Annotated in this window: 49 protein-coding genes (2 of these 49 cut by a window edge); 31 read left to right on the top strand and 18 right to left on the bottom strand. The window is 39.6% G+C overall.

Going from position 1 to position 57671, the window contains the following annotated elements; all coding sequences use genetic code 11:
- The 4 genes from ABXZ32_RS06750 to ABXZ32_RS06735 all read left to right on the top strand — a co-directional run.
- Positions 1–182, top strand: the 3' portion of a protein-coding gene (locus ABXZ32_RS06750; RefSeq protein WP_354617909.1) for a translation initiation factor. It extends 151 nt beyond the left edge of the window; only the last 182 of its 333 coding nucleotides appear in the window; its start codon lies beyond the left edge, outside the window; the stop codon is at positions 180–182.
- 89 nt (positions 183–271) lie between these two features.
- The gene (locus ABXZ32_RS06745) at positions 272–1204 is read left to right on the top strand and encodes a DUF1835 domain-containing protein (protein ID WP_354617908.1); all 933 of its coding nucleotides are present in this window, start codon (positions 272–274) and stop codon (positions 1202–1204) included.
- A gap of 1 nt (position 1205) precedes the next feature.
- On the top strand, positions 1206–2075 hold the full coding sequence (locus ABXZ32_RS06740; RefSeq protein ID WP_354617907.1) for a nucleoside phosphorylase: 870 nt from the start codon (positions 1206–1208) through the stop codon (positions 2073–2075).
- Positions 2076–2921, top strand: coding sequence for a substrate-binding domain-containing protein (locus ABXZ32_RS06735; protein WP_354617906.1), 846 nt, complete (start codon positions 2076–2078; stop codon positions 2919–2921). It abuts the gene before it with no gap.
- A gap of 25 nt (positions 2922–2946) precedes the next feature.
- Here the strand turns inward: ABXZ32_RS06735 and ABXZ32_RS06730 are convergent, their stop codons facing one another.
- Positions 2947–3384 (bottom strand): response regulator, encoded by a 438-nt coding sequence (locus ABXZ32_RS06730; protein ID WP_354617905.1) that lies wholly within the window; start codon positions 3382–3384, stop codon positions 2947–2949.
- A gap of 78 nt (positions 3385–3462) precedes the next feature.
- A complete protein-coding gene (locus tag ABXZ32_RS06725) occupies positions 3463–4128 on the bottom strand; it encodes a uracil-DNA glycosylase (RefSeq protein WP_354617904.1) in 666 nt (221 codons plus the stop codon).
- Positions 4129–4177: 49 nt separating this feature from the next.
- Here ABXZ32_RS06725 and ABXZ32_RS06720 point away from each other — a divergent pair, with 49 nt between their 5' ends.
- The 3 genes from ABXZ32_RS06720 to ABXZ32_RS06710 all read left to right on the top strand — a co-directional run bounded on the left by ABXZ32_RS06720 (position 4178) and on the right by ABXZ32_RS06710 (position 8902).
- A complete protein-coding gene (locus ABXZ32_RS06720; RefSeq protein ID WP_354617903.1) occupies positions 4178–6349 on the top strand; it encodes an endonuclease MutS2 in 2172 nt (723 codons plus the stop codon).
- A gap of 3 nt (positions 6350–6352) precedes the next feature.
- Entirely contained in the window at positions 6353–6760 is a 408-nt protein-coding gene (locus tag ABXZ32_RS06715) for a thiol-disulfide oxidoreductase DCC family protein (protein ID WP_354617902.1), read from the top strand.
- A 108-nt stretch (positions 6761–6868) separates the two neighbouring features.
- A complete protein-coding gene (locus ABXZ32_RS06710; protein WP_354617901.1) occupies positions 6869–8902 on the top strand; it encodes a DUF4139 domain-containing protein in 2034 nt (677 codons plus the stop codon).
- 81 nt (positions 8903–8983) lie between these two features.
- On the opposite strand, the gene ABXZ32_RS06705 is transcribed toward ABXZ32_RS06710, so the two are convergent.
- The 5 genes from ABXZ32_RS06705 to ABXZ32_RS06685 all read right to left on the bottom strand — a co-directional run bounded on the left by ABXZ32_RS06705 (position 8984) and on the right by ABXZ32_RS06685 (position 17130).
- Complete coding sequence (locus ABXZ32_RS06705) at positions 8984–10153, bottom strand: flavohemoglobin expression-modulating QEGLA motif protein (RefSeq protein WP_354617900.1); 1170 nt, start codon at positions 10151–10153, stop codon at positions 8984–8986.
- Between the two features lie 62 nt (positions 10154–10215).
- Positions 10216–11517: a dicarboxylate/amino acid:cation symporter gene (locus ABXZ32_RS06700; RefSeq protein ID WP_354617899.1), complete on the bottom strand. Its 1302-nt coding sequence runs from the start codon at positions 11515–11517 to the stop codon at positions 10216–10218.
- Positions 11518–11637: 120 nt separating this feature from the next.
- Positions 11638–12951, bottom strand: a complete 1314-nt coding sequence (locus ABXZ32_RS06695) for a dicarboxylate/amino acid:cation symporter (protein ID WP_354617898.1) — start codon at positions 12949–12951, stop codon at positions 11638–11640.
- Positions 12952–13013: 62 nt separating this feature from the next.
- Positions 13014–14078: a chorismate synthase gene (gene aroC, locus ABXZ32_RS06690; RefSeq protein WP_354617897.1), complete on the bottom strand. Its 1065-nt coding sequence runs from the start codon at positions 14076–14078 to the stop codon at positions 13014–13016.
- 139 nt (positions 14079–14217) lie between these two features.
- A complete protein-coding gene (locus ABXZ32_RS06685; RefSeq protein WP_354617896.1) occupies positions 14218–17130 on the bottom strand; it encodes an FAD-binding and (Fe-S)-binding domain-containing protein in 2913 nt (970 codons plus the stop codon).
- Positions 17131–17226: 96 nt separating this feature from the next.
- Between ABXZ32_RS06685 and ABXZ32_RS06680 the strand changes: the two genes are divergently transcribed.
- Positions 17227–17721, top strand: a complete 495-nt coding sequence (locus tag ABXZ32_RS06680; protein ID WP_354617895.1) for a hypothetical protein — start codon at positions 17227–17229, stop codon at positions 17719–17721.
- Positions 17722–17826: 105 nt separating this feature from the next.
- Positions 17827–18933 carry a TlpA disulfide reductase family protein gene (locus ABXZ32_RS06675; protein ID WP_354617894.1) on the top strand — a complete coding sequence of 369 codons (1107 nt, stop codon included), beginning with the start codon at positions 17827–17829 and terminating at the stop codon, positions 18931–18933.
- A 95-nt stretch (positions 18934–19028) separates the two neighbouring features.
- On the opposite strand, the gene ABXZ32_RS06670 is transcribed toward ABXZ32_RS06675, so the two are convergent.
- Together ABXZ32_RS06670 and ABXZ32_RS06665 are read right to left on the bottom strand one after the other, a co-directional pair.
- Positions 19029–20669: an LVIVD repeat-containing protein gene (locus ABXZ32_RS06670; RefSeq protein WP_354617893.1), complete on the bottom strand. Its 1641-nt coding sequence runs from the start codon at positions 20667–20669 to the stop codon at positions 19029–19031.
- Positions 20670–20852: 183 nt separating this feature from the next.
- On the bottom strand, positions 20853–21500 hold the full coding sequence (locus tag ABXZ32_RS06665; RefSeq protein WP_354618275.1) for a rhomboid family intramembrane serine protease: 648 nt from the start codon (positions 21498–21500) through the stop codon (positions 20853–20855).
- A gap of 55 nt (positions 21501–21555) precedes the next feature.
- Here ABXZ32_RS06665 and ABXZ32_RS06660 point away from each other — a divergent pair, with 55 nt between their 5' ends.
- Positions 21556–22443 carry a lysophospholipid acyltransferase family protein gene (locus tag ABXZ32_RS06660; protein WP_354617892.1) on the top strand — a complete coding sequence of 296 codons (888 nt, stop codon included), beginning with the start codon at positions 21556–21558 and terminating at the stop codon, positions 22441–22443.
- A 70-nt stretch (positions 22444–22513) separates the two neighbouring features.
- On the opposite strand, the gene glmM is transcribed toward ABXZ32_RS06660, so the two are convergent.
- Positions 22514–23902, bottom strand: a complete 1389-nt coding sequence (gene glmM / locus ABXZ32_RS06655) for a phosphoglucosamine mutase (protein WP_354617891.1) — start codon at positions 23900–23902, stop codon at positions 22514–22516.
- 96 nt (positions 23903–23998) lie between these two features.
- Here glmM and ABXZ32_RS06650 point away from each other — a divergent pair, with 96 nt between their 5' ends.
- From ABXZ32_RS06650 to ppnP, 6 genes are all read left to right on the top strand, one after another.
- A complete protein-coding gene (locus ABXZ32_RS06650) occupies positions 23999–24592 on the top strand; it encodes an acyl carrier protein phosphodiesterase (protein ID WP_354617890.1) in 594 nt (197 codons plus the stop codon).
- Positions 24580–26265, top strand: coding sequence for a gamma-glutamyltransferase (gene ggt / locus ABXZ32_RS06645; protein ID WP_354617889.1), 1686 nt, complete (start codon positions 24580–24582; stop codon positions 26263–26265). Before ABXZ32_RS06650 ends, ggt begins: the two co-directional genes overlap by 13 nt.
- A gap of 22 nt (positions 26266–26287) precedes the next feature.
- Positions 26288–26932 (top strand): peptide deformylase, encoded by a 645-nt coding sequence (locus tag ABXZ32_RS06640; protein ID WP_354617888.1) that lies wholly within the window; start codon positions 26288–26290, stop codon positions 26930–26932.
- A gap of 82 nt (positions 26933–27014) precedes the next feature.
- On the top strand, positions 27015–27725 hold the full coding sequence (locus tag ABXZ32_RS06635; RefSeq protein WP_354617887.1) for a hypothetical protein: 711 nt from the start codon (positions 27015–27017) through the stop codon (positions 27723–27725).
- 6 nt (positions 27726–27731) lie between these two features.
- Positions 27732–27896 (top strand): hypothetical protein, encoded by a 165-nt coding sequence (locus ABXZ32_RS06630; RefSeq protein ID WP_354617886.1) that lies wholly within the window; start codon positions 27732–27734, stop codon positions 27894–27896.
- 145 nt (positions 27897–28041) lie between these two features.
- Positions 28042–28323, top strand: a complete 282-nt coding sequence (ppnP, locus tag ABXZ32_RS06625) for a pyrimidine/purine nucleoside phosphorylase (protein ID WP_354617885.1) — start codon at positions 28042–28044, stop codon at positions 28321–28323.
- Positions 28324–28327: 4 nt separating this feature from the next.
- On the opposite strand, the gene ABXZ32_RS06620 is transcribed toward ppnP, so the two are convergent.
- Positions 28328–29095: an XRE family transcriptional regulator gene (locus tag ABXZ32_RS06620; RefSeq protein WP_354617884.1), complete on the bottom strand. Its 768-nt coding sequence runs from the start codon at positions 29093–29095 to the stop codon at positions 28328–28330.
- A 146-nt stretch (positions 29096–29241) separates the two neighbouring features.
- On the opposite strand from ABXZ32_RS06620, the gene ABXZ32_RS06615 reads away from it, so the two are divergent.
- Positions 29242–30015, top strand: coding sequence for a TIGR03915 family putative DNA repair protein (locus ABXZ32_RS06615; RefSeq protein WP_354617883.1), 774 nt, complete (start codon positions 29242–29244; stop codon positions 30013–30015).
- A 63-nt stretch (positions 30016–30078) separates the two neighbouring features.
- Here the strand turns inward: ABXZ32_RS06615 and ABXZ32_RS06610 are convergent, their stop codons facing one another.
- Complete coding sequence (locus ABXZ32_RS06610; RefSeq protein WP_354617882.1) at positions 30079–30606, bottom strand: hypothetical protein; 528 nt, start codon at positions 30604–30606, stop codon at positions 30079–30081.
- Positions 30607–30728: 122 nt separating this feature from the next.
- Between ABXZ32_RS06610 and uvrA the strand changes: the two genes are divergently transcribed.
- The 5 genes from uvrA (at position 30729) to ABXZ32_RS06585 (ending at position 40390) form a co-directional block, all read left to right on the top strand.
- Complete coding sequence (gene uvrA, locus ABXZ32_RS06605) at positions 30729–33563, top strand: excinuclease ABC subunit UvrA (protein ID WP_354617881.1); 2835 nt, start codon at positions 30729–30731, stop codon at positions 33561–33563.
- Between the two features lie 70 nt (positions 33564–33633).
- Entirely contained in the window at positions 33634–34320 is a 687-nt protein-coding gene (locus tag ABXZ32_RS06600) for an LOG family protein (protein WP_354617880.1), read from the top strand.
- Between the two features lie 6 nt (positions 34321–34326).
- Positions 34327–37167 carry a gluzincin family metallopeptidase gene (locus ABXZ32_RS06595; protein WP_354617879.1) on the top strand — a complete coding sequence of 947 codons (2841 nt, stop codon included), beginning with the start codon at positions 34327–34329 and terminating at the stop codon, positions 37165–37167.
- Between the two features lie 161 nt (positions 37168–37328).
- Positions 37329–39740 (top strand): alpha-ketoacid dehydrogenase subunit alpha/beta, encoded by a 2412-nt coding sequence (locus ABXZ32_RS06590; RefSeq protein ID WP_354617878.1) that lies wholly within the window; start codon positions 37329–37331, stop codon positions 39738–39740.
- Positions 39741–40012: 272 nt separating this feature from the next.
- Complete coding sequence (locus tag ABXZ32_RS06585) at positions 40013–40390, top strand: DoxX family protein (protein ID WP_354617877.1); 378 nt, start codon at positions 40013–40015, stop codon at positions 40388–40390.
- On the opposite strand, the gene holA is transcribed toward ABXZ32_RS06585, so the two are convergent.
- Positions 40391–41392, bottom strand: coding sequence for a DNA polymerase III subunit delta (holA, locus tag ABXZ32_RS06580; RefSeq protein WP_354617876.1), 1002 nt, complete (start codon positions 41390–41392; stop codon positions 40391–40393).
- Positions 41393–41418: 26 nt separating this feature from the next.
- Here holA and ABXZ32_RS06575 point away from each other — a divergent pair, with 26 nt between their 5' ends.
- The 3 genes from ABXZ32_RS06575 to ABXZ32_RS06565 all read left to right on the top strand — a co-directional run bounded on the left by ABXZ32_RS06575 (position 41419) and on the right by ABXZ32_RS06565 (position 43921).
- Entirely contained in the window at positions 41419–41865 is a 447-nt protein-coding gene (locus tag ABXZ32_RS06575) for a type I restriction enzyme HsdR N-terminal domain-containing protein (RefSeq protein WP_354617875.1), read from the top strand.
- A 101-nt stretch (positions 41866–41966) separates the two neighbouring features.
- Positions 41967–42971, top strand: coding sequence for a glycosyltransferase family 2 protein (locus tag ABXZ32_RS06570; protein ID WP_354617874.1), 1005 nt, complete (start codon positions 41967–41969; stop codon positions 42969–42971).
- 98 nt (positions 42972–43069) lie between these two features.
- Positions 43070–43921 (top strand): OmpA family protein, encoded by an 852-nt coding sequence (locus tag ABXZ32_RS06565; RefSeq protein WP_354617873.1) that lies wholly within the window; start codon positions 43070–43072, stop codon positions 43919–43921.
- A gap of 99 nt (positions 43922–44020) precedes the next feature.
- Here ABXZ32_RS06565 and ABXZ32_RS06560 read toward each other — a convergent pair whose 3' ends face one another.
- A complete protein-coding gene (locus tag ABXZ32_RS06560) occupies positions 44021–44641 on the bottom strand; it encodes an L-threonylcarbamoyladenylate synthase (protein WP_354617872.1) in 621 nt (206 codons plus the stop codon).
- 15 nt (positions 44642–44656) lie between these two features.
- Complete coding sequence (locus ABXZ32_RS06555; protein ID WP_354617871.1) at positions 44657–46981, bottom strand: ATP-dependent helicase; 2325 nt, start codon at positions 46979–46981, stop codon at positions 44657–44659.
- Between the two features lie 137 nt (positions 46982–47118).
- Between ABXZ32_RS06555 and ABXZ32_RS06550 the strand changes: the two genes are divergently transcribed.
- The 4 genes from ABXZ32_RS06550 to ABXZ32_RS06535 all read left to right on the top strand — a co-directional run bounded on the left by ABXZ32_RS06550 (position 47119) and on the right by ABXZ32_RS06535 (position 50568).
- The gene (locus ABXZ32_RS06550; protein WP_354617870.1) at positions 47119–47664 is read left to right on the top strand and encodes a DsrE family protein; all 546 of its coding nucleotides are present in this window, start codon (positions 47119–47121) and stop codon (positions 47662–47664) included.
- Between the two features lie 11 nt (positions 47665–47675).
- Complete coding sequence (locus ABXZ32_RS06545; protein WP_408016824.1) at positions 47676–48959, top strand: amidohydrolase; 1284 nt, start codon at positions 47676–47678, stop codon at positions 48957–48959.
- 64 nt (positions 48960–49023) lie between these two features.
- Positions 49024–49800: a hypothetical protein gene (locus ABXZ32_RS06540; protein ID WP_354617869.1), complete on the top strand. Its 777-nt coding sequence runs from the start codon at positions 49024–49026 to the stop codon at positions 49798–49800.
- A gap of 249 nt (positions 49801–50049) precedes the next feature.
- Positions 50050–50568: a DUF7935 family protein gene (locus tag ABXZ32_RS06535; protein WP_354617868.1), complete on the top strand. Its 519-nt coding sequence runs from the start codon at positions 50050–50052 to the stop codon at positions 50566–50568.
- 3 nt (positions 50569–50571) lie between these two features.
- Here the strand turns inward: ABXZ32_RS06535 and ABXZ32_RS06530 are convergent, their stop codons facing one another.
- The 3 genes from ABXZ32_RS06530 to ABXZ32_RS06520 are packed head-to-tail and all read right to left on the bottom strand — an operon-like array spanning position 50572 to position 54453.
- Positions 50572–51471: a patatin-like phospholipase family protein gene (locus tag ABXZ32_RS06530; protein ID WP_354617867.1), complete on the bottom strand. Its 900-nt coding sequence runs from the start codon at positions 51469–51471 to the stop codon at positions 50572–50574.
- Complete coding sequence (locus ABXZ32_RS06525) at positions 51468–52373, bottom strand: patatin-like phospholipase family protein (RefSeq protein ID WP_354617866.1); 906 nt, start codon at positions 52371–52373, stop codon at positions 51468–51470. Before ABXZ32_RS06525 ends, ABXZ32_RS06530 begins: the two co-directional genes overlap by 4 nt.
- 1 nt (position 52374) lies before the next feature.
- Positions 52375–54453: a M1 family metallopeptidase gene (locus ABXZ32_RS06520; RefSeq protein ID WP_354617865.1), complete on the bottom strand. Its 2079-nt coding sequence runs from the start codon at positions 54451–54453 to the stop codon at positions 52375–52377.
- A gap of 82 nt (positions 54454–54535) precedes the next feature.
- Here ABXZ32_RS06520 and recG point away from each other — a divergent pair, with 82 nt between their 5' ends.
- Together recG and leuC are read left to right on the top strand one after the other, a co-directional pair.
- Positions 54536–56641, top strand: a complete 2106-nt coding sequence (gene recG / locus ABXZ32_RS06515; protein ID WP_354617864.1) for an ATP-dependent DNA helicase RecG — start codon at positions 54536–54538, stop codon at positions 56639–56641.
- A 274-nt stretch (positions 56642–56915) separates the two neighbouring features.
- Positions 56916–57671 carry the 5' portion of a 3-isopropylmalate dehydratase large subunit gene (gene leuC, locus ABXZ32_RS06510; protein ID WP_354617863.1) on the top strand. Its footprint extends 657 nt past the window's final position, so only the first 756 of its 1413 coding nucleotides appear in the window; the start codon lies at positions 56916–56918; its stop codon lies beyond the right edge, outside the window.

The raw sequence follows: 57671 nt of genomic DNA, 5'->3' as shown, positions 1-57671 counted from the left end.
TTATTGAGGGATACACCGGGGCTGATGAGGATTTTAAAAAACTGGCCAAGGAATTAAAGACCAAATTGAGTGTTGGTGGCAGCTTTAAAGATGATTCCATTATCATCCAAGGTGATTACCGTGATAAAATTATGGATATCTTAAAGGAAAAAGGGTTTAAGGTGAAACGTGTTGGTGGTTAAAATCTGTTAATTAGCTTTCAGATTTTTATTTAAAATGTTATCTTTAATAGATTGTAACAAGTGCATGCCTAACACCTAACTAGCGTCCAATGAATACCCAGTTGCACATAACAAATGGCGATTTTCTTACCAAACGTTTAAAATCGCTTGATCTCAAAGGTGATATTATCACCTGGAGGGAAATGCTATGTGAAGGAAAAACCTTAACATCAGTGGGGAGCGAATCATTCTGGAAGACACGTTTTGAATTCCTTAACAAGACCTATAAAATTTCCAAATCCAGATTCATAGAGCAAACATTAAAGGAATACAGGTCCCTTTGCAGCCACAAGCAACAAGACCAGATTATTTTATGGTTTGATTACGATCTGTTCTGTCAAATAAATATGTTGGCGGTCATCAGTTGGTTAAAGACCCACCGAAGACATGCTGAAATATCATTGGTCTCAACAGTCAGCCTGAAAGAAGGGGAAACACCCAAAAGTCTTTCCGAAATGGAAGATCATGAGCTTTTAAGTATCTATGGACTGCGCAAATCACTTACACAGGATGATATTGAATATGCAGATTACATCTGGCAATTGTATTGTAGCAACAATCCAATACGCTTGGAGAATGTAGGAGATTATCAAAACTATCAGTTTGACAATCTCGCCAATGCCATTGCTGCCCATCTAAAAAGATTTCCAAGTATACGCAACGGTCTCAATGATGTGGAAAACCTGGTCTTGAAAGTGGCTTTGGAACAACATCCAGATTCAAAAAAAGAATTATTGTCCCTTATTCTCAAAAATCAAGGTATTTATGGCTTTGGTGACACCCAATATGAAAGGGTACTAACAAAAATTAAGCCTTTATTTTCCTCTTTTTCCCCTGTGACGCTGTCCCCTGACGGGTTGGGCATCTTTAAGGGAAAAACAAGTTATTATTCCACAATAAAGGAAAATGATGAGTACCTCGGAGGCGCTTTAAAATATAGCTTCTTATATAATTCGTCTACCGACAGAATTCTAAAATTATAGCATGCAACTTAGTCCATCTGAATTTATCTTAAATGCAGACAACAGCATTTATCACCTCAATTTATTGCCTGAAGATATCGCTCCAACCGTCATTACCGTTGGTGATCCCGATAGGGTTTCAGAAGTTTCGAAACATTTTGACCATATCGAAATCAAAAAAGGCAAGAGAGAATTTCATACCCATACCGGAACTTTAAACGGCAAACGTCTTACGGTGATGTCTACAGGTATTGGGACCGATAATATTGATATCGTCCTAAACGAACTGGACGCTTTGGTTAATATTGATTTTTCCACAAAAAAAATCAAATCAAAGCTAACCGCCCTGGATATAATTAGAATTGGCACCTCTGGGTCCATCCATCCCGATATTCCCATTGATTCCTTCCTGATGAGCGAATATGCCATTGGTTTCGATAGCTTACTTCAATTTTACGATAGTAGCCATATACAACACCATGAAATACAAAAAGCCTTTGTGGACCATACCCAATGGTACAACCATAAATCGACCCCATATGTGGTTGCATATGATAAGGTTCTGGGCTCCAAACTGATATCTGATGAAATACTTTTGGGTTTCACAGCCACCAATGTTGGTTTTTATGGGCCCCAGGGAAGGAAGTTGCGTTTGGAAACGCAGGACAATGATTTAAATGGTAAACTGTCAGCCTTCAGATTTAATAATCTTAAAATAACCAATTTGGAAATGGAGACCTCTGGTATTTATGGATTGGCAAAACTATTGGGACATAGGGCAGTATCCATGAACTGTATTTTGGCAAACAGAAGTACAGGTGAGTTTTCCAATAAACCTGCCGAATCCACAGAAAAATTGATTCAGTATACCTTACAAAAGATTACACAGTAAATGAAGACCGTTAAAATCATAGGAGTCCCCGAACATTTTAACTTTCCATGGCATTTGGCCATAGAGGAAGGTGCTTTTGAAGAACGGGGCATAGACCTGCAATGGTCCGATATTCCCGAAGGTACCGGGAAAATGTGCCAAATGTTACAAGATGGGGAAACAGACCTTGCCATTATCCTTACAGAAGGTATTGTAAAAAGTATTGTTGAGGGAAATCCAGTTAAAATTGTTCAGAAATATATAGAATCGCCCCTACTCTGGGGTATTCATGTTGGCGCAAAAAGCAAGTACAACACTATTAAAGAATTGGAAAATACTAAATTGGCCATTAGTAGATATGGCAGTGGTAGCCACTTAATGGCCTATGTGAATGCCAAGAATAACGGATGGGATACCAATGCATTGGAATTTGAGGTCATTAACAATCTCGATGGGGCGGTAACGGCCTTGACCAATGGTGCAGCTGATTATTTTATGTGGGAACATTTTACCACAAAACCTTTGGTGGACAATGGCACCTTTAGAAGGTTGGGAGATTGCCCAACCCCTTGGCCATGTTTTGTCATTGCTGCAACCGATAACTTTATATCGACGCAAAAAAGTACCTTGGCCCATATTCTTGAGGTGATAAACCTGTATACCGAAGAGTTTAAAAGTATCCCAAGTATCGATAGGAATTTGTCCAATGCCTATGAACAACAACTTGAAGATATCAAAGAGTGGTTATCCATAACAGAATGGAGCCAATCCCAAATGGACGGCAAAACCCTGTCAGGGGTACAAGAACAATTGAAGATATTGGGATTGATTGACAAACAGGTACCAAAAGAAAGTATCCTATTTTAATAGAAAGAGACATTCAACAAGCACACTAATGTTGTTTTTCCATAAAGTGCCTTTCAATTATTTCCAATAGTTTTTCATCAGAGAGGGGCTTTTGAACAAATTCTTTGATCATAGGATTGTTACTGGCCTTGATTATATCTCGTTCATCTTGGCTCATAGTAGTTACCACTATGGTAATATTCTTTTTAATTTCTTTGGAATAGCGATCCGTATAAGCGTCCAAGAACTCCCATCCGTCCATCACCGGCATCTTTATATCCAATATCAGCAAGCAAGGAATAAAGGACTGCTGTCCATTTAGGCTAATACTTATTTCATCCAATAAATCCAATGCGTCCTTACCATCTGTGGCGGCATACACATCTACGTCCAAAGGCAAATTACGTATAAAGACTTTATTGATGAATGTCGCTGCAGGATCATCATCAACAAGTAAAACAGATTTGATAGAGAATTGGGTCACACAAATTTTATTAGAATATACTCTCTAAGTTAACTAATTAGTCGATAATAGAAAAGAATTCGTTAAATATTCGACAAATTACCATACAATACCCTCTTTTTTTCCGTCCGTCAATAGCTCATTACACTTGCTAAAATGGCGGTTACCAAACCAGTATCCCCTATTGGCACTTAATGGAGAAGGATGACCAGACATAAGCACACTGTGTTTGGTGGTATCAATTAATTTAATTTTCTTTTTGGCAAATCCGCCCCACAGTAAAAAAACGACGCCTTCCCGCTCCTTGGATATTTTTTCAATGACCCTATCTGTAAATGTTTCCCATCCCTTCTTTTGATGGCTCCCAGCCTCATTGGCACGTACAGTTAAGGTAGCATTCAGTAAAAGCACCCCTTGTTTAGCCCAATTTTCCAAGTTGCCACTGTCAGGATACCTTTTCCCAATATCCGATTCCAATTCCTTGAAAATATTGGTCAGGGAAGGTGGATGGTTCACTTCTTCCTGTACGGAAAAACAAAGGCCATGGGCCTGATTAGGTCCATGATAAGGGTCCTGCCCTATGATAACCACTTTGGTTTCCTGAAATGGGCAATAATCAAAAGCAGAAAAAACATGATCACTTTTAGGGTAACATGTATAGGTCTCATATTCTTGCTTTACAAAGAGAACTAAATTTAAAAAATAAGACTTGTTAAACTCTTCGTAAAGCTGTTCCCTCCAACTAGGATGTATATTGATGTTCATATAAAAAAGGCCTACTTTTGTAGGACCAAATTTAGGGCTTTACAATGCTATGAACAACATTCAACAAAAAACACTACAAGATTTAGAATTTTTTACTGTTTTGGACCAACTCTCCCTGCGATGCAATACAGAATTGGGAAAGGAAAAGGCCTTGACCGTTGTTCCCTTGGACAGTAAAGAAAGTATTTTGAATAGTTTAGGGCAAACCTCTGAATACCTGGCTTCCTACACTAATGACAACAGGGTTCCCAATCACGGGTTCGATGCCATCCACCAAGAATTGAAGCTCCTGAAAATTGAGAACACCAGTCTTGAAATTACAGGTTTCCGAAAAATTGGAAATATCTGCAATACGGTTACCACCCACCTAAAATTCTTTAAAAAATTTAAGGAATATTACCCTTTGTTGTACAAGGCTTCGGACGTTATTGAACTAAATTCCGATATTCCAACCCAGATCGATATGGTCATTGACCGTTTTGGGGAAATTAAGGACAATGCGTCGGACAATCTAAGAACGATCAGACAAGAAATTAACTTTGTCAAAGGAAAAATAAACCAAAGTTTCGGATCCGCTTTAAATACCTATAACGCCTCTGAATTTTTGGATGAAATTCGGGAATCTGTCGTAGAAAACCGCAGGGTCCTCGCTGTAAAGGCCATGTACCGGAAAAAAGTAAAAGGGGCTGTAATGGGTTCCTCTAAAACCGGGAGCATTGTTTATATAGAGCCTGAGGCCACGTTAAAATACAGCAGGGAGCTGAACAATCTGGAATTTGATGAAACTGAGGAAATCAAAAAAATCCTAAAATACCTAACAGAACACATTAGGCCCCATGCCCCTTTATTGCGTATCTACCAAGAGTATCTTACAGATATGGATATCACGGCTGCCAAAGCCAAATATGCTCTGGACATGAATGCTGTGATGCCTGAAATTAGTACGGACAAGAAAATGAACCTTAGGGATGCCTACCATCCTTTATTGTATTTGAGCAATAAAAGAAAAAATGAGAAAACCTATCCACAGACCATATCCCTTTATCCTGAAAATAGGATCATAGTGATCTCGGGCCCCAATGCCGGGGGAAAAAGTATCACTTTAAAAACTATTGGCTTGCTTCAGGTAATGGTTCAAAGTGGAATGCTTATTCCCGTTCACGAGCGCAGTACCGTGTGCCTGTTTGATAAAATATTGACGGATATCGGGGATAATCAATCTATTGAAAACCATCTGAGTACTTATAGCTACCGTCTAAAAAATATGAACAGCTTCTTGCGAAAATGCAATGAAAGCACCCTCTTTTTAATTGATGAGTTTGGGACAGGGAGCGATCCGGAACTCGGTGGAGCTCTTGCGGAAACCTTTTTGGAGGTATTTTACGAACGCGGAGCCTATGGGGTAATTACCACCCATTATTCCAACCTTAAAATGTTGGCCAACGAACTCCCGGAAATGACCAATGCCAATATGTTGTTCAATTCCAGCACCCTAGAGCCCACCTACCAATTGGTTTTAGGACAGGCAGGAAGCTCTTTTACTTTTGAAGTGGCACAAAAAAATGGCATCCCCTATAGCCTGATCAATAAGGCAAAGAAAAAAATTGAACGAGGAAAGGTTCGATTTGATGCCACCATAGCCAAGCTTCAAAAAGAAAGGAGCAAAATGGAAAAAACGGGCTCTCAATTAAAGGAAGAAGAATCCAAAGCAAGGGAAGAAGCCAAGCGTTTGGAGGACCTCAATTCCAAAATAAAGTCCAAGTTGGAAAATTACCAAGAGCTCTATGATCACAACCAACGCATGATCTATTTGGGAAACAAACTCAATGACGCTGCGGGGAAATACTTCCAAGACAAAAAGAAAAGACCCTTGGTCTCTGAATTGTTGCGCATAGTAGAAACCGAAAATAGCAAGCGCAAGAAGAAAAGTGTAAAAGAGGTCAAAATAGAAAAGCAGAAGAAGGTAGAAGTAGCCCAGGAATTGGAGCAGAAAATAGTCAAGGTCAGGGAGGAGAAAAAGAAAGAGAAGAAAAAGGCTATTGTCCAAGAAAAAAACAAACCAAGACCCATATTCAAAATTGGAGACAGGGTACGTCTACAGGATGGCAAGGCAGTTGGAAGTATAGATAGCCTTGAAAAAAACAAGGCAGTGGTCAATTATGGTGTTTTTACTACCAACGTAAGTGTAGAGCAATTGGAACTGGTGCAAGCCAAAAAGTAACCTATGGAAGAAAATAAAAAAATTATCCTTTTTGACGGGGTTTGTAACCTCTGCAATGGTGCTATACAATTTATCATAAAGCGCGATAAAAAAGACAACTTTAGGTATGCCCCGCTCCAAAGTGATATTGGCAGAAAATTTCTTCAACAGCGCAATATCGATACCTCTAAAATAGATAGTATCATATTAATAGAGCCTGGGGTAGCGTATTATACCAAGGCATCAGCCGCCTTAAAGATTGGTCAAGATTTTGGCGGGGCATGGACATTATTGCAAGTTTTTGAATGGATCCCTGAGTCGATCTCCAACTTTATCTATGATATTATTGCAAAAAACAGGTATAAGTGGTTCGGCAAAAAGGAAGCATGTATGATCCCTACACCCGAGCTTAAAGCGAAATTTTTGGAGTAACTCACCCAAATAGCGATTTTACACTACAAAACAGCCCCTTCACTCATTATTGGTTTTTATTAATTGTTGGTTAGACTAGATTTAATCCATCAACATAAACCAATGATTATGAGAAATTTATTCTTTGCCCTACTTTGTCCTTTTCTAATATTTGGAAGCAATGGTCCTGTTCCTTCCAAAATAAAACATGTTACGGTGTATCTGAGCGGCGCACAAATAACAAGGACCGCAACCTTCAAGGTGCCAAAAGGCAGCAGTGAATTTACCTTTACCGGATTATCTACCGGTATTGATGAAAGTAGCATACAGATATCCGGACTACAATCGGTTTCCATTCTTTCCATGGCCTACAACATCAACTATCTTGAGAAAAAATTGGACAACCCCGATATAACCACCCTAGAAAATCTGCTTGTAGGTTATAAATCCAATATTTCCCTGCTCCAAAATAAGATTGCAGGGCTGGCAGAGGAGGAATTGGTGATTACCAGCAATAGGCAACTCAATACTGCCGAAAACAGTTTTGATTTGGAAAAAGTTAAGCAGATAAGCACCTATTACAGGCAAAGAATTACTGCCATAAGGGATACCATGTTCAAAATAAATCAGCAGATGGCTAGTATCAATGAAATAGTTACGGCCACTCAAAACCAACTTTCCGAATTAAAAGGTCGGCCCCAAGAATTTAAGGGAGAGCTAACAATAAAATTTGATGCTGATAATGATGCATTTTTAAATCTGAATATCAGTTACACTGTGGCAGAGGCGGGTTGGGTCCCTACATATGATATTAAATCCAAGCAGTTGAATGCTCCGCTCAATTTAACTTACAAGGCACAGGTGTATCAAAACACAGGTACTGATTGGGAAAATGTATCTATTTCCTTATCCACAGGTAATCCAAACCGTCATTCGGTCAAACCTTCTTTGGAAACAAAGTATTTGAATTTTATAGCCCGTAATACGAGGAATACAGCATCAAGGGCGGCAAAAAGATATCCATACTCCTATAATCCTACGGTCAAGAAAGTAACAGGAATAGTTACGGACGCTTCTGGTCAACCCCTTCCAGGTTGCGCTATAGTTATAAAAGGAACCTCTATAGGAACCCAAACCGATTTTCATGGATATTACACCCTGCCCATTAAAAATGGAGAGGAATTGGTGTTTTCCTATATTGGATTTTCCACGGAAAGCGTACCCATCTACTCCTCTGTCATGAATATAAAAATGGAGGAAGATGCACAGACACTGGAGGAAGTAGTAATAATGGGCTATAGCGAGACATCTTCTATTTTGAAAGGACGAGTGTCCGGGATTCAAGATAACGGGCATTCAAGTAAATCAGAGGATATATCCCCATTATATATTATTGATGGTGTACCGGTTGAAGGTTTTCAAGAAGGCGATTTGGCCGAAGATGAAATTGCCTCATTAGAAATTTTAAAAGGAGATCAGGCGACAGCCATTTACGGTAACAAAGCAAGTAATGGGGTGGTGGTCATAACTACGGTCACCAGTAATCCAATGGATGAAATGACCAATTCAAAATTCGTGATCAAAAAGCCATACAGCCTAAAATCCAATGGTGATATTACGACGATAGAGATCAACAGTTTTACTTTAGAGGCCACCTATGAATATTTAGCTGCTCCCCTGATCAATGAAAATGTGTTTCTGGTAGCAAAATTAAAAGAATGGGAAAAGTATCATATGCTACCAGGAGAAGCCAATTTATACTTTGAGGGCACTTTTGCAGGCAAAACGGTTATAGACCCCTATACAGTATCAAAAGAATTAAATTTATCCTTGGGCATAGATCCTCAGATTACCGTATCAAGAACATTAAAGAACGACTTTAAAAACAAATCCTTTATCGGTAACAATAAGATAATTGACAAGGCATATGATTTGGAGGTGAAAAACAATAAAAGCACGCCTATTGCATTAAGATTGATGGATAGGGTACCTATTTCCCAAAATAAGGAAATAAAAGTGGAGGAGATTAATACAAACGAGGCAAAGTACGACCCCATTAAGGGCATCATAACTTGGAATTTAAACATAGGATCCAATGACACGGCAAAAACAAAATTCTCCTATCAGGTTAAATATCCCAGACATAAGAGCATTTCACTTTAATATTTAGTAGAAATATGGGCGAAATTTATTTTATCCATCCAGATAAAATTCAAATTTCGCCCTAATAAATTGATAACTAGGCTATTTTAAATTGTTCAGGATAAAGTCCAGCGTCGTATTCGCATTCTTGTTTTCAGAAAAGGCCACATTTTTATGGGTGATGTTATGTACAAGACCCTGATCAAACAAATGCTGTATCCCTTGTTCGTATTCCATATTTACCTTTCCGCATAATAAGTTATCCATGGACACTCCTTTTTTATAGCGCTTATATATTTTGCGCAAGCCACTTAAATACAAGCGATCTTTGGTAAAGCCGCCTCCCCTATGGGCCCGCATGGTAATGGTAAAGGCGTCGTTACGATTCAATTTATATTGATTGTGAATCATATCAAAGGTATCAGAAAAACTGGAACCCTTTATTAAACTGTCCGATGCTAAAACCCTGTAAGATAGCTCTTTAAGCCTTTTTAAGGTCAAGGCACCACTCATATATTCGCTAAAGACGGCAAGCCCTTCCTGTGTTTCCACATTTTTGGGAAAGCCATTTGAAAAAATCTTAAGGGGCTGGTCCATGCCATTGAAGGTCGTGACCAAATGAACCCCTATCTCATGGTTGGCCAGGGTCAATAGTTTGTTCTTGGAAAATTTGGCGTTTTTTTTGATGACCAAAGATTGGGTGCTGTTGCTCACCATAGCATCGGCCGCAAGGCTGGTAGACAACCTGATATTCAAGGGAAAATTATATTGTTGAACAAACTTCTCAAAATATGCTTTGGCTTCCTCTGCGGTATACACTTTTTCCATTTCACTGGAAACAGGCTCATCTTCAAAATGAAGGATATATCTCGCATTCTGAACGTCCTTTTGTGTAGGGGTGCCAAATACCCTTAAAGAATTATAATAGAACTTCTTACCCTCGCCTATGGTCTCAATGCACTGGATCATATTGGAGTAGTAATAGATTATTTCCTGGTACATCTTCCGAATCTCATCATCTTCTATGCGCTCCAGACGTTGGGAATAAAACAAGCGATGGAGCTTATAGGGATCAAATTTGATCTTGGGATACTTAAAAATAGGGTCTTCTGTATATTTAGAGGCAAAGAAACGCTGTTTCTCCTTTTCAATATTCAGAGGGTTTAGATAACTGAGCAGTTCTATCTTTTTTACCAAACGGTCCAAATTGATATCTATCTCAAATAAATCGGCATACACATTTTCAATATCTACCAAGGCACTATTCTTCATAAGCTTCAATTACATCAACATATTTGGTCGCAATTTAGTCATTTGAGACCAATGGACGATCCTTACATCCTTTTCGCTTTCGTATAATCTATTTTATCAACAGATTTGGCGACAATTAAACTTACCATGGCGTCCCCAGTAACATTGATTACGGTTCTACACATATCCAAGGGACGATCCACTGCAAAAATAAGGGCCAATCCAATGGCCAATTTATTGGCAGGAAAACCTATGGATTCCAATACAATAACCAACATCACCATCCCAGCTCCCGGCACGGCAGCAGATCCAATGGACGCCAATAAGGCCGTTAGCACGATCATCAGTTGATCCGTAAGCTCCAAATGAAACCCAAGTGCCTGTGAAATAAACACCGCGGCAACCCCTTGATAAAGGCTTGTACCATCCATGTTCACCGTTGCCCCTACCGGAAGAACAAAACTGGACACTTCCTTATCCACTCCAATTTCATCTTCCACAATTTTCATATTCACAGGCAAAACGGCTGCACTGCTACTGGTAGAAAATGCCAGGAGCTGAGCCGGACTCATTTTTTTTAGGAACCAAAACGGGTTGATCCTTGTAGTTACAAAGATGACGGTGCAATAAAAGACAATCATGAGGATGAGTCCTAAAACCACTACACCCGAATATTTTAATAAGGCGTACAGCAGATCCGGATCCCCAGAGCTGACCACCACATAGGCCAGTAAGGCAAAAACCGCTACCGGTGCCGATATCATTATCAAATCCACCATTTTTAAAACGGCATCATTTAGGGAATCAAAAAGATTTTTTAAGGGTCTGGCTTTTTCTTCCCCGATAAGCAGCATGGAAATGCCCAAAAACACAGTAAAAAATATTACTTGGAGCATGAGTTTATTATTACTCATTGCGGTAAAAATATTATCAGGAACCATATCCACCAAAAATTGCAAAGGACCAGAATCTTTCTGCAAGGAGGCCTCTTCTATTTTTGCCTGAAGCCCAGTATTATTTGAATAGGTGGATGTTAACCTTTCTATGGTTTCATTGGAAATACCATTTCCAGGTTTAAAAATATTTACCAAGAACAAACCTATGGTAATGGCAATAACAGTGGTCATTATAAAGATGACCATGGTCCGTAGACCAATGTTCCTAAATTTGGATATGTCCTTTAAATCCGAGATCCCTTTTACGAGGGATGCCAATATTAATGGAATGGCAATGAGCTTCAATAGATTAATAAATATCACCCCTAAAGGGTTAATCCAGTTTTCAACAAATTCCTTTCCCCCAGATACTTGAATCATTAAATACCCAAACAACAACCCCAGCAACATCCCAATTAGGATTTGCCAATGCAAAGCAATCTTTTTCATAATTTCAAATAAGAACGCACTAATGTATTAGAACTATCAATTGAAATTACAAAGGGATATAAAAATATTTTAGGGCCTATAAAGGCCCTAAAAATATGAGTTTGAGTAGTAATATGAAGTCTAAATTACTTTCTTTCCTTTATAGTGGTCATCCCAATCTTTTACCTTGGGCTCTCCCAATTTACCAACAGACTTAGCAACCACCATGGAAACGGTAGCATCACCTGTTACGTTAACTACGGTTCTGCACATATCCAAAGGACGGTCTACAGCAAAAATAAGGGCCAGACCGGCTTCAGGAATTCCTGCTTGCGCAAGGACTATTACCAACATTACCATCCCCGCTCCTGGTACGGCTGCACTCCCAATAGAGGCCAAAGTTGCAGTAACGATAATACCCAATTGTGCAGACAAACTAAGATCCATACCAAATGCCTGGGCAATAAAAACAGCTGCTACGGCTTGGTACAAACTCGTACCGTCCATATTTATAGTGGCGCCAATAGGCAATACAAAACTGGTGACCTCTTCCTCAACTCCCAAATGCTCTTCTACACGTTCCATAGTCACTGGAAGGGTTGCAGCACTGGAACTGGTTGAAAATGCCAATAGTTGGGCCGGGGAGATCCCCTTTAAAAAGAATGCCGGAGTTTTTTTCGTGACTATCCAAACAATAAATAGATAGACACATATCATCAAGGTCAGGCCGATCACTACTGACAAAGCGTACCAACCCAGAGCCTTAAATAGATCTAAACTGGGCGACTCTACTACTAAGGCAGCCAATAAGGCAAATACCCCAAAAGGTGCGGCCAGCATAATTAAATCGATCAACTTGAGGATCACTTCATTGAACCCATCAAAAAATTTCTTAACCGGGGATGCCTGTTCTTCCGGGATCAGAATAAGTCCTACCCCAAAAAGGATGGCAAAGAATATCACTTGGAGCATGTTGCCATTGTCACTGGCAGCTTGAAATATGTTATCGGGCACCAAATCCTCCAAAGCCCTTAAAGGACCGGCATCTCTTTGTTTGGCCGCCTCTGCTATTTTCGAATCTGCGTCTCCTTTGTAATTTTCAACAAGTTCGTTTCTGGTTTCTTGTGAGATGGAAGAACCTGGCTTTATTAGATTGACAACCCCTAGTCCGATAGAAACTGCTATAACCGTAGTTAGGACATAGATACCTATGGTCCTGCCCCCCATTTTAGATAATTTGGAAATATCCTTTAAGTCGGAAACCCCCTTGATAAGGGATCCAAGGATTAACGGAACTGCAATTAATTTTAAGGAGTTGATAAATATATTCCCAAAAGGTTTTATCCAATCCGATACAAATTTTGGCCCCCATTCCAATTGAACCATTAAGTAGGCAAAAACGACACCTAAAAACATTCCAATAAGAATTCGCCAATGCAATTCCAGCTTCCTCATATATTTTAAATTTTGAGGGAGTAAGATACTATTTTGTTAGTAAAAGCCGAAAAAAACGAAAATTATAATTTGATTGTCCTGTTCAATAAGGTATAATCTGCCAAGACCAAAGCAGCCATAGCTTCCACAATGGGAACCGCCCTTGGCACTACACATGGGTCGTGACGTCCTTTCCCTTGGGTCTTTACCATGTTGCCTTCCTTATCTATAGTCTCATAGCCTTGGATGACGGTTGCCACTGGCTTAAATGCAATATTGAAATAAATATCCATCCCATTGCTTATACCTCCCTGAACCCCTCCACTATGATTGGTTTTGGTAGTTCCATCCTGGTTAAACTGGTCGTTATGGGCACTACCTTTCATTTTTACGCCTTCAAAACCACTCCCGTATTCAAATCCCTTTACGGCATTGATAGAGAGCATAGCCTTCCCCAATTCTGCATGTAGCTTATCAAAGGCAGGTTCCCCCAGGCCAATAGGTACATTCTGAATCACACAGGTGATAATTCCACCAACCGTATCCCCTTCCTTTCTGATCTCCTTAATGTAGTTTTCCATTTTCAGGGCCATTTCAGGATCTGGGCAGCGAACAGCATTGGACTCGATCAATGAGAAGTCTAAATTTTTATAATCAGTGTTCAGGGATAAATCCCCGACCTGGGATACGTACGCGTTGATTTTGATGTCTTTTAGAAATTGTTTGGCAATGGCACCTGCCACTACCCTACTGGCTGTTTCCCTAGCGGAGCTCCTTCCCCCACCTCTATAATCCCTAAATCCGTACTTTTGGTCGTAGACATAATCGGCATGGGATGGCCTGTATGAATCCTTGATGTGGGAATAATCGTGGGATTTTTGATTGGTATTGTGAATGGCAAAACCTATGGGCGTTCCTGTTGTCTTTCCTTCGAAAATTCCCGAATAAAACTCAACGGAATCCGGTTCCTTGCGTTGGGTAACTATCGCCGACTGTCCAGGTTTACGTCTGTCCAATTCGGTCTGGATGGCCTCGAGGTCCAATTGGATACCTGCCGGACATCCATCCAAAACACCACCAATGGCAACACCATGTGATTCACCAAAAGTCATTACTTTAAAAAGGGTTCCGAATGTATTGCCTGCCATGTAGATATCTTTCGTTCAAAGGTAAATCTTAAATCAGAGATACAAAAATCAAGTCCATGCATATTACCATACACTTACCAAATAAAACAAATTAAACTAAACTTTACCCTTTGCTTAACAAGTGGTACGAGTCAACCCTTTAATTTGTCAAGGCCCCTTTTAATATGGTTATGGGGTGTAACGCTGTCCTATTGGTGCCATCATGTATTTGGTGCCTACAACTGGTGCCATTGGCAGCAATGATCACATCCTCGGCAGATTTTCGAACCGCTGGAAAGAGTTTCAACTCCCCTATTTGCATACTCACCTCATAGTGCTCCTGTTCATAACCAAAGGATCCGGCCATCCCGCAACAGCCAGAACTGATGATAGAAACCGTATAATTTACAGGCAGATTTAATATATCAAAGGTTACCTTTTGATTGGACAATGCCTTTTGATGGCAATGGTTGTGAATTTTCACGGTCCTTGGCTCCTTTGTAAAATTGGCCGAGGTCAGGTTCCCCTTCTCTACTTCACTGGCCAGAAATTCCTCAATAAGGAAGGAATTGGCCCCTATGGCATCCACAGTTTTGGCATCGGCACCAAACCTCTTGTATTCATCCCTGAAAGTTAGGATGGCGGAAGGCTCCAAACCTATAACGGGAACAGCCCGATCTGCAAAGACCTTTAATTTTTCAATATTGGTCAAAGCCAATTTTTTTGCCTCTTTTAAAAATCCTTTGGAAATATAGGTGCGACCACTTTCCCCGAAGAACAATTCTACATCATACCCCAATAAAACAAGAACTTCAATGGCATCCTTGCCCAATTCTGTATCCAGGTAATTTGTAAATTCATCGATGTATAGAACTACTTTTGATTTTGAAATAACAGCCTCTTTTTTATGGTTTTGAAGGTGTTTATTGAAATCAACACTTGAAACTTTTGGAAGGCTTCTTTCTTGGGCCACCCCAGCAGTTTTCTTAACTAAAGCACTCAATACCTTAGATCCATATACCGCATTGGTCAAGCCGGCCATCTTACTCCCCAATTTGTTCAATCGGGTATTGTGCGCAAACAATTTACCCCGTAATGGATAACCGTTTGCTTCTTGGTATTGGTACAAGAATTCTGTTTTTAAGGTCGCAATATCCACATTACTCGGACATTCACTGGAGCACGCCTTGCAACTGAGACATAGGTCGAAAACATCTTTGAGTTCCTTGCTGTCAAATCCATTACTGGCATTGGGATTGGTCAAAAACTCACGTAAGGCATTCGCACGACCCCTGGTTGTATCTTTTTCGTTTTTTGTGGCATGGTAGCTGGGGCACATGGCTCCTGCCACTTTATGTGTCTTTCTGCAATCGCCACTCCCATTACATTTTTCTGCAGCCTTAAGTATGCCCTCGCTATCGGAAAAATCCAGCAACGTCTTAATCTCAGGCTCTTCCCTATCTATTTCATAGCGCAGGGACTCGTCCATAGGATAGGCATCCACAATTTTTCCAGGATTGAATATTCCTTTTGGATCAAAGTAGGATTTTACCCTTTTTAACAATTGATAGTTGTTCTCACCTATCATTAAAGGAATAAATTCTGCCCTTACAATACCATCTCCATGTTCTCCACTAAAGGAGCCTTTGTATTTTTTCGTCAATTTAGCCACATCTGTGGTGATTGCCCTGAATAGAGCCACGTCCTCGGACTTCTTCAGGTTCAGGATGGGCCTCAAATGCAATTCCCCTGCCCCTGCATGGGCATAATACACAGCATCTTGTTTGTATGATTTCATGATTTGGGAAAACTCTCCAATAAAATCCTTAAGGTCCTCCAAAGCAACGGCAGTATCCTCAATACAAGCAACTGCCTTGCGATCTCCTACCATGTTGCCCAAAAGCCCCAAACCAGCCTTTCTTAATTCCGCCGCCTTGTTGGTATTGGCCCCTCTAAGGATCGCATTGGAATAACTTAAGCCCGATAATTCTACCGTAGCCAATAACTTAGAGATCTGTGCGTCCAAATCTTCTTCAGTGTCAGATCGTAATTCCAGCATCAATACTGCCGCTGGATCCCCTTCAATAAAAAATCTATTGGCCAATTGCGCCCTGTTGTTCTTGGTACAGTCGAGAATCACCTTATCCATCATCTCACAGGAATGAAGGTTGTGCTCCATAACAGGCACCACATCTTTCAAACTATCATCCAAGGTGTAATAATGTGTGACCACCATAGCGGATAATTTTGGGGGCAAGACATCCAATTCCAACGTGATTTCCGTGGTAAATGCCAAGGTCCCCTCACTCCCACTTAAAAGCTTACAAAGGTTGATATCTTGCTTGGCATCGGTAAACACATTGCTTTTTAAAATTTCATCTACAGCATACCCTGTATTCCTTCTATGGATGGAAGGTTTAGGGAATTCTTCAAATATTTCATTTTGTGTGTTGGTATCACTAAGTTCCTTATATAGGTTACTATAAATAGATCCTTCCAGGCTATCCAACTTCGTTTTTTGTGTAAAATCTTCTTTGGATATGGCTTTAAATTCCACATCTGTTCCATCGGCCAAAATAGTTTTCATGGAAACTATCTTATCCCTAGTAACCCCTTGCTGTATGGATGTGGTCCCGGAAGAGTTATTACCTACCATCCCACCTATCATACACCTATTGGAAGTAGAAGTGTTTGGACCGAAGAACAAGCCGTAGGGCGCTAGAAAAAGGTTCAATTCGTCCCTAATGACGCCAGGCTCAACAGTAACCTGCCTTTTAGCTTCATCTAAATGGAGAATATTTGTAAAGTTCTTGGATACATCTACCACAATGCCGTCACCCACACATTGCCCCGCTAAAGAGGTTCCTGCGGTTCGTGGAATGATCCCGATACTATGCTCATCGGCAAAATGAATAATTTTTCTAATATCCTCAATAGTCTTGGGGAATACAACCGCCAATGGCATTTTACGGTAGACGGAAGCATCCGTGGAATACAGCGCAGTAGTTAGGGAATCCCATTTCAGGTCCCCTTCTAAATTGCTTTTTAGTTTTAGGAGCAAATTATTATCCACTTGGGTCAATTTTAGGTGCTAAATTAAGTTTTTATTAACTTTAGGCCATTAATATTCGGCTATTTTTGCCCCCTAAATAATCTTAAAACAAAACTTATGAAAATATTTAAAATTTTAACGCTTATCCTATGTTTTACAGGATTTTCTTTGAGCGCACAGTCGATTTCAGAAAATGCACTTGGACTTCGTTTGGGTGATAGTGATGGTTTTGGTGCGGAAATATCCTACCAAACTGCATTAACTTCTAGTACGAGATTGGAATTTGATCTTGGATGGAGAGACAGCAGAAACTATGATGCCTTTAAATTGGCAGTGGTTCACCAATGGGTTAGACCAATTGAAGGTGATTTTAACTGGTACTATGGTCTTGGTGGTGGATTAGGTAGTGTGGATTTTGTAAGAAAGGAAGACAGAGATTACAATGACGGTCTTTTCATTTTTGCAGCCGGTAATATAGGTATCGAATATAATTTTAATATCCCATTGCTTCTTTCATTGGATTTCAGACCAGAAATTGGAGTTGCAGGATATGATGAATTTTCTGATAATTTCGATTTTGATATCGCCCTTGGTATCCGTTACCAATTTTAGTACCCAATAATATAAAAATCTACAAGCCCCTAACGTTTATGTAATGTTAAGGGCTTTTTTTATACTCGATAATATAATTACCTTTGACCGTCTAAAATAAAAATGATGAAAAAAATATTAGTATCCCTATGTGCTCTAACAGCCGTAGTTGCTTGCAGTACCAATCCAGAAGGTTTCATTCTTGATGGAACTGTGAATGGGGAATTGGAAAACGGTACCAAGGTATTCCTTAAAATGGCAAATGCCGAAAATCAGCTAGTTGATGTGGATACCACCACTGTTGAAAATGGGAAATTCAAATTCTCAGGGCCGGCCGACCTACCAGAAATACATTATGTTTATATTGACCAGTTGAGAGGGAACATACCTTTTATTGTTGAAAAGGGAGAGATAGAGCTTACTGTTCAAAAAGATAGTTTGAACAATGCAAAAATAACTGGAACTCCGCAAAATGAGTTTTTCAGTGATTTTATTAAAGGATCAAAGGAATTGTCTAGCAGGGCCGTTTCCATAAATGAGGATATGAGAAAAGCCAGTGCCAGTAATGATGAAGGCACTATGGTCTCCCTGAGGGATGAATACTTTGAACTTCAGGAAGAGGCGAAAAATTTTGAATTGGAATATGTAAAGAAAAATCCAAACTCCTTGATTTCTGTTTTGATCATCGATAAGGTATTGAATACAAAATCAATGACGGATGAAGAAGTAAAAGCACTATACGATGGTCTCTCTCCCGAAATGAAAAAGACCAAACCAGGGAAGAGCATAGAGGAAAAATTGAACAATAGCAAAAGCACATCCATTGGCAGCAAGGCACCAAATTTTTCCGCTCCTACTCCAAATGGGGATTTATTAGCCTTGAACGACGTTAAGGGGAAGGTCACAATTGTTGACTTTTGGGCTGCTTGGTGCAAGCCATGCAGGGCAGAAAATCCTAATGTGGTAAATGTCTACAATAAATACCATGAAAAGGGGTTAAACATTCTTGGGGTTTCTTTGGACAGAAGAGCCGAGGATTGGAAAAAAGCTATTGCAGATGACAACCTTACATGGAACCATGTTTCCAACGTTCAATACTTTGATGAAATTGCCAAATTATATAATGTGGATGCAATCCCGGCAACCTTTATTTTGGATGAAAACGGAGTAATCGTAGCCAAAAATCTTAGAGGTCCAGCCTTGGAGCAAAAGATTGCTGAAATGTTACAATAGACTCAGAAAGATATATATTAAAAAAGGCCCTACACAATAATGTGGTAGGGCCTTTTTTTTTGTCATTAGGTTTATATCCTAATATTATTTTTTTCCTAGAATTTGTTTTGCAAGTCCACGAAATTTCCTTTAACCACGGCTGTAGGATCCATAATAACATCTCCAAATATATTAACAATAGAACCATCAAGGAATTCCATTGTTGCACCTTCTTCAAGGATTAAATTACCATAAATGGTCAGATTTCCCTCTACCCTAAAGACACCATTCTTTTGGACCAATATTTCTTTTTGCTTTTTATTGCTACCAATGATATAACTACCATTCATTTCGAACAAAGCACCCTCACTAATCCAAGTGTCATTTTGAACGGTCCAGGAACCGCATAACAATAAGGAACCATCTATCCCTACACTCTTCAAACGCTTCCCAGCACCACCGGAATACTCGAGTGACTCTCCTACTCCAATTCTCATATTATCATTGCCAATATATATCAATAGATCAGCACATCTGTTTAATAAGGTTTCGGAAGGCTTATTCATTTTAAGAATTTGTAACCCCAATTTTCCTGAGGCAGCAAAAACATAATCGGCCTTTGATGCTACATAATTAATAGACCCGTCCAATCCTATGATACCGAACTCCTCTGTATTGTCAGTTTTCTTTTCGTTTAAACTTAAACCTGCGCCTCCATTGGCCATAAGTATCACTCCTTCATTTATGGCTACGGCATTGTTGACAATATCAGACATATCAACCCCATCAGGATTAATTAAAATTGGGATATACTCTATAAAAGCTCCTGAAGTAGTGTTATAAACTCCAACTCCTTTAGAACCTTCGGATACCATGATTCGGTCAGCATCAAAGTCGATTGTTTTTTTGGTGGATACTCCAAAATCGCTATTGATAGCTATTTCTTTGAGCAATTGAAAATTCTGGTCAAAAATGCTTAATCCTTTGCTGCCATCCAATACAGCAATTTGATTATCTTGAATCGCCAAGGAACGTAAGTCTGGAGAAAGTACACTATTTGATATTGTTAAGGTCAACTTATCATAAGCAGCCAAGACACCATCCATTCCGCTTGTCACATAAACATTGGTTGCCGTTGTTTCCACGTCAGTTGCAACAAAACCCTCCTGATAACCAAAAACAATCCCAGTAGTACTAAAAATTCCGTTTACAGCCGGTATTTTGGCCAGAAAGGAGTTTGAAAGTGCGGTTAGATCTCCTTCAGCCTCGATTCCTCCAATGGCATAAACAAAACCATTGTCATATTTTAAGGCATTGATATCCCTGTTTGTGAAATACATCCTAGACGTCACAACCGGATTGTTGGGATCGGATATATTTATAATATCTATTGCACCGGCATAACCGACATCTACCGTATTATAGGATACATAGGCGAAGTCACCATCAATATTCACATGGGAGGCCGTTAAATTGGCTCCACCTGTAAACGAAGGAGGGCTAACCTGTGCTACAAGGGTTAATGGATAATCACCTGCAACACCAGCGGCATTACTTTTTGAAAATTTACCTGTGGTTTCATCCTTTTCAAATATGTCCAAAACTCCAGAATTGCTAAACACAATACTATTGGTCAACACTTGAAGATTCGTTTCTAATTTAATGGTACTTTCTGGTTCAGAATATATAGTGGTTTCATCACTACAAGATATTGCCAACAATAAAACTGTTGAAAATAGAAGGGAAATTCTTTTCATTATAAGTAGGTTTAACATTATTTGGGTTATCAAAGAACGTTAAAATCCACTCTTAAGTATAAAAATTTGTGATATTCTCGTTAAACTGTCCATCTTAAAGGGCATATCTACTGACAAATAGGTGTTATTCCATGTTTATTTAAATGAAATCTTCCTACACAGAGGGCTCATTAAGAGGTTATTTTATATTTTCCCCATCTTCTCCAAGCCGAAAAGAATAACGATTGGAACAGCCATAAGCATGACCATCAGGGTCTCAGACACCAAAAGACTTGGCATAAACACCAAGGTCATCACATATCCTCCTATGGCACCACCAAAATGAGCGGTATGACCTATGTTGCCCAATCTATTTTTCATCCCATAAATGGAATACAACAGATAAGCTATACCTATTACGTAAGCTGGTAACGGGATGGGAATAAACATGATCCCCAATTGCATTTCCGGTTGTAATAATATAGCGGCGTATAATATTCCCGTAACGGCTCCACTGGCTCCTACAGCGCTGTACTGAGGCTCGTTTTTATGGAAAAATTGTGCTAAAAGACTCCCTGCCCCCAAACTTACCGCATAGATAAGAATAAATATAGGGGCTCCCAACCAGGCAATAACCACGTTGGCGAAAAAATAAAGGGTAAACATATTAAAGAACAAATGGGAGAAATCTACATGTAGAAAACCTGATGTGAACATACGCTCTTTTTGTCCAGCCTTGATGGCAGAAATATTGAACTTATAACGTTCAAAAAAGTTAATATCATTAAAACCTTTTAGGGAGACCAGTACATTGATGGCAATAATAACAATGGTGGCAATATGCATATTCATAGGATACCTTGATTTGGATTCAAATATAGCTATATTTGCCCATACTTTTTTTTGCATGCAACTACTTGTTTATATCTTGGCCTATCCTTTTTTATGGCTTATTTCCATCCTTCCTTTCAGAGTTTTTTACTTTGTTTCAGACGTTGTCTTCTTTTTGGTTTATCATGTTATAGGCTATCGTAAAAAAGTGGTCTACGAGAACTTAAAACTAGTCTTTCCGGAGAAGTCGGATGAAGAACTGAACACCATCAGAAGGGATTTTTACAGACATATGTGCGATTTGTTCTTAGAAATGGTAAAAACCATGGGACTTTCTAAAGAAGAGGTCAAAGAAAGATACCATGTAGTCAATATGGAATTGTTACAAGAATTGGAAAAGAAGAAGAGCATCCTTGTATTGTGCTCCCACTATGCCAACTGGGAATGGAATGTAAGCATGAATAACTATGTTGCTTCAAAAGGGTATGCCGTTTACCAAAAGATAGGCAATAAATATTTTGACCGACACATAAAAAATATACGTTCTAGATGGAACACCACCCCCATTACCCAAAATGAGACCGTAAAAACTGTGGTCAGGAATGAACAGCTTGGTGTAACAGGTATTTTCGGAATGGTCAGCGACCAATCCCCAATGGTTGCGAAAGCCCAGTACTGGAGTGAATTTATGGGGGTAAAAGTCCCCATCTTCAACGGGGCTGAAGTCATGGCCAGAAAATTGGATTTGGCCGTTGTCTTTCTAAAAGTATCCAAAGTAAAGCGAGGATATTACCAGGCAGAATTTATCCCAATTACCGATGCAGGTAAACAAACTGAGAAGAACGAAATTACCGAGAGGTTCTTACGGGAAACAGAAAAACAAATTAGGGAAAGGCCAGAACATTATTTGTGGACACACAGAAGGTGGAAACATCGAAATAAGGCCCCTAAGGACATTCAATAAAAAATGGCCCGGTAATCTTGAATTGCTTCAATTCATTACCAAGCCATTTAAATTATCTTCAAGAATCAAATTAAATTCCCGCTACCTCTTTAATTTCTGAGATGATACGATCTGCCAAACCATCTGCTTCAGCCTGACTTTTTGCTTCCGTGTAAATCCTAATAATCGGTTCTGTATTGGATTTTCTCAAATGCACCCAGTTTTCAGGAAAATCGATCTTTACCCCATCAATGTTGGTGACCTGTTCATCCTTATATTTATCCTCCATGGCCACAAGAAGTGCGTCAACATCCAATTCAGGTGTCAACTCTATCTTCTTTTTGCTCATAAAATAACTAGGATAGCTATCCCTCAATTCTTTAACTGTTCCTCCTCTTTCTGCCATTAGCATTAGAAAGAGGGCCGTGCCCACCAAAGAATCGCGACCGTAATGACTCTCAGGGTAAATGATACCTCCGTTGCCCTCACCACCGATTATGGCGTTATTGGCCTTCATTTTAGTCACAACATTTACTTCCCCAACAGCGGCGGCTTCATAGGTGCCACCATGCTTCTCGGTAATATCCCTTAGCGCCCTAGAAGAGGATAGATTGGAAACCGTGTTCCCCTTTGTTTTCCCAAGCACATAATCTGCACAGGCAACCAGGGTATACTCCTCACCGAACATTTCACCGTCATTACTTATAAAAGCCAGTCTATCTACATCCGGATCTACCACAATTCCAAAATCTGCCTTTTCTTTGACTACCAAGGTAGAAATATCTCCCAAATGCTCTTTTAAAGGCTCTGGATTATGCGGAAAATGACCGGTTGGCTCACAGTATAATTTCACCACTTCTACCCCTAATTCCTTTAATAGCTGTGGGATGGCGATACCCCCAGTGGAGTTAACCCCATCTACCACCACTTTGAATTTGGCAGCTTTTATTACTTCCTTATCAACTAAAGGCAAGTTCAACACTTCATCTATATGAATATCAATATAGGCATCATTTCTGGTAATGGTTCCCAGATCGTCCACCTCTGAAAAATTAAAATCCTCCGCTTCGGCGATCTCCAAAATTTTAGCGCCTTGGGCAGCATCTAAAAATTCCCCTTTTTCGTTCAATAACTTAAGAGCGTTCCACTGTTTCGGGTTATGGCTCGCCGTTAGAATAATTCCACCGTCGGCCTTTTCCATAGGAACAGCAATTTCTACTGTTGGCGTAGTCGATAAGTTAAGATCAATGACATCTATCCCTAATCCAATCAAAGTAGAAACCACAATATTTTGGATCATTTCGCCTGAAAGTCGGGCATCCCTCCCGATAACGACAGTAAGTTTTTCTTTTTTTGAGTATTCTTTTAACCATATACCATAAGCTGCCGCAAATTTTACAGCGTCAATTGGGGTCAAATTTGTACCTGGTTTTCCGCCAATGGTACCTCGTATTCCTGATATTGATTTGATTAGTGTCATGTATGCTAGAAAAAGTTTTTGCAAATATACACCTCTACAGTTTATTACTATAACGGTTATTTGTAAATTCGAACATATGACATCAGAAGAAGGTCCATGAATTTTTTAGCACATATTTATCTGTCCTTTGGAAATGATGAAATTACCTTGGGAAATTTTATAGCCGACAGTATTCGGGGAAATAGACACAAGCATTTGCCCGTTAATGTCCAAAAAGGCATTATGCTGCATCGGGCCATAGATACATTTACGGATGCCCACCCTACAGTTAGAAAAAGCACTAGGCGCTTGCATAAAAACTACAGTCACTATAGCGGGGTTATCGTCGATATTTTTTACGATCATTTTTTGGCCAAAAATTGGCAACAGTATTCCGAAACCCCTTTGGACATTTTTGTAGAACAATTTTATGATCTTTTGGAAGAAAATTATACCATTTTACCTGATGGGGTTAAACGGATGATGCCCTATATGATCTCTGACAATTGGATCTACAACTACTCCAATTTGGATGGAATTTCTAGGGTATTAAGTGGTATGAACCGCAGAACGAAGAACAAAAGCAAGATGAATTTTGCTATTTTGGATCTCGAAACACATTATATTGATTTTGAAAAGGAATTTTCCGTTTTTTTTGAAGAACTAATAACCTATTCCAAACAAAAATATATCATCCTATGCGAAAAATAAGTTTTCTATTCGTCCTCTTTCTATTTGTACAATGCAAAACCAATCAACCTGCCGCTCCTACTGGTCTTGTGACCGAAAAAGCAATGGTGGTTTCTGCCCGCGAGGAAGCTTCGGCCATAGGATCTGAAATTTTAAAACAGGGCGGAAATGCCTTTGACGCCATGGTGGCCACTGAATTGGCCTTGGCAGTGGCCTATCCCTATGCAGGAAATATTGGCGGGGGTGGTTTTATGGTGTACCGGAAAAGTAATGGAGATATTGGAGCTTTGGATTATAGGGAAAAAGCGCCTTTGTCGGCACATAAAGACATGTACTTGGATTCACTGGGCAACGTCATACCCGATAAAAGCACACTTGGGGCAACCGCTGTAGGGGTTCCGGGAACCGTGGCCGGCGTGATCGAGGTTCACAGAAAATTTGGATCCTTGCCGCTGGAAGATATTTTGTCTCCAGTAATAGCCCTTGCGGAAAGAGGTGTAGTGGTGACAAAAAAGCAGGAAGAAAGGTTGGAAGGATATCGAAAGATTATCATTGAGGTCAATTCAGATAGCACCTTGTTTGCCAAGGTCTACAAGGAAGGAGATACCGTTAAATATCCGGCCCTGGCCAAAACCCTAAAGAAAATTGCCACTGATGGCAGGGACGGATTTTATAAAGGGGAAACTGCCAAAACCCTGGCCGATTTTATCCAAAATAAGGGTGGTTATGTTACGGAAGACGATTTGGCAGGCTATGAAGCCCAGTGGAGGCAACCCATTGTATTTAAGTATAAGGATATTAAAGTCATCTCCATGAGCCCTCCGAGCAGTGGCGGAGTTACCATGAACCAGATTTTTAAAATGATGGAACCTTATGATGTTGCAAAATTTGGACATAATTCGGTCAAGACCATCCAACTCTTTACAGAAGCCTCCAGAAGGGCTTATGCCGACAGGAATCATTTCTTGGGTGATCCAGATTTCGTCGATATCCCTCTAGATGTGCTGTTAAGTCAAAAATATATGAAAGGACGAATGGAAACTTTTTCCTTTGAAAAAGCCACTAAATCATCGGATATAGAACGCGGTGAGGTGCAAATTGTTGAAAGTGATGAAACCACCCATTATTCCATAGTTGATAGCGCAGGTAATGCTATTTCTGTCACTACGACCATTAATGGCGCCTATGGTTCAAAATTGTATTGTGATGAACTGGGCTTTTTTTTAAACAATGAGATGGACGATTTCAGCTCAAAGCCCGGAGTTCCCAATATGTTCGGACTCATTGGTGCTGAAGCCAATAGCATTGCACCTGGCAAAAGAATGTTGAGCAGCATGACTCCGAGCATTGTAGAAAAGGACGGCAATCTATATATGGTGGTAGGTACGCCGGGAGGATCTACCATAATCACCGCTGTGGCACAAACCATTCTCAATGTCTATGAATTCAATATGAGCATGCAAGATGCCGTTAATGCTCCACGTTTCCATCATCAATGGCTTCCCGATGTGGTGGTATTTGAGCCAGAAGGTTTCTCTCCAGAACTTAAAGCGTCTTTAACTGCTAAAGGGTATATCATTAATGAAGAGCGCAACCCCATTATAGGCAAGGTAGATGCCATTAGGGTATTGCCAGATGGAAGATTGGAAGGCGGTGCTGATAAACGCGGGGATGATACAGCCGTGGGCTTTTAATTGGGTCTCAAACAAAACCATTATGTCAAAAAATATATTTCTTTTTCTGCTGATCGGCAGTCTGTTGGCCAGTTGTGCGAATACAAAACAGGTTGTTGGCGAATCCCATGCTAGCAACTTCTCTCCGGAACAAATAGAGATGATCATGTCCGGCGAATCAAACGAACCTATGCGGGTCTTTAAAATTAACAACACACAAGATTCCATTCTCCTAAGAACCAAAAGCGAAGCCCTTACGGTTGACCCAAATGATCCAGTTCTAAAACGGTTTGTAGAACGACTTTATAGTACGGTAAGGGATAGCATGTCCTTGGGTGCAGGAATAGCAGCTCCACAAGTAGGGATTCTTAAAAATATTATATGGGTACAACGATTTGACAAGGAAAATCTTCCTTTTGAGGTATACTTAAACCCAAAAATAACCTCATACTCTACCATGAAACAGGATTGTATGGAAGGCTGCCTTTCCATTCCAAATAGGCGGGATACTACAAAAACGAGAGCCTATGCCATAATGTTCGAATACGATAAGATGGACAATACCCATGCCACTGAAATGGTTGAGGCTTTTACTGCGGTAATAGTACAGCATGAAGTTGACCATTTGAACGGTATTTTATATCTGGATCATTTAGAAAAAGAGACAAAGGATGCCACTCATCAATAGCAGTGTTGATAGGGAGGTAAGGAGATAGATCTATTTAACAATGGTCGTCAGTGAAATAAATGATAACAGTGTAATTTAAAAAATGCTTAAAAAGATATTAAAAATAGGCTTTATAGTTCTATCCATTCTCACCTTGCTTATTGTGGTTCTATTTGCCATTTATAACGAGCCATACCCTGAAACCTTAAAAGATTCCGGACCTGAGGCCGATGAAATGGCCATGAAAATGCAAAGTGCACTACATTACGAGGATTTTAAAAACTCACAATTCGTAGAATGGTCGTTTCAAAATGGTAATAACACCTATTTTTGGGACAAACAGCGACAAGTTGTAACTGTAAAATGGGATGACGTAGTGGTAGATCTGGATTTAAAACGACCAAAACAAAGTTTGGTCACCAAAAATAACCTTGAGGCAAAAGGGACTATAAAGGATAAACTTATTGCTAAGGCCACAAAAAATTTCAACAATGATTCTTTTTGGCTCGTTGCGCCCTTTAAATTATTTGACTCCGGGACCGAAAGGAAGTTGGTTCAGCTAGAAGATGGATCAAAAGGTCTACTGGTCACATATACCTCTGGTGGGAATACTCCTGGCGATTCCTATCTTTGGAAGGTAAACGAAACCGGGTTCCCTGAAAGTTATCAGATGTGGGTTTCCATCATTCCTATTGGAGGACTTGAGGCTTCGTGGGAAGGATGGCAAAAAATGGAGAGCGGTACATATTTGCCAACCACACATAAAATAGGTCCCATAACCCTTTCCATGGGCGATGTAAAGGCATATAATTAATATAGTATGGCAAAGAAAGGAACAGAAAAAAACACCAAGAACAAGGCACAACATACCAAGCTAATGAATCGAAAGAAAAATAAGCTTAGGGAAGAAAAGGAACAGCGGGCGGCCAGGTTAAAGGAAATTGTGCAAAAATCCAAGGAAGCAAAAAAATCATTGGATCAATAATTAAGTTTGAAGAATCGCTGTTCCAACAATTTTAAAGCTTCCCAATTTCTGAGTTGCAAATACCACAATATTCCTCCTCTTTGTAAATGATAAGGGGAACCCTGATTTTCTATTTACTTTTACACATCACACGTAAACTAAGTCTATGTTCAAGACAAATACATATTTTGAGGACAAGGTAATGTCCATGGCTTTTAAGAATGAAGAAGGAAGAGCCACCGTTGGCGTTATGGCAGGAGGGACCTATACTTTTGACACAACAACTGTTGAATATATGACCGTTGTATCTGGTAGTATGGAAGTCCAATTACCGGGTGAAACTGAATGGAAAACCTATAAGCCATACGAGACTTTTATAGTGAATGCCAATGTATCTTTCAATGTAAAAGTTGCTTCTGATACCTGTTACAAATGCATCTACAAATAAGAGCTTAATTTTTTACGGAACGAATCTGGCTTTTTAATTCTTCCATCGATTCTTGGAGCTGTCTCAATAGTCCCGTCTCTGTGGTAGCATCCAAACCAAAAGTGATTTTGCTGTTTACCTGCCATAATTCCTGGATTTGCTGCATATCCACTTCATAAGGAGGATAAGTCTCGTTTAAGGAAATTAATGACATTTTATAACCGTTGGGCGACTTCTCCAGTTTTTTTACCAAAACAGCATCGTGTAGGACAACCACATACATCTTATTGGCGCTAACATCCTGGATGCTTTCTACGGCCTTTGCCAAAACCCACTCCCCCGGACGTAGATTAGGCAACATACTATCCCCTTCTACCTGAAAACCTCTATACGTTGCATTCCTAAATTCTGGCAAGGGTATATCAAAAGCCGGTAATTGTCTGTACCAGCTGGTATCCTGAATATTTTGTGGGTAACCTGCGGCCGCCTTGGCATTCACCAAAACCATGTTTTCATTTTCGTTGGCATCCACTGTCACCACTTTTGGAATGACACTTACATTGGAAGTTGCCAGATATTGATTGGTGCCTTCCCCAAATAGCCACAAAGGATTTATTTTAAACTGCCTTAACAATTCAGCTACTACTTTACCGGACAACTTGGTCCTTCCTCGTTCTATATCTGCGGTAGTATTTGAAATTCCTAAAAGTTTTGCGAATTCTGATTGGGTATAGCCCAAATCCCTTCGAACGTCCGTGAATCTCTTTACCTCAATTGCTAAGTCATTTTCCATTCTCAAATATACACATTTTGGATTATATCCAAAATATTTATGGAATATTTCCATAATTAGGAATAATTCCATATTTTTGGAATGATTACAAAATTGTTCTAGTGCTAATAACAAAGTGATATTCATCGAATCTAAATCCAATTCAAATGGAGAATGCTAAAATTTTAATTTACGACGGGAGTTTTAATGGTTTTCTCACCACTGTTTTTAAAGCCTTTGACCAAAAGTGGAACGTTTTGGACATTCAAAAGGACAACGGGAAGCAAAGGGAACTTTTTTCGGACACTGAAACCATAAGCACAGAAATAGACTTGGCTAAAAGGGTGTGGCACGGCCTTGAAAAAAAGAGCCATGAGACCACCAAAACTGTTTATTTTGCTTATCAAAGTGAGGCAAAAGGCATTGAATTTCTATTATTCAGATATATCAAACAATTATTTTTTTCAACAAGCGGAACTCCCTTGTCCTTAGCGGATGAAGATCTATCCAAGATAAGACACTTGGCCAAATTGGTCGGATCTGAAAAAAGACATATGGAAGCATTTGTGGACATGTATCAATCAAAGGATTCAGTTTACTTTGCTGTCATAGCTCCAGATTATGATGTGCTCCCTTTAATCTCAAAGCACTTTAGGTCTAAATACAGAGACCAGCATTGGCTTGTTTATGACAGCAAGAGAGGTTATGGAATCTATTTTGAAGGATATAAGGTTGAACTAATTACACTTGACCTTGGCGACTATTATAAAAATCCTGACTTCTTCTCCAATATTTCAAAAAATGAAGGTCAAGGGGTGAAGGATATAAGTAATGGGTATTTAAAAAATATTGAGATACAATCTCATATCCTGCCTAAACCATCTGCTGCTTTTTACAGTAAAGAATACCGCCCCTTTTTCAACGAAAGGGCGGCTGTTTAGTGAAAAAATAGTGGCTTAAGCGCTTTTGTGTCTATAATATAATGTGAGGTGGGATACTTCCTTTTACTTGGTTTTCTCCCCAATAAAATGATCGCTCTTGTTATTGAATAATACATTAAAAGTGGTTAAACTGCCATAGATCCTTGTAATATACTGTTGTAAGTCCACTTTTTCCTGATCATCTAAATTGGCGCTGGCATTTATTTTTTGCTCCATTACCCTGATCCTGTCCCTTACCATAACAATTTTATGAAAGAAAGTGTCCAACGGGATTTCTTTTTCCGATAGATTGCCGTCCCCTGGTTTTAAAACCAAACTTCCGCCTTTCCACTTATCCGCAATTGGGGTAACCTGACTGGCATCGCTCCACCTCCTCAAAATGGAAATTAAGGATTGTTCTACTTCAGAAAAACTGATGGTATCAACCTCCTCTTCCACCAACTCAATCACATCAAATTCTGCATCCAATTCAATAGTTTCCAGTCCGTTATCAATAAATGTGACCCAATAGTGTTTGGAAGTAACATTGGTTACTACTCCTTTTCCAAATTCCCTATGTTCTATCCTTGATCCAATACCTAAAAGTTGCATACTGCTTGTTTTTAAATCTATTCTGCTAATTTAATTCTAAGGTTTTAATTAACAAAAATCAAAATAGGCCCTACTTCATTATTAGATGCCAAAATCGTAACTTTGCAACTTTGCTATAGAAAATGATAAATTACGAGGAAAATATTGAGGTTAAGGGCGCTAGGGTCCATAACCTTAAAAACATTGATGTTACCATTCCTAGAGAAAAACTTGTTGTGATCACGGGACTTTCTGGTAGTGGTAAATCATCCCTCGCCTTTGATACCATTTATGCCGAAGGACAACGGAGATATATAGAAACCTTCTCAGCCTATGCCCGTCAATTTTTGGGAGGCTTGGAACGGCCGGACGTGGACAAAATAGATGGACTCTCCCCAGTAATTGCCATAGAACAGAAAACCACTTCAAAATCCCCAAGGTCAACCGTAGGGACCATTACAGAGGTTTACGATTTTTTACGCCTTTTATTTGCCAGGGCAGGTTATGCCTACAGTTATAACACTGGCGAAAAAATGGTTAGCTATAGCGATGAACAGATCAAAGGGCTCATCAAGGAAGATTTTAATGAAAAAAAGATAAATGTTCTTGCCCCCATCATAAAATCCCGGAAAGGGCACTACAGGGAGCTTTTTGAGCAGATCGCAAAACAAGGCTTTGTAAAAGTCAGGGTCGACGGGGAAATCAAAGATATCGTAAAGGGAATGAAAGTCGATCGCTATAAGACCCATGATATCGAGATTGTCATAGACCGTTTAAAAGTTACTGATTCCGCAGATTTGGATAAGCGTCTTTCTGAAACCATCAATACAGCAATGTATAGTGGTGAAAATGTACTGATGATCCTAGAGGAAGGTCAGGAAGTTCCCCGCTACTTCAGTAGGGATCTGATGTGTCCCACAACAGGTATCTCGTATCCGTCCCCAGAACCCAATACGTTTTCATTCAACTCCCCAAAAGGTATGTGTCCCAATTGCAATGGTTTGGGCAATGTACATGAGGTAAACGACAAAAAAATTATTCCCAATCCAAAGTTGTCCATCAAAGCTGGAGGAATCGCACCATTAGGGGAATACAAAAAATCTTGGGCCTTTAAGCAAATTGAAACCATTGCCCAACGCTATGAGTTTGAGCTTACAGACCCTATAAATACGATCCCAGAGGAAGCCCTGGATATTATCCTGCACGGAGGTGCCGAAAGTTTTGAGGTAGACTCCAAAACTTTAGGTGTTAAAAGACAATATAAAATAGATTATGAAGGTATTTCCAACTTTCTAAAGAACCAATTTGAAGAGGCAGAATCTACCTCCATAAAAAGATGGGCCAAGGAGTATATGGACAAAATAAATTGTCCTACCTGCAATGGCTCCCGCCTAAGGATTGAATCGCTCTATTTTAAAATTGAAGAAAAGAACATTGCGGAGCTTTCCAATTTGGACATAGTGGAGCTTGCTGCCTTTTTTAATGGACTGGAAAAAAACTTGGTTGGAAACCAAAGGATCATCGCTGAAGAAATTATAAAGGAGATCAAAACAAGACTCCAATTTCTTTTGGATGTTGGGCTAGATTACCTTTCCCTCAACAGAAGTTCTAAATCCCTTTCCGGCGGGGAAGCCCAACGGATCAGGTTGGCCACCCAAATCGGGTCCCAACTTGTAGGGGTTCTTTATATTTTGGATGAGCCCAGTATAGGACTTCATCAAAGGGATAATGAGCGATTGATAAAATCCTTGGAAGCCCTCCGGGATTTAGGAAACTCCGTAATCGTAGTGGAGCACGACAGGGATATGATTGAAAGGGCAGACCACGTCATTGATATTGGTCCAAAAGCCGGTAGACATGGGGGAGAAATTATCTCCCAAGGGAAACCGGAGGATTTAAAAAACGAACACACCTTAACAGCGGATTATATTACCGGTGTCAAAAAAATAGCAGTTCCCGAAACTCGTAGGGAAGGCAACGGAAAGAGCATCGTGCTTTCAGGATGTACGGGAAACAATCTTAAAAATGTAACAGTAGAATTTCCCTTGGGGAAAATGATCGGGGTTACCGGAGTGTCGGGAAGTGGTAAATCCACTTTGATCAATGAGACCCTCTACCCTATCTTAAATGCCTATTATTTTAATGGTGTTAAAAAACCCATGCCCTACAAAAAAATTAAGGGCTTGGAGCACATAGATAAGGTTATAGATATCAACCAATCCCCAATTGGAAGAACACCTAGGTCAAATCCTGCAACGTATACAGGGGTTTTTAGTGAGATTAGATCCCTCTTCGCCAAAACCCAAGAAGCAGCCATAAGAGGCTACAAGTTGGGACGTTTTAGTTTCAATGTTAAAGGAGGACGATGTGAAACGTGTCAAGGTGGTGGTTTACGGGTAATTGAAATGAATTTTTTGCCCGATGTTTATGTAGAATGTGAGACCTGTAATGGCAAACGCTTCAACAGGGAAACCCTGGAAATAAGGTACAAAGGTAAATCCATAGCAGATGTTTTGGAAATGACTATTAACGAAGCAGTAGACTTTTTTGAAAACATCCCCAAGATCTACAGAAAGGTCAAGACCATTCAAGATGTAGGCCTGGGTTATATTTCATTGGGACAGCAATCTACCACGCTATCGGGTGGGGAAGCCCAACGTATAAAATTGGCCACGGAACTATCCAAAAGGGATACCGGCAATACCTTCTATATTTTGGATGAGCCAACAACGGGCTTGCACTTCGAGGATATTAGGGTTTTAATGAACGTACTGAACAAATTGGTAGATAAAGGAAATACCGTTTTGGTCATTGAACATAACATGGACGTCATTAAAATGGTAGACCATGTTATTGATATTGGTTATGAAGGAGGTCGTGGTGGTGGTAAGCTTGTCGCCAAAGGTACACCTGAAGAAATAGCAAAAGATAAAAAGAGTTACACCTCTAAATTTCTAAGAAAAGAATTAGGTTTGTAGGAAGGCTCTTAGTAATCCATAAAACAAAGGGCATCAATTGGCCATTTTAAAAAGTATTAAACAAGCATACATGAGAAAAGAACAACACCACAAAGGTTGGAATGAGATAAAGACGAATGATTCTTGGGCTATTTTCAAGATTATGGGTGAATTTGTCAGTGGTTTTGAAAAAATGAGCGCCATTGGACCTTGTGTTTCCATTTTTGGCTCCGCTAGAACAAAAGAAGGTGATCCTTATTATGAGTTGGCAACAAGCATTGCCAAAAGCATTTCTGAAGCTGGTTATGGCATTATTACAGGAGGTGGACCAGGTATCATGGAAGCAGGTAACCGAGGAGCACATTTGGCCGGAGGTACCTCTGTAGGTCTTAATATAGACTTGCCTTTTGAACAACATGACAACCCTTATATTGATGCTGATAAAAGCCTCGACTTTGATTATTTCTTTGTCCGAAAGGTGATGTTCGTAAAATATTCACAAGGTTTTGTGGTAATGCCTGGAGGTTTTGGGACCTTAGATGAACTTTTTGAGGCTATTACCCTCATACAGACCAATAAGATTGAGAAATTCCCAATTATATTGGTAGGTACAGATTTTTGGGAAGGCCTTTTTGATTGGATTAAAACCACCATGCTCAATAAAGGAAATATTAGTGCCCATGACATGGATCTGATACAATTAGTGGATACAGAGGAACAAGTAGTGGAAATAATTGATTCCTTCTATAGAGGACGTACTTTAAGCCCCAATTTCTAAGACGATATGTCCCCCAAACCTTATAATTTAAGTGCTATTCTTCTGTGCGTTTTTGCCATTATTCTTGGTATGGGCAGCGGTAAAGGACAACATTTGAACACACTGACCGCCACTTTGGATGGGGCAAAGAAAGATATTTACATACAACAACAGTTCGTTTACGTCAACGATTCCAATGACTCTTTACCGGAACTGTTCTTTAATGATTGGCCTCAAGCATACGCCGATAAAAATACGGCCCTGGCCAAAAGATTTGCGGAAGAGTTTAAAAAAGGACTTCACTTGGCCAAATCCCATGAAAGGGGATCCACCAAAATTTTAAGTGTGGTTGATGATCACTACAGTGGTCTCACTTGGGAGAGAACCCGTCAGAAAGACATTATTAAATTTTCACTGAACGAACCTCTTGCCCCAAAGGATTCAATAAAAATATTCATTACCTACCGGGTGAAACTACCTCCAAATAAGTATACCCCTTTTGGTTATGACAATAAAAACAAATACTATTTAAAGGATTGGTATTTAACGCCAGCGGTCTATTCCGATGGCAAATGGTCTTTGTATTCCAATAAGAATTTGGAAGATCTATTTACAGGAATAACAAACACCAACATTACCTTCAATTATTCCAAGAGTTTATTTTTGGCCAGTAATTTTACAGAAGTCAGCACCACCAATACTCCTTTTTTAAAACAATCACATTTAGAGGGCATAAATAGTAAAAGTGCTGAGATTATCATTACTCCTACCAAAACATTCACCAAGCACATCACCCCAACACTTACAATACTTACGGATTTGGAGGCCCCAAAATACGATCCAATATCCAAAGGCCTCTCTATCAATAAGGTTGCCCAATTTATTACGGGCAATTTAGGAGAATACCCACATCGGCAGCTTTTGGTCAGTAATATAGACAATCAAAAAAATCCTCTTTACGGGCTCAATCAGTTACCTTCCTTCGTTACACCATATGAAGACCAATTCCAGTTTGAAATGGAATTTCTAAAAACGGCCCTAAACAGCTTTTTAAGGGAAACCCTCTTCTTTGATACTAGAAAGGATAGGTGGGTCAATGATGCTTTGGTCAATTATCTTATGATCAATTATGTGGACACCTATTATGAAGACCAAAAATTACTGGGCAAATTATCAAATCTCTGGGGCCTGAGAAGTTTTCATCTTGCTAAAATGGACTTTAATGAGCAATATTCTTTCCTACATATGCTCACCGCGAGAAAAAACTTGGATCAATCGTTAAGAACCGCAAACGATTCCCTCATAAAATTCAATCAAAAAATTGCGAACAGATATAAGGCAGGCCTTGGTCTGGCATATTTATCGGAGTATATCGGGCAAGACAAAGTAGCCAAAAGTATTTCAGAATTCTATGAAAACTACAAGCTGAAGCCGGTTAGACCAGAGGATTTTGTAGGTATTTTAGAAGGTTCCACAGAAAAGGACATAAGGTGGTTCAATAAAGAGTATGTCTCCTCGAGTAAAAGAATAGATTACAACATCAGTAATGTCTTTAAGACCGATGATTCCTTGGCGATCACCTTAAAAAACAAAGGAGGGACCAATGTACCCATTTCACTTTTCGGGATAAGAAAGGATTCTGTTGTTTCCAAATATTGGTTCTCAGATATTGCAGAGAGCAAAACATTTACAATTCCAAGACAAGGTGAAGATCGCCTAGTGTTGAACTATGACCAAAAAATTCCAGAGTTCAACCAAAGGGATAACTGGAAATCATTGAACGGTTTTTTTTCCAGCAATAAAAAGTTGAAATTTCAATTTTTTAAGGATACCGAAGATCCTTACTACAATCAGATCTTTTATGTGCCTGTTATGGGGTTTAATATTTATGACGGACTAACCCCTGGGATGCGTATACACAACAAGACCCTATTGGAGCGGCCGTTTATTTTTGATTTTGCGCCTTCCTACGCCTTAAAAGAAAAGGCCATGGTGGGCTATGGGAAATTTAACTTTAAAAAATACTACCAAGATAAAAATATGTTTGTGGCCAATTATGCCATAGGCGGATCTTCCTTCCATTTTGCAGAAAATTCAAGATACACCACTGTCACCCCTTCGGTCAGTTTTGGTTGGAGACCGGACAATCTGATATCCAATAAAAGGGAATACTTGACTTTTAGATATGTCAATGTATTTAGGATAATTGATGAAAACCAAAATATAAACACAGATCCAGATTACAATGTCCTGAACGCTCGTTACATCAATTCCAATAATGGGGTCATAGATTATGTATCCTGGTTTGTGGACGCACAACACTCCAGCGATTTTTCAAAAGTTGCCTTCAATCTGGAATACAGAAAGCTTTTCGAAAACAACCGCCAATTGAACCTAAGGTTTTTCGCAGGTAAATTTTTAAGGAACAGGACCAATTCTGATTTTTTCAGTTTTGCTTTGGACAGACCAACAGATTATCTTTTTGATTATAACTACTTGGGACGTTCAGAAGATAGTGGTATCTATAGTCAACAGATCATTATTGCTGAAGGCGGATTTAAATCGAAATTGGAAAACCCCTTTTCCAATGATTGGATAGCTACGACCAATGCAAGTGTTAATCTTTGGCGTTGGATAGAGCTTTATGGAGACGTTGGCTTTATCAAGAGCAAAGGTTTTAAGGAACGCTTCGTTTATGATTCTGGGGTGCGTTTAAACTTGGTGACGGACTATTTTGAACTTTATTTCCCATTATATTCCAACAATGGTTGGGAGGTATCACAGCCCAATTATGACGAAAAAATCAGGTTTATTGTAACCTTGAGTCCAAAGACACTTCTCGGGCTTTTCAATAGAAAATGGTTTTAAAATATTAACACATTCTCATTTTATTGTCATTTTTCTGAATTATTGATAATTTACCAATTTACAATTACGGAATATTTAATAACTTATTAATAAATAAGATGTAACGTACATTGCAAAAATCACTCTATTTTGATATTTTTGTGCAAAATCATCACCCAATAATGAAAGTAGACTCAAAAACTAGCAATGATATTTCTTTTGAAGATTTTAGGAACCAAATCTTACACGATTATCAAATAGCAGTACTAAGTAGGGAATGCAGTATTCTTGGACGAAGGGAAGTTTTGACCGGAAAAGCCAAATTTGGAATCTTTGGGGATGGGAAGGAGCTACCCCAGTTGGCCATGGCCCGGTCTTTTGAGGATGGTGATTTTAGAAGTGGATATTATAGGGACCAAACGTTTATGATGGCTTTGGATCTATTAACGCCCAAGGCATTTTTCCATGGACTTTATGCCACTACCGATGTGGAGAAGGAACCCATGAGCGCAGGTAGACAGATGGGAGGTCATTTTACGACCCATAGTTTAAATGCCGATGGCACATGGAAAGACCTAACCGCCCAAAAAAACAGTAGTGCAGACATATCCCCTACTGCCGCTCAAATGCCCAGACTTTTGGGATTGGCGCAAGCTTCAAAAATTTACAGGAACGTTAAAGGGATAGATACCACAAATTTTTCCAAAAAAGGGAATGAAGTAGCTTGGGGCACTATAGGAAATGCCAGTACCAGTGAAGGTCATTTTTTTGAGACCATCAACGCTGCCGGTGTATTACAGGTACCCATGGTGATAAGTGTCTGGGACGATAAGTATGGGATTTCAGTCCCTGCCAAACACCAGACCACAAAAGAAAACATTTCTGAAATTCTGCAAGGCTTCCAAAGAGACGAACATAATAAAGGATACGAAATAATAAAAGTCAATGGATGGGACTATACTGCTCTTATTCATGCTTATGAGAATGCGGCGGACATCGCCAGAGAAGAACACGTACCAGTACTTATCCACGTAAAAGAACTCACCCAACCTCAGGGGCACTCTACCTCTGGATCACATGAAAGATATAAAAGTGAGGAGAGATTGGCTTGGGAAGTTGAAAATGACTGCAACAAGCGCTTCAGGGAATGGATCCTTGAAAATAATATCACTACAGAGGATGAATTATTAGCCATTGAAAAAGCGGCTAAAAAGGAAGTAAGGACAGCCAAAAAAGAAGCATGGAGCGAATTTTTGGCCCCTCACAAAAAAGCCAAGAAAACATTGGTCTCCTTATTGGAAAATGCTGCACAAAGCAGCCCCAACAAGACCTTTATCTCAAAAATTATAAATGACCTGATAGCCATTGAGGAACCATCCAAAAAAGATTTGACCTCTAAGGCAAGAAAAACACTTAGATACCTCATTGGGGAAAATTCAGCCCCTAAAAATGAATTGCTACAATGGACTGAAAATTTCATCCGTGACATGCAGCCGCGCTATAGTTCACACCTATACAGTGAACAGTCGAATAATGCGACTAGTGTTAAAGAAATTAAGCCCACCTATGACCCACAACCTGAAAATGTTGACGGGCGCGTTATACTTAGGGACAATTTTGATAAGTTGTTCGAAGCCCATCCTGAAGCACTGATATTTGGCGAGGACAGTGGTGCAATTGGAGATGTAAACCAAGGTTTGGAAGGTCTACAAAAAAAATATGGTGAACTTCGTGTCGCCGATACAGGTATTCGCGAGGCAACTATTATTGGTCAGGGAATTGGACTTGCCCTCAGGGGATTGAGGCCCATAGCTGAAATACAATATTTGGATTACATCTTATACGGACTACAATTGCTTAGCGATGATCTTGCCACACTTCATTACAGAACCGTCGGCAAACAGAAAGCACCGCTGATCGTAAGAACTCGAGGACACCGATTGGAGGGTATTTGGCATTCTGGTTCGCAAATGGGAGCTTTGATCCATCTACTAAGAGGCATGTACATTCTAACACCTAGAAACATGACCAAGGCAGCTGGATTTTACAATACCTTAATGAAAAGTGACGAACCTGGGCTTATCATCGAAAGTTTAAATGGATATCGTTTAAAAGAAGCTATTCCCAATAACCTTGGAGAGCTTTGCACACCTATAGGCGTTGTGGAGACCGTTAAAGAAGGATCAGACATGACTATTGTTTCTTATGGTTCTACACTTAGGATTGTTTTAAATGTGGCTCAAGAACTAAAAGAAGTGGGGATAGATGTGGAAGTAATAGATGCACAAAGTCTTTTACCATTTGATATACAACACGACGTTCTTAAAAGTGTTCAAAAAACAAACCGTTTATTGGTGATAGATGAGGATGTTCCCGGAGGATGTTCAGCCTATTTAGTTCAGGAAATAGTGGAAAAACAAGGAGCTTACCAATTTTTGGATAGCGCTCCCCAAACCATAACAGCCAAGGCCCATAGACCTGCGTATGCCACTGATGGGGATTATTTTTCGAAACCAAATGCAGAAGATATGTTTGAAAAAATTTACAGCATCATGCACGAAGTGAATCCGGCCGATTTTCCAAAATTGAGATAACCGTTTTACTTATATAATCATAAAAAAAACCTGCCGTTTATGGCAGGTTTTTTTTATGCGTTACTCAAGATTAAAACTGAGAAGCAAGCGCCTAATTTAACCTAAATTCTTTGATGATTAATGTAACATTCACAAGTAAAAACGGCAGTCGTAATTGAGGAAATAAAGAAAATGTTCTTATAATTGCACTTACACAATCAGTCATTTTTTCTGAGAGGTGAAATATTTAAAAATAATTCTATACTTTTATACGACTCAAATCTTAATTTATAATGAAAAGTTCCCTTACTACCGATGTTGGATTGTTGCTTTTACGTATTGTACCATCCACTTTGATGATTACCCATGGATACCCGAAATTTCAAAAATTGATAAGTGGTGATTTTGAGTTCGCTGATCCGATCGGTCTTGGCGCAGCTCCCTCCCTTTTTTTAACGGTTATTGCTGAGTTTATTTGTCCTGTTCTTATGATTATAGGATTTAAAACGAGGTGGGCCGCATTACCTCCAGCCTTTGTCATGTTCGTGGCAACTTTTATCGTTCATATTTCAGATGCGTTGGGCAGAAAAGAATTGGCCATTATGTACCTTGGATTCTTTGTGATCATCATGCTATTAGGACCTGGGAAGTATAGTGCCGACGGGAAATGATCAAATAATTTTCACCAAAAGTTCTTTTAATAGGTCGGCTTGAGATAAGCTGGCCCCACCTACACCTTTGCCTTTAAGATCCATTTCACGTAAATAGGATATTATTTGGCTTACCTTTTTCATTGGATAATTTCTTGCCGCTGTTTGATACTCTTTTACAAAATATGGGTTGATGCCTAAAGTACTTGCCACATTTTTTGAAGAATGATCGGACATGCCGTGATATTGGAGCAATTGTGAGAAAAAATTATGCAGTAAAGTAACGGTGACCACAAAGGGGTTATCCTTAGGGTTCTGTGCAAAATAATGGATAATTCGGGTGGCTTTTAGGATATCCCGCTCCCCTATTGCCTTTTTGAGTTCAAAATTGTTAAAATCCTTACTGATACCTATATGTTCTTCAATGGCAGCTGGTGAAATTTCAACATCTTTGGGGATTACCAATTGGAGTTTCTCCAATTCATTGTTAATCTTACTTAGATCGGTGCCCAAGTATTCTACCAATAATAAGGCTGCCTTTGGAGATATGGAATATCCTTTGCCCTGAAGCACCATTCTTATCCAATCAGAAACCTGATTGTCATACAGCTTTTTACTTTCAAATAAAACGCCGTTTTTTTGTATGCTCTTGTATATTTTTTTACGCTTATCCAGCTTTCCATATTTATAACAAAATACCAAGACCGTGGAAGGCTGAGGGTTATCTGCATAACTCAACAGATTTTCTATGGTGCGCGATAGATGTTGGGCTTCCTTCACGATGATCACCTGTTTTTCAGCCATCATTGGATATCGTTTTGCATTGCTGACAATTTCGTCTATGGTCACCTCTTTTCCATACATTACCATCTGGTTGAATCCGCGCTCCTCTTCGGAAAGTACATTTTTTTCGATATACTCGGCAATCTTATCTATATAATAGGACTCCTCCCCCATTAAAAAATAAATGGGCTTTATATTTCCACTTTTAATATCCGAGACTATCTGTTTTACTTCCTTCATCCAAAAAAAATCATCAAATTTGCCCTATGCAACCACTGAACTTTCCGGCATATGACTTTCGCTTCAAAAATAGCGAAAATAAAGTCCAGATATTTGATGTTATACGCAAAAAGTTTGTGGTATTACAGCCCGAGGAATGGGTTCGGCAGCATGTGGTACATCACCTTCTCTCTGATAAAAATTACCCAAAAAGTCTCATCAACGTTGAAAAGCAGGTGAAATTGAATTCCATGATCAAAAGATATGATGTAGTGGTATACAATTCTGATGCCTCCATTGAAATATTAGTCGAATGCAAAGCTCCTGAAATAAAGATCACACAGACTGTTTTTGATCAGATTGCTCGTTATAATATGCAATTGAAGGCCAATTACTTAATGGTTACCAATGGGCAGGACCACTTTTATTGCAAAATGGACCTACAGGAAGAAAAATATACTTTTTTAAAGCATATTCCTGATTTTAGCCGTTAATTTGTGAGCTTTGGAAAGTACCAGTATTTGGTTGGCAAGAAATACATTTGCCATATAACTTAAATAAATGAGGTGCCGCAATAAGATCGGCATGGACATGAATGTCAAGAATCGCAATTGTCATACTTAACTGGAACGGAGAAGCTCTTTTGGAACAATTCCTCCCTTCTGTCACTAAATTCTCTATAGGTGCGGACATATATGTAGCCGACAATGCCTCTACAGACAACTCCATAGCTTTTATCAAAGAACAGTATCCGGATATAAGGATAATCCAAAACGATATAAATGGGGGTTTTGCCAAAGGCTACAATGATGCCTTAAAATTTGTAGATGCGGAAATTCTCTGTTTGCTGAACTCTGATGTCGAAGTTTCCCAGAACTGGCTCCAACCTATTTTAAAGACCTTTGAAGAATTGCCTGATGCCGCAATCATACAACCTAAAATCCTGGATTATAAAAATAAGGACTATTTTGAGTATGCAGGTGCTGCAGGTGGGTTTATAGATCAATTGGGATATCCTTTTTGTAGGGGGCGAATCTTTCAAGCCTTGGAAAAAGATGAACATCAATATGATGATATCAAGGAGATTTTCTGGGCTACGGGAGCATGTATGTTTATTAAAAACAAGGTGTTTCAAGAATTAGGTGGATTTGATGAGGACTATTTTGCCCATCAAGAGGAAGTTGATCTATGTTGGAGGGCAAAAAATAAGGGTTATAAGGTATATTACGTAGGCACTTCACATGTTTACCATCTTGGGGGATCTACTTTGAGCAATATGAATCCAAAGAAAACCTATTTAAATTTTAGGAACTCTTTGTTCTCCATCACTAAAAATCTACCACGAAAAAAAGCCTTCCCAATTATCTTTTTTCGATTATTATTGGACGGGGTGGCCGGGTTGCGCTTTATCTTTCAATTGAAATTTAAGCATTGCTGGGCCATATTAAGGGCCCACCTGAGTTTTTACAGGCAATTTGGCAAAATGTACAAAAAGCGAGAAAAAAGCAACTTTCTTAAGAAATACTACGCTGCAAGATCCATTGTCTGGTCACATTTCGTATATCAAGTACGAAAATTTAACACTTTAGTAAAAAATTAACTAAATGGCCTATCCAAGCGCTAGGTTTTTATATAATTTTGGCCTAAATAAATAGAACAAAAAAAAATTAAACAGAACTAAAAAACAAAGTGAAAATTATGAAAAAAATACTAGTAGGATGTTTAGGGGTAGCTTTATTGTTATCTTCATGTGTTTCTCAAAAGAAATACTCCGATTTAGAAGCAAAGCAGAAAGAAACTCAAGACTTATTAAACTCTGCTACCGTTAAATTAAACGGATGTTTAGAGGAAAAAGCTTCTGCAACTTCAAGAATGAAGACTTTGGAAGACCAAAATGCATTCCTTAAAGCAAACAACCAGGATTTGATCAACAACATGGGTAACCTAACTACTTTAACAAGCAAAGGTGCCGATAACTTAGAGAAATCTTTGGAAAGCCTTAAAGAAAAAGACCTTACCATTAGAAAATTGAACGACGCTATTACAAGAAGAGATTCTGTAAACTTGGCTTTGGTACAAAGTTTAAAAGGTGTTCTTGGCAACTTGGATGACGAGGATATCGAAATCAGTGTTGAAAAAGGTGTTGTTTTCGTTTCTATTTCTGACAAATTATTGTTCAGCAGTGGTAGCTACAACGTAACTAGCAGAGCTAAAGAAGTTTTGGGTAAAGTTGCTAAAGTAGTAAACAACAAGCCAGATTTCGAATTCATGGTTGAAGGTCACACTGATACAGTGCCTTACAGCGGTGGAGTTCTTTTGGACAACTGGGATCTAAGTGTTAAGAGAGCAACAGCTGTTGTTCGTATCTTGCAAAAAGATTTTGGTGTTAACCCAGCTCGTATGACTGCAGCAGGTAGAGGAGAATATGTTCCTGTATCTTCTACTGATAAAGCTAAAAACAGAAGAACAAGAATTGTAGTTCTTCCTAAAATTGACCAATTCTACAGCATGATCGAAGAAGGAATGAAAGATCCTAAGATCAACAAATAAGAATTGTTCTTATAAAAGTAAAAAGCCGCAACTAAAAGTTGCGGCTTTTTTTATGTCCTAGAACCAATCATCCAGTAAAAATGTCTTTGCAATTGAAGTTTAGAGAATGTCCAAGCTTCCCTTTCCTTCCCTGATCACTTGGGGTTCCCCATCAGACAAGTCTATAATAGTGGATGCAACGTTATCCCCATAACCACCATCGATCACAATATCGACCAGATTATCCCATTTTTCCAAAATCAATTCTGGATCTGTGGTATATTCCAAAAGCTCATCCTCATCTCGGATAGAAGTAGATACAATGGGATTCCCTAGTGCCTCGACCAAGGCCTTGGCTATGGAATTATCCGGTACCCTAATACCAACTGTTTTCTTCTTTTTAAATTCCTTGGGAAGATTGTTATTTCCTGGAAGAATGAACGTATAGGGTCCAGGAAGGGCCCTTTTTAAAATTTTAAATGTTGCAGTATCAATTTGACGCACATAATCGGAAAGGTTGCTAAGATCGGCACATATAAAGGAAAAATTGGCTTTGTCCAGCTTAATACCTTTAATTCTTGCTATCTTTTCTAGCGCTCTCGTGTTGGTTATGTCACAACCCAAACCATAAACCGTGTCTGTTGGGTAAATGACCAAGCCTCCTTTTCTAAGAACGTCAACTACTTTCTTGATCTCTTTGGGGTTGGGATTTTCCGGATATATTTTTACAAATTCTGCCATTTTCTACCTATTTTTTTAAGACAGGACCTCCAATTTAGCGAAACGGAGCAGAAGTTTCTTAATATCCCCTTTATCAAACTTTATTTCTGCCTTCTTATCGTTGCCTATTCCTTCTATTTTTAAAACAGTCCCTCTTCCAAAACGGGTATGGTTCACCAAGGATCCTTCCCCTAAATTGGGATCAACCTCATTGGTATTTCCAACAGGTGTGGCCAATTCTGGCTTTAGTTTACGCAACTTTCTAAGTTGGTTCTCGTTCGGCTTATGGCTGGTGGGAGGAGGACCTGCCTGTGGTTTGATCTGTCTTAGCTTGCTCTTGTCAACATCTCCGAAAATATCGGAGTTGATAAACGATTTGTAACGGTAATTGTCTACTGGAGTCAGGTTCTCCACATATTGTTCATCTATCTCCTCCAAAAACCTACTAGGTTCCGCATCCACAAGTTTTCCCCAACGATACCTACTCTGTGTATAGGTCAGGTAGGCTTGCTTCTCTGCCCTTGTCAGTGCAACATAGAACAAACGTCTCTCTTCCTCCAGTTCGCTTCTGGTGTTCATACTCATGGCCGATGGAAAAAGGTCTTCTTCCATCCCAACGATATACACATAAGGAAATTCGAGTCCTTTGGCCATATGCACAGTCATCAGTGCTACCCTATCCTCATCTGCGGTATCTTTATCCAAATCTGTTGCCAGGGCAACGTCTTCCATAAATTCGCCCAAGTTTCCAGTGGCATCGGCTACTTCCTTTTGGCCTTCCACGAAATCCTTCATTCCGTTGAGCAATTCCTCAATATTTTCCATTTTGGCGATTCCCTCAGGGGTACCGTCCTTCTTAAACTCAAGCAGCAGTCCAGTCTTTTTGGCTACGTGTTCTGCAATGGCAAAAGCATCGTAGGACTCATTGGTGATCTGAAAACTCTTGATCATGGTGACAAAATCCTCCAATTTTCGTCTTGTTCCCGAATTGATCTTAAGATCAATTTTATCGAGGTTTTCCATGACCTCAAAAATAGAACGACCATAATGGTTGGCTGCTACCAATAATTTATCCATTGTGCTTTGGCCTATTCCCCTAGCCGGGAAATTAATGACTCGTTTTAATGCTTCTTCGTCTTTAGGATTTAAGACCAATCTTAAATAAGAAAGTACGTCCTTGATCTCCTTGCGTTGATAAAAAGAAAGTCCACCATAAATCCTGTAAGGTATATCGCGTTTCCGCAACCCGTCCTCTATAGAACGAGATTGGGAATTGGTCCTGTACAACACTGCAAAACTTCCATTGAGCAGTTGTTCTTGCATCCGGTGTTCAAAAATGGACTCGGCCACAAATCTTCCTTCCTCTGCATCGGTGGTACTGCGGTGCAGTTTAATCAATGCACCATCATCATTGGCCGTCCAAACCACCTTTTCCAACTGTTTGGTATTCTTTGCTATGATTGAGTTGGCGGCATTTACGATGTTCTTTGTAGAACGGTAATTCTGCTCTAATCGATACATGGCAACATTCTCGTAATCCTTTTGAAAGTTGAGAATGTTATTGATATTGGCTCCACGGAATGAATAAATACTCTGGGCATCATCACCAACCACACAGATGTTCTGAAAACGGTCCGAAAGTGCCTTAACGATTAAATATTGTGAATGGTTGGTATCCTGATACTCATCCACCAAGATATATTTAAACCTGTTCTGATACTTCATTAAAACTTCAGGAAACCTGGTAAGCAGTTCATTGGTCTTCAATAACAGGTCATCAAAATCCATTGCCCCCGCCTTAAAGCAACGATCTACATAATTCTTGTAGATTTCCCCGGTCCTCGGACGTTTTGCCATGGCATCGGCCTCTACCAAATCTGGATTGTTGAAATAGGCCTTTACTGTGATTAGACTATTCTTATAGGAAGAAATCCTATTTTGTACTTGTTTATATTTATAGATATCCTTGTCCAGCCCCATTTCCTTTATAATGGAGGCAATGAGCCGTTGAGAATCTTGTGTATCGTAAATGGTAAAGTTACTTGGGTAGCCCAATTTGTCAGCTTCAAAACGCAAGAGTTTGGCAAAAACGGAGTGGAAGGTTCCCATCCATAGATTTTTGGCCTCGGAACTCCCTACAATTTCGGAAATACGCTTCTTCATTTCCCGTGCCGCTTTATTGGTAAAGGTCAATGCCAAAATATTGAAGGAATCAACCCCTTGATCCATCAAATAAGCGATACGGTAAGTCAATACCCTTGTTTTTCCCGAACCAGCTCCAGCAATTACCATTAATGCACCATCCTTGTGCAGAACTGGCGCTTTTTGGGCCTCATTCAGAACTTTTAAATATTTTTCCAATGTATTTTGGTTTAATTCCTAAGGAACTGTGAAATTAACCATAAATAACTTTATCCTAAAATCATACTTTAATTATTATGAACATTAACAGGGTGTCTTCTGATTTTTAAATATATTTAGGCTCTTAACAATCTCCCATGAAAAGAATATTGATTTCAACTTTTTATTTAGTGCTTTTCGCTTCATTCTATAACACATTCGCCCAAACTAAAAATGCTGGACCCATCATTGAGGAATTCGGCAAGGTATTCCGAGTTGAAAATCCGGACGTAAAAGTTGACATCGAAAAAGAATTCAAAGTAGTTTTTGATGTGACCGGTACTTCTGAGGATATGGGCGAACTCAACCTGTCTTTAGAGACAGCCGCCAGATTTTTGAATATGCACGCCCAAGCCGGAGTGCCCAAAGAGCAGTTAAAGGTAGCTTTGGTTGTTCATAGTAAGGCAGGAAAAGACCTTTTGAATAATGTTGCCTATCAAGCGAGATATAAGGTTGATAATCCAAATTTAAATTTGGTCAAGGCACTTTTGGATGCCGATGTACAAGTAATTTTATGTGGTCAATCGGCAGCTTCAAGAGGTTTCGGAAGAACAGAACTGATTCCTGGGGTCCAAATCTCACTTTCTGCCATGACGGCCTTGATACAGCTCAACGGGGAAGGCTATACTATTTTAAAATTATAATTAAACACCATATGAAAAACAAAGCATTTTTAGGACTTATCCTATTTGGGGCGATGGCCTCCGCACAAGGGCCTAACTTGGACGCTCAATATAAGTCCGTTGAAAACAAGGTAATTGAATGGAGAAGGGATTTCCACCAACATCCAGAATTATCTAACCGTGAATACAAAACAGCCGAAAAAATAGCTGCCCACCTTAAATCCTTGGGAATAGAAGTACAAACAGGTGTTGCCAAAACTGGGGTTGTTGGTATCCTCAAAGGTAATTTACCCGGAAAAGTTGTGGCACTGCGAGCGGACATCGATGCTCTACCCGTGGTTGAAAGAAACGACCTCCCTTACAAATCTACGGTTACGGCCGAGTTCCTGGGAGAAAAGGTTGGGGTAATGCATGCCTGTGGACACGACACGCATACTGCCATTTTAATGGGGGTTGCCGAAGTACTTTCCAAAAACAAGGATCAAATTAAAGGCACCGTAAAGTTCATTTTCCAACCTGCCGAAGAGGGTGCACCTCCAGGAGAGGAAGGCGGCGCTTCTTTGATGATCAAGGAGGGCGTAATGGAAAACCCCAAAGTAGATGCAATATTTGGATTGCATATCAACTCTGCTACTCCTGTTGGAACCATCCGCTATAAATCTGGTGGTACTATGGCAGCTGCCCAGCGCTTTGTAATCAATGTAAAAGGAAAACAGAGTCACGGATCACAACCCTGGTCTGGCGTAGATCCTATAGTTATCAGTGCCAAAATTATAGATGGGTTACAAACCATCATTAGTAGGGAAGCTGAACTCACCAACGAAGCCGCGGTGATTACAGTTGGTAAAATCAATAGTGGCGTTCGTTTTAATATCATACCAGAAAGTGCGGAAATGATCGGTACCATCCGTACCTTGGATTATGAAATGCAAGCACTGATCAATAGACGTATGAAAGAAATGGTTCCTGCATTGGCAAAGGCTTATGGAGGGGACGCTACCATAGAAATAACCAACAGTACAGAGATTACCTTTAACGACCCTGACTTGGTAGCACAGATGTTGCCTACCATGGAAAAAGTCGCTGGGGCGGAAAATGTGCTTCCCCAAAAGGCGGTTACCGGAGCCGAGGATTTCTCCTATTTCCAAAAAGTAGTCCCTGGATTTTACTTCTTTTTAGGTGGGATGACCCCTGGAAATAAGGATGCCTTCCCTCATCATACCCCCGACTTTAAAATAGATGATAGTGGCCTTCTTTTGGGGGTAAAAACCCTTACTCAAATGAGTTTGGACTACTTAAATACAGCTGCAAAATAAAATGCCTAAATATTAGAATTAGGCGCTACTTTTGTGGCGCCTAATTTTTAAATTGAATATCCAAATGAATAAGTTTTACATCTCCGTTTTATTTCTTCTTATAACCATATTTACCCTTCAAGGTCAAAATAAAAAGGAGCTCCAAGCAGAAATAGAAAGTTTAAAAGCAACCTTGGCCACCACCCAATCTTCCCTATCTGAATCAAGAAAAAATGAAAATGTAAGTTTGGCACGGGCTGAGTCTTTTGAGACTCAATTGGAAGAACTCCAAATAACCAATGCCCAGTTATTGAAAAATATGAGCACCTTTATGGAGGCGTCTACCCAAAAAACGGATAATATAGGTCGTGCTTTGGAAACTCTTAGGGAAAAGGAGGCGAAATTGAAGACCATTAACGAAACTACAAAAGCCAACGATTCTACAGCATTAATGCTTTTGACCGATTTTAAAAAATCCTTAGGGGAAGAAGCAGCAATAACGGTGGAAAATGGAGCTGTATCCATCAAGTTGGATAAAGCACTGCTATTTGGTTCCAATGCCTCTAATGCCAAGCTCGCCATAGATGCAACACCTATGCTTAAAAAATTGGCTACAGTACTTAAGGCCCATAGAGCCATGATTATTTCGGTAGAAGGTACTTCCATTTCAGGTACTGGTTTGGATGTGGCAACACGACAAGCAGGAGCCCTGGTCGATGTTTTCACCACTACACATCAAATTGTACCAGAAAGAATACGTGCAGTCGGTAAAATTGGCTCCGCAGATGCTCTTTATTTAAAGGTTCACCCAAATTTCGATGCCTTTTATTTAATGGTCCGAAGTGATATGAAACAAAAATAAAAGCTTGTCCAATTAAAGTAATGCTTTAGGCATCGCTGTTGTTTTTAATCCAAAACAATACTAGACTGTTACATCACTAGATCTTATAATTGACATATCACTTTTTCTAAATTACAAGGAGTAATAGTTCTAAAAATGAGCTAGAAAATTGTTTTTCAAAAAGATAAATTGATATACTATTTTATATAATACGCCGTTCTTTAACTGAAACTAAAATTACCCCGATTAACCTAACCAAATAAACCAACTATGACAGGAGACCAAATTTATCAGATGTTTGCCTATTTATTACCCGCAATCGTAACAGGAGCCGTGGCTTTTTATTTTTTTAGATTGCACACCAAGAATGAAGAAGGGCGCAGAAGATATTTGTTGCACAAGGATTCCCAGAAAAATACCTTACCCATACGCCTACAGGCCTATGAGCGTATGGCCTTGTTCTTGGAACGTATTTCCATACCAAGCCTTGTAGTTAGGGTTAAGCCATTATCCTCTAACAAGATGGATTATGAAAATCTTTTGATCAAGAATATTGAAAACGAGTTTGAGCACAACCTGTCCCAACAAATATATCTTTCCGATGAGTGTTGGAGCGTGATAAAAGCATCAAAAAATGCTACCATAAAAGCTATCAGAAGTGCAGCGATGAGTCAATCTGACACCTCAGATAAACTAAGGGAGGATATTCTAAATGAGACTATGGACAAGCAATCGCCATCTGCAACTGCATTGGCCTATGTGAAAAAGGAAATAAGCGAACTCTGGTAAATCTTACCTGTCTTTGTTAGCATCATAAGCCTTGTTTTGGGCATATTCAAAGCCCTGGAGCCACCATTCTTTCATCAATTTCTTATTGAAGACCAAAGAATTTTCTGTTAGTTTGGTAGGCGTATAATAAAGGTTTAGCTCCACCCCATTATGTTTAGCGGACAAGATGCCTTCTGAAATATCGTGAAATTCAATTTGATCCAGTACAAATCCGTAAATACTCAACATTAAGGAAAACGGATTTTTACCAAGTACTTTGTTCCGATCCATATGTTCTGATTCCAAGATAACGGCATCCACAACCTTGGCACCTCTACGAATAGCCTCCTGTATGGGTACTACGCAACCCAATCCACCATCACCATATTCAAATCCGTCTTTTTTGGCCAGGGACATAAAAGGAATGTAATTACAAGATATCCATATCCATTCACAAAACTCTTCGTAGGAGAAATCCCTCATGGACTTATATTCCACTCTATTTTTGGAGAGATTGGATACCGTGACCACTACATCTTTATGCGTCTTTAGAATCTGCCTGTACTCACTAAATGTGAAATTTCTTTTTATGGTCCTTTTTAGCGCCTTACTTTCCCCAAAGGTTCTTTTCCCTTTTATGAACTGAAGCAAGATTGTAAAAAAGTTAATGGAAACGTATTTTCTATCTCCCTTTTTACGGACTATAAAAGGATTTAGGCTAAAAATGGATAGCGAATTTACGTTGGTATAAATATCATATAACTTGCCCACGTTGTCAGTGGCCAAATGGGGAATTAACAGACCACCTGTAGAGGTGCCAACAAATACGTCGTACTCCCGCTTTTCGACCTCCATAAGGTATTGCGCCACACCACCCGCAAAGGCGCCCTTACTACCTCCTCCACTTATTACTAATGCTCTCATTGAGGTTCTATCGGATTAAGTTCTAAATTTTTGTGTTTGGCAAAATTATATCCGCTTTCCCACCATGCTGTCATCCTTTCTTTGTTGAAAATGAGCGAGTTAGTGGTCAATACAGTTGGGGTATAATAAAAATTGATAATGGCATCGTTGTGTTTGGCTACATATTTCCCGATTCGAATATTTTGATGCTCGATACGATCCAGCATAAAGGCAAACATACTTGTCAATAAGGAAAATACATTTTTTGAGGGCATGCGGTTTAAATGGGTGATTTCGGTCTGTAAAATGATGGCATCCACAACGGTTGCCCCTCGTTTTATAGCTTCCTCTATTGGAACCATACTCCCAAGACCTCCATCTGCATATTCACAGCCATTCTTTTTCACCAAAGTCATAAAGGGGGTATAATTACAAGAAATCCAAATCCACTCACAAAATTCGTCATATGTGAAATCCATGATGGACTTGTACTCTACCTGATTGAGTGAAAGATTGGATACCGTAATAACGATATCTTTTGGACCGTTCTGCAGCTCTTCAAACTCTTCGACTGTTAAGGTGTTTTTGATCAATGTTAATAGGTTATGGCTTTCACCAAATGTTTTACTGCCCTTAAAAAAGTTCTTCATTACATTGATGTGATCAATACCAATATTTTCAATTCCATATTTCTTTTTAACAACAAATGGGCAATTACTAAAAATGTTGTCTTGGTTTACATTGGTGTACACCTCTTTAATCTTTTCAATCTTTTGAAGGGCCAGATGGGATATCAATAAGCTTCCTGTAGATGTTCCCATAAAAAGGTCGTAATTGTGTTTCTGTTCTTGCATTAGGTATTGGGCAACTCCGCCCGCAAAGGCACCCTTACTTCCACCACCTGAAATTACCATTGCCCTCATATTAGCTTGTTTTACTGTTAATATAACGCAATTCTTCAGTGTTTAGTTTTTCCTTTAGAACATTGAAGCGTTTTTTGTAATTCTCACTCTCCAGGAGCTGGTCCAATAAATCCCTGGAGAACTTTTTAAATTGCCATGAATGATGGAGACAGGCATTGACCAAATCCAACAAATTTTGATCGGAAAGGCCTACAGTATCCGATAGGTATTGAAAAGCGCCTTGTCGTACTTCAATGGAATAGTTTGATGCCGTATAACCGCTTAATTCGGTGTAGAAATCCGATTTATTTTCGGGCTGGTAATCTTTAGTGATCATGGCCAAGGTAAGCCACAACAATCGAACATTTTTGTTGGGCAGACCAATACAGGACTCAATTTTATCCAGATATACCCCTCTATCTTCCGGAAAATAGATCCAAAGTTTATACAGTGCATTCTCTTTGCTCACATAACTTGTATCGTCCAAAAGAGATTCGAAATCCGATTTTAGGCCTTTGGTCACTTTGGGTGTGTTGATTGCCAATGCTTGTCTGACCCTACCACTACCCTCTTTTATAACTTTGCGCAAAAAAGACTCGGAAAGGGATGTATGATAATGCTGAAGGATGGCAATTTTAAGGAAATCTGAATCACTTCCATTCCAAAAGCGATTGATAATAGCTTCATTAGCACCTTTGGTGGTCATTAATTCTCTCTGAAGCTCAAAAAAAGTAGCTATTGAAGGAGAATGCTTTCTTAGACTTTCCATGGCTAGTTCAAAAGGGAATTCAGTGTTTTCTAACCAAATCCTTTCAAACTCGGTCAGATCCAAACCACTGGCAGCCTCCATGGACGCCATAAATTGTGGAATGGTCACGTTTTGGAACTCATATTTCCGGAGATATTCCTCAATTCCTTTTTTATAGTCCTTCTCCCCCACTTGCTCACGCAACATAAATAACACCCAAGCACCCTTTTCATAAAAGGTAAGACTGGAAGCTTTGGAATCTGTTAAGGCCTCCCCCTTGCCTGCAATGGACAATTCCTTTAATTGCTGGGCTGTTTCATATAATTTCCAATAGAAATGATCATCACCAAATACTTCTTTTTCGGAGAGGTACGCATAATAGGTCGCAAAACCTTCCTGTAGCCAATGATGGGAGGCATCTTGTTCCGTAACCAGATTCCCAAACCATTGGTGTGCCAATTCATGGGCATTGATGTTCACGTAATTTCTATCAACAAAACCAATGGAATCGATCACATAGGCATCGGAAAAAATGGTGGTTCCCGTATTTTCCATTCCTGCATAGAGAAAATCTCGCACCGGAATTTGTTTGTAGTTCTGCCAAGGATAGGGAATCCCGATTTCCCCCTCTAAAAAATCAAATATTTGTTTAGAATACCTGTAGGTAGGCTCAACATTACTACTATCCGAGGGGTAATAGTACATTTCCAGGGGAATTCCAGAGTTGGAAAGCTCTTCTTTTTGAGTGTAATTGCCAATAGCAAAAGCGAGCAAATAGCTGCTCATTGGTGCTGCCATATCGTAATTCCACGTTTTTAAATCCCCAGATATTGAAGTCGTTTTTAGGACGCCGTTGGCAATTACCTCATACTTTTTATCAAAAGTAAGCTGCAGGTCAAACTCCACCTTCTCTGTCATATCATCAAAACTGGGCAGCCAATGGCTGGTATATTTACCCTGGCCCTGGGTCCAAATCTGCGGATTGTGATCTTTTTGATCCCAACCAACAAAATATACCGCTTGGAAAGGTTTTACCTTGTAATTCAGTAACAACTTGTTAGTACTATTCTTTCTCAGATTTTTAATGAGGGTAATTTTATTGCCTTCAATAGTGTACTTCACTTTTTTATCATTGAGGAGTACTGTCGAAAACTCCATCGCTTTGGCATCCATAAAAAAAGAGGAAACCTTTTCATGCGTTTTAAAAGTATAGTGGACCGATCCTGTAATTTCTTGGGAATGTGGGTCTATGGTGACCGAAACATCAGCGTGGGTGAAGTCTACCTTATCTTGTCGCTGTGCGAAGGAGATCTGGAAGAAGCAAAGGAGAATACTCAAAAAAACTTTCTGCATAAAAGGCTCATTGTCAAAACCTGTACCAAAATAAGAAATTTGGTTTGTTGCAGGTGTATGGAGTAACCACTATTTTAGACGCATGAATTCCAATTCCCTACAAACGCCTATCGTTTACCTGAAAGGAGTAGGCCCCAATAGGGCCGAAACACTCCAATCGGAGCTGGGAATCCATACCTACCAAGATCTTATCAACCTATTTCCGAATAGATATATAGATAAAACCCAATATTATAAAATAAACCAGCTGCAGCGGAACAGTGCCGATGTTCAAGTACTGGGAAAGATTACCCATATAAAGTCTGTGGAGCAGAAGAAGGGAAAACGCCTGGTCGCCACCTTTGTGGATGATACCGGACAAATGGAACTTGTCTGGTTTAGGGGGCAAAAATGGATAAGGGAAAATATAAAACTGAACATCCCTTATGTAATCTTTGGTAGGACTAATTTTTACAACGGGACCTTCTCCATGCCTCATCCAGAAATGGAACTACAATCTGAACACGAGAAGGGAATTCAGATCGCCATGCAGCCCATATATCCCTCCACGGAAAAGCTCAGCAACAAGGGCATTACCAATAAGGTCATCAATAAACTAATGCAGCAATTGTTTATAGAGACCAAGGGACATTTCAAGGAAACCTTATCCGAACCGCTACTAAAAGAATTGCACCTGCTTTCTAAAAGTAAGGCGATGTTCAACATTCATTTCCCAAAGAGCACAGAACTGTTGGCCAAGGCCCAATTTCGGTTAAAATTCGAGGAGCTTTTTTACGTGCAATTACAACTGATCTCCAAAAAACTCTTGCGCAAACAAAAGATCAAAGGATATAATTTTGACAAGGTTGGAACTATTTTTAATGATTTTTACAAAAACCACCTCCCTTTTGAACTGACCAACGCCCAAAAAAGGGTTATCAAGGAAATTAGAACAGATTTAGGCAGCAATGCCCAAATGAATCGGTTGCTCCAAGGTGATGTTGGCTCAGGGAAGACCATTGTAGCCCTAATGACCATGCTCTTGGCCATTGACAACGGATTTCAAGCGTGTTTAATGGCTCCTACGGAAATCTTGGCCAACCAGCACTTCAATGGTATTAAAGAACTTTTGAGCGGTGTAGGTATAGAGATAGCCCTCTTGACCGGATCTGTAAAAAAATCGGCCCGCCGCGTAATCCATGAAAATTTGGAAAGTGGGGATCTCCATATTCTTATAGGGACCCATGCCTTACTGGAGGATAAGGTACAGTTCAAGAATTTAGGGCTTGCCATTATTGATGAACAGCATCGATTTGGGGTAGCCCAACGATCCAAATTATGGCATAAAAACGAAATGCCTCCCCATATCCTAGTAATGACAGCAACACCCATACCCCGCACCTTGGCGATGAGCCTTTATGGGGACCTGGATATTTCCGTCATAGATGAACTTCCCCCTGGAAGGAAACCGATAAAAACGGTACATCGGTACGATGCCAACAGATTAAAGGTATTTGCCTTTATTAGGGATGAAATTAAAAAAGGACGACAGATCTATATTGTTTATCCCTTGATCCAGGAATCTGAAGCACTGGATTACAAAGATCTAATGGATGGGTATGCCAGTATTTCACGGGACTTTCCCCTCCCCGACTATCAAATTTCCATTCTTCACGGCCAACTCAAGCCTGAGGACAAGGATTATGAGATGGAACGGTTTGTCTCGGGTAAAACGCAGATTATGGTAGCTACCACGGTTATTGAAGTCGGTGTAAATGTCCCAAATGCCTCAGTGATGATCATTGAAAGTGCCGAACGCTTTGGATTATCCCAATTACATCAATTGAGAGGAAGAGTTGGACGTGGGGCTGATCAAAGTTTTTGTATCCTAATGACCAGCCATAAATTATCTGCAGAGGCAAAGACGAGGTTGGATACCATGGTTTGTACCAATGACGGATTTGAGATCGCAGAGGTAGATCTTAAACTTAGGGGGCCAGGGGATTTAATGGGTACCCAACAAAGTGGTGTCCTCAACTTGAAGATAGCGGACATCATAAAAGACAATGATATTTTAAAAGCTGCCAGATTCCACGTATTGCAATTATTAAAAGAGGACCCATCCCTTCAAAAGGAGGAAAATCATGTTATTCGGTATACCTATGCCCAATTGATAAAATTCAAGAATATTTGGAATTATATCAGTTAAAGCCTGTTTTCGCGTCCATATCACCAATCATTTTCCAAGAGGCACCCACTTCACTTTCTTAAGAATCATATCTAATTATACAACGGACATCTTGACTATTTTTTCATCTAAAAAAGCACAAAATCATGTGTTGAACATCGTATTTCTAACCAAGGGTGTTAGGGGTAGTGTTGGCTCAATATGTTAAATTTGAATTCTTTTGGAAGGCATACCATCTATAATTAGGTCATATGTCCAATTTATCCAATGAATAGTTGAAAATTTAGTATAGAAAATGAAAAAGACATTATTTGACAAGGTATGGGATTCCCATGTAGTAAGAAAAATTGAAAATGGTCCGGATGTATTGTTCATAGACCGTCACATGATCCACGAAGTTACTAGTCCTGTTGCTTTTTTAGGTCTAAAAAGCAGGGGTATCGGGGTAAAACACCCAGAACGCACCTTTGCTACTGCAGATCATAATACCCCAACCATTAACCAACACTTGCCTGTTGCTGATCCTTTATCGGCCAATCAACTGAGGGCTTTGGAAGAGAACTCCAAAGAACACGGCATTAGCTATTGGGGGTTGGGACATGAAAAAAACGGTATTGTTCACGTGGTAGGTCCGGAATATGGAATTACCCAACCTGGGGCCACTATTGTATGCGGAGACTCACATACTTCTACCCATGGGGCTTTTGGTGCCATAGCATTTGGTATTGGAACTTCAGAAGTTGAAATGGTCCTGGCCACCCAGTGCATTATGCAGACCAAGCCCAAAAGCATGCGTATTAATGTAAAAGGGGATCTAAACTTTGGTGTGACTCCAAAGGATGTAGCCCTTTATATTATCTCCCAATTAAGTACTTCCGGAGCCACTGGCTACTTTGTGGAATACGCTGGGGAAGTGTTTAAAAATATGAGTATGGAGGGTCGTATGACGGTCTGTAACCTCAGTATAGAAATGGGTGCCCGAGGTGGGATGATCGCTCCTGATGAAAAAACGTTAGATTATGTAAAAGGTCGTGAATTTACTCCCGAAGGT

The organism is Sediminicola luteus (assembly GCF_040566555.1).
Lineage (GTDB): Bacteria > Bacteroidota > Bacteroidia > Flavobacteriales > Flavobacteriaceae > Sediminicola.
Note: the sequence above shows the minus strand (reverse complement) of the source record. Positions and strands in the feature narration are given on the sequence as shown.

What these genes read in the sequence shown, in the direction of transcription:
- ABXZ32_RS06745 (WP_354617908.1), top strand. Translation starts at nt 272, where the DNA reads ATGAATACCCAGTTGCACATAACAAATGGCGATTTTCTTACCAAACGT.
- ABXZ32_RS06740 (WP_354617907.1), top strand. Translation starts at nt 1,206, where the DNA reads ATGCAACTTAGTCCATCTGAATTTATCTTAAATGCAGACAACAGCATT.
- ABXZ32_RS06735 (WP_354617906.1), top strand. Translation starts at nt 2,076, where the DNA reads ATGAAGACCGTTAAAATCATAGGAGTCCCCGAACATTTTAACTTTCCA.
- ABXZ32_RS06725 (WP_354617904.1), bottom strand. Translation starts at nt 4,128, where the DNA reads ATGAACATCAATATACATCCTAGTTGGAGGGAACAGCTTTACGAAGAG.
- ABXZ32_RS06720 (WP_354617903.1), top strand. Translation starts at nt 4,178, where the DNA reads ATGAACAACATTCAACAAAAAACACTACAAGATTTAGAATTTTTTACT.
- ABXZ32_RS06715 (WP_354617902.1), top strand. Translation starts at nt 6,353, where the DNA reads ATGGAAGAAAATAAAAAAATTATCCTTTTTGACGGGGTTTGTAACCTC.
- ABXZ32_RS06710 (WP_354617901.1), top strand. Translation starts at nt 6,869, where the DNA reads ATGAGAAATTTATTCTTTGCCCTACTTTGTCCTTTTCTAATATTTGGA.
- ABXZ32_RS06705 (WP_354617900.1), bottom strand. Translation starts at nt 10,153, where the DNA reads ATGAAGAATAGTGCCTTGGTAGATATTGAAAATGTGTATGCCGATTTA.
- ABXZ32_RS06700 (WP_354617899.1), bottom strand. Translation starts at nt 11,517, where the DNA reads ATGAAAAAGATTGCTTTGCATTGGCAAATCCTAATTGGGATGTTGCTG.
- ABXZ32_RS06695 (WP_354617898.1), bottom strand. Translation starts at nt 12,951, where the DNA reads ATGAGGAAGCTGGAATTGCATTGGCGAATTCTTATTGGAATGTTTTTA.
- aroC (WP_354617897.1), bottom strand. Translation starts at nt 14,078, where the DNA reads ATGGCAGGCAATACATTCGGAACCCTTTTTAAAGTAATGACTTTTGGT.
- ABXZ32_RS06680 (WP_354617895.1), top strand. Translation starts at nt 17,227, where the DNA reads ATGAAAATATTTAAAATTTTAACGCTTATCCTATGTTTTACAGGATTT.
- ABXZ32_RS06675 (WP_354617894.1), top strand. Translation starts at nt 17,827, where the DNA reads ATGAAAAAAATATTAGTATCCCTATGTGCTCTAACAGCCGTAGTTGCT.
- ABXZ32_RS06670 (WP_354617893.1), bottom strand. Translation starts at nt 20,669, where the DNA reads ATGAAAAGAATTTCCCTTCTATTTTCAACAGTTTTATTGTTGGCAATA.
- ABXZ32_RS06665 (WP_354618275.1), bottom strand. Translation starts at nt 21,500, where the DNA reads ATGAATATGCATATTGCCACCATTGTTATTATTGCCATCAATGTACTG.
- ABXZ32_RS06660 (WP_354617892.1), top strand. Translation starts at nt 21,556, where the DNA reads ATGCAACTACTTGTTTATATCTTGGCCTATCCTTTTTTATGGCTTATT.
- glmM (WP_354617891.1), bottom strand. Translation starts at nt 23,902, where the DNA reads ATGACACTAATCAAATCAATATCAGGAATACGAGGTACCATTGGCGGA.
- ABXZ32_RS06650 (WP_354617890.1), top strand. Translation starts at nt 23,999, where the DNA reads ATGAATTTTTTAGCACATATTTATCTGTCCTTTGGAAATGATGAAATT.
- ggt (WP_354617889.1), top strand. Translation starts at nt 24,580, where the DNA reads ATGCGAAAAATAAGTTTTCTATTCGTCCTCTTTCTATTTGTACAATGC.
- ABXZ32_RS06640 (WP_354617888.1), top strand. Translation starts at nt 26,288, where the DNA reads ATGTCAAAAAATATATTTCTTTTTCTGCTGATCGGCAGTCTGTTGGCC.
- ABXZ32_RS06635 (WP_354617887.1), top strand. Translation starts at nt 27,015, where the DNA reads ATGCTTAAAAAGATATTAAAAATAGGCTTTATAGTTCTATCCATTCTC.
- ABXZ32_RS06630 (WP_354617886.1), top strand. Translation starts at nt 27,732, where the DNA reads ATGGCAAAGAAAGGAACAGAAAAAAACACCAAGAACAAGGCACAACAT.
- ppnP (WP_354617885.1), top strand. Translation starts at nt 28,042, where the DNA reads ATGTTCAAGACAAATACATATTTTGAGGACAAGGTAATGTCCATGGCT.
- ABXZ32_RS06620 (WP_354617884.1), bottom strand. Translation starts at nt 29,095, where the DNA reads ATGGAAAATGACTTAGCAATTGAGGTAAAGAGATTCACGGACGTTCGA.
- ABXZ32_RS06615 (WP_354617883.1), top strand. Translation starts at nt 29,242, where the DNA reads ATGGAGAATGCTAAAATTTTAATTTACGACGGGAGTTTTAATGGTTTT.
- ABXZ32_RS06610 (WP_354617882.1), bottom strand. Translation starts at nt 30,606, where the DNA reads ATGCAACTTTTAGGTATTGGATCAAGGATAGAACATAGGGAATTTGGA.
- uvrA (WP_354617881.1), top strand. Translation starts at nt 30,729, where the DNA reads ATGATAAATTACGAGGAAAATATTGAGGTTAAGGGCGCTAGGGTCCAT.
- ABXZ32_RS06600 (WP_354617880.1), top strand. Translation starts at nt 33,634, where the DNA reads ATGAGAAAAGAACAACACCACAAAGGTTGGAATGAGATAAAGACGAAT.
- ABXZ32_RS06595 (WP_354617879.1), top strand. Translation starts at nt 34,327, where the DNA reads ATGTCCCCCAAACCTTATAATTTAAGTGCTATTCTTCTGTGCGTTTTT.
- ABXZ32_RS06590 (WP_354617878.1), top strand. Translation starts at nt 37,329, where the DNA reads ATGAAAGTAGACTCAAAAACTAGCAATGATATTTCTTTTGAAGATTTT.
- ABXZ32_RS06585 (WP_354617877.1), top strand. Translation starts at nt 40,013, where the DNA reads ATGAAAAGTTCCCTTACTACCGATGTTGGATTGTTGCTTTTACGTATT.
- holA (WP_354617876.1), bottom strand. Translation starts at nt 41,392, where the DNA reads ATGAAGGAAGTAAAACAGATAGTCTCGGATATTAAAAGTGGAAATATA.
- ABXZ32_RS06575 (WP_354617875.1), top strand. Translation starts at nt 41,419, where the DNA reads ATGCAACCACTGAACTTTCCGGCATATGACTTTCGCTTCAAAAATAGC.
- ABXZ32_RS06570 (WP_354617874.1), top strand. Translation starts at nt 41,967, where the DNA reads ATGTCAAGAATCGCAATTGTCATACTTAACTGGAACGGAGAAGCTCTT.
- ABXZ32_RS06565 (WP_354617873.1), top strand. Translation starts at nt 43,070, where the DNA reads ATGAAAAAAATACTAGTAGGATGTTTAGGGGTAGCTTTATTGTTATCT.
- ABXZ32_RS06560 (WP_354617872.1), bottom strand. Translation starts at nt 44,641, where the DNA reads ATGGCAGAATTTGTAAAAATATATCCGGAAAATCCCAACCCCAAAGAG.
- ABXZ32_RS06550 (WP_354617870.1), top strand. Translation starts at nt 47,119, where the DNA reads ATGAAAAGAATATTGATTTCAACTTTTTATTTAGTGCTTTTCGCTTCA.
- ABXZ32_RS06545 (WP_408016824.1), top strand. Translation starts at nt 47,676, where the DNA reads ATGAAAAACAAAGCATTTTTAGGACTTATCCTATTTGGGGCGATGGCC.
- ABXZ32_RS06540 (WP_354617869.1), top strand. Translation starts at nt 49,024, where the DNA reads ATGAATAAGTTTTACATCTCCGTTTTATTTCTTCTTATAACCATATTT.
- ABXZ32_RS06535 (WP_354617868.1), top strand. Translation starts at nt 50,050, where the DNA reads ATGACAGGAGACCAAATTTATCAGATGTTTGCCTATTTATTACCCGCA.
- ABXZ32_RS06530 (WP_354617867.1), bottom strand. Translation starts at nt 51,471, where the DNA reads ATGAGAGCATTAGTAATAAGTGGAGGAGGTAGTAAGGGCGCCTTTGCG.
- ABXZ32_RS06525 (WP_354617866.1), bottom strand. Translation starts at nt 52,373, where the DNA reads ATGAGGGCAATGGTAATTTCAGGTGGTGGAAGTAAGGGTGCCTTTGCG.
- ABXZ32_RS06520 (WP_354617865.1), bottom strand. Translation starts at nt 54,453, where the DNA reads ATGCAGAAAGTTTTTTTGAGTATTCTCCTTTGCTTCTTCCAGATCTCC.
- recG (WP_354617864.1), top strand. Translation starts at nt 54,536, where the DNA reads ATGAATTCCAATTCCCTACAAACGCCTATCGTTTACCTGAAAGGAGTA.